This is a genomic window from Rothia sp. 11273D007AR, assembly GCF_053547255.1.
In genome coordinates this window covers 1-57,136 of record NZ_JBPPWJ010000010.1, presented here as the reverse complement: position 1 = coordinate 57,136, position 57,136 = coordinate 1, and the positions used below count along the sequence as shown (strand labels likewise).

At 62.1% G+C, this 57,136-nt stretch carries 50 protein-coding genes, 1 tRNA gene, 1 rRNA gene and 1 pseudogene (1 of these 53 cut by a window edge); 29 read left to right on the top strand and 24 right to left on the bottom strand.

Annotation, left to right across the window (positions count from 1 at the left end):
- From ACED88_RS07065 to ACED88_RS07050, 4 genes are all read left to right on the top strand, one after another.
- Positions 1-596: the 3' portion of a queuosine precursor transporter gene (locus ACED88_RS07065; protein WP_449109164.1), read on the top strand. 115 nt of this gene lie to the left of the window's left edge; 596 of the gene's 711 nt are visible here — the last part of the coding sequence; the start codon falls outside the window, past its left edge; the stop codon is at positions 594-596.
- Positions 597-865: 269 nt separating this feature from the next.
- A complete protein-coding gene (locus ACED88_RS07060) occupies positions 866-2,323 on the top strand; it encodes an amino acid permease (protein ID WP_449109163.1) in 1,458 nt (485 codons plus the stop codon).
- 128 nt (positions 2,324-2,451) lie between these two features.
- Positions 2,452-3,897, top strand: coding sequence for an amino acid permease (locus tag ACED88_RS07055; RefSeq protein ID WP_449109162.1), 1,446 nt, complete (start codon positions 2,452-2,454; stop codon positions 3,895-3,897).
- 2 nt (positions 3,898-3,899) lie between these two features.
- Positions 3,900-4,376 (top strand): acyl-CoA thioesterase, encoded by a 477-nt coding sequence (locus ACED88_RS07050; protein WP_449109161.1) that lies wholly within the window; start codon positions 3,900-3,902, stop codon positions 4,374-4,376.
- An 88-nt stretch (positions 4,377-4,464) separates the two neighbouring features.
- Here the strand turns inward: ACED88_RS07050 and ACED88_RS07045 are convergent, their stop codons facing one another.
- From ACED88_RS07045 to ACED88_RS07025, 5 genes and pseudogenes are all read right to left on the bottom strand, one after another.
- Positions 4,465-4,953, bottom strand: a complete 489-nt coding sequence (locus ACED88_RS07045; RefSeq protein WP_449109160.1) for an SRPBCC family protein — start codon at positions 4,951-4,953, stop codon at positions 4,465-4,467.
- A 100-nt stretch (positions 4,954-5,053) separates the two neighbouring features.
- Entirely contained in the window at positions 5,054-5,554 is a 501-nt protein-coding gene (locus tag ACED88_RS07040) for an SRPBCC family protein (RefSeq protein ID WP_449109159.1), read from the bottom strand.
- Positions 5,555-5,806: 252 nt separating this feature from the next.
- Positions 5,807-7,102: pseudogene (gene tgt, locus ACED88_RS07035) on the bottom strand (tRNA guanosine(34) transglycosylase Tgt); the annotation flags it as partial.
- A gap of 32 nt (positions 7,103-7,134) precedes the next feature.
- Entirely contained in the window at positions 7,135-8,649 is a 1,515-nt protein-coding gene (locus tag ACED88_RS07030; protein WP_449109158.1) for a SulP family inorganic anion transporter, read from the bottom strand.
- Positions 8,650-8,835: 186 nt separating this feature from the next.
- Complete coding sequence (locus ACED88_RS07025) at positions 8,836-9,255, bottom strand: organic hydroperoxide resistance protein (RefSeq protein WP_237186960.1); 420 nt, start codon at positions 9,253-9,255, stop codon at positions 8,836-8,838.
- 100 nt (positions 9,256-9,355) lie between these two features.
- On the opposite strand from ACED88_RS07025, the gene ACED88_RS07020 reads away from it, so the two are divergent.
- Positions 9,356-9,820: a MarR family winged helix-turn-helix transcriptional regulator gene (locus ACED88_RS07020; RefSeq protein WP_449109157.1), complete on the top strand. Its 465-nt coding sequence runs from the start codon at positions 9,356-9,358 to the stop codon at positions 9,818-9,820.
- A 9-nt stretch (positions 9,821-9,829) separates the two neighbouring features.
- Positions 9,830-10,486, top strand: a complete 657-nt coding sequence (locus tag ACED88_RS07015) for a hypothetical protein (protein ID WP_449109156.1) — start codon at positions 9,830-9,832, stop codon at positions 10,484-10,486.
- Here ACED88_RS07015 and ACED88_RS07010 read toward each other — a convergent pair.
- Positions 10,460-11,722, bottom strand: a complete 1,263-nt coding sequence (locus tag ACED88_RS07010) for a glycoside hydrolase family 76 protein (protein ID WP_449109155.1) — start codon at positions 11,720-11,722, stop codon at positions 10,460-10,462. The two genes, ACED88_RS07015 and ACED88_RS07010, sit on opposite strands and share 27 nt — an antisense overlap.
- Before the next feature lie 182 nt (positions 11,723-11,904).
- Here ACED88_RS07010 and ACED88_RS07005 point away from each other — a divergent pair, with 182 nt between their 5' ends.
- Entirely contained in the window at positions 11,905-13,224 is a 1,320-nt protein-coding gene (locus tag ACED88_RS07005; protein WP_449109154.1) for an MFS transporter, read from the top strand.
- 88 nt (positions 13,225-13,312) lie between these two features.
- Here ACED88_RS07005 and ACED88_RS07000 read toward each other — a convergent pair whose 3' ends face one another.
- The gene (locus tag ACED88_RS07000; protein WP_449109153.1) at positions 13,313-13,855 is read right to left on the bottom strand and encodes a helix-turn-helix domain-containing protein; all 543 of its coding nucleotides are present in this window, start codon (positions 13,853-13,855) and stop codon (positions 13,313-13,315) included.
- A gap of 148 nt (positions 13,856-14,003) precedes the next feature.
- On the opposite strand from ACED88_RS07000, the gene ACED88_RS06995 reads away from it, so the two are divergent.
- On the top strand, positions 14,004-15,275 hold the full coding sequence (locus ACED88_RS06995) for an MFS transporter (protein ID WP_449109152.1): 1,272 nt from the start codon (positions 14,004-14,006) through the stop codon (positions 15,273-15,275).
- Here the strand turns inward: ACED88_RS06995 and ACED88_RS06990 are convergent.
- Positions 15,222-16,361 carry a pseudouridine synthase gene (locus ACED88_RS06990; protein ID WP_449109151.1) on the bottom strand — a complete coding sequence of 380 codons (1,140 nt, stop codon included), beginning with the start codon at positions 16,359-16,361 and terminating at the stop codon, positions 15,222-15,224. The two genes, ACED88_RS06995 and ACED88_RS06990, sit on opposite strands and share 54 nt — an antisense overlap.
- Between ACED88_RS06990 and ACED88_RS06985 the strand changes: the two genes are divergently transcribed.
- Entirely contained in the window at positions 16,360-16,617 is a 258-nt protein-coding gene (locus ACED88_RS06985) for a hypothetical protein (protein ID WP_449109150.1), read from the top strand. The two genes, ACED88_RS06990 and ACED88_RS06985, sit on opposite strands and share 2 nt — an antisense overlap.
- A 117-nt stretch (positions 16,618-16,734) precedes the next feature.
- On the opposite strand, the gene ACED88_RS06980 is transcribed toward ACED88_RS06985, so the two are convergent.
- Both ACED88_RS06980 and ACED88_RS06975 read right to left on the bottom strand, forming a co-directional pair.
- Entirely contained in the window at positions 16,735-18,063 is a 1,329-nt protein-coding gene (locus tag ACED88_RS06980) for a peptidase T (RefSeq protein WP_449109149.1), read from the bottom strand.
- Positions 18,064-18,095: 32 nt separating this feature from the next.
- Positions 18,096-18,980 (bottom strand): DNA-formamidopyrimidine glycosylase family protein, encoded by an 885-nt coding sequence (locus ACED88_RS06975; protein ID WP_449109148.1) that lies wholly within the window; start codon positions 18,978-18,980, stop codon positions 18,096-18,098.
- Between the two features lie 283 nt (positions 18,981-19,263).
- Here ACED88_RS06975 and ACED88_RS06970 point away from each other — a divergent pair, with 283 nt between their 5' ends.
- On the top strand, positions 19,264-19,407 hold the full coding sequence (locus tag ACED88_RS06970) for a hypothetical protein (protein ID WP_167752381.1): 144 nt from the start codon (positions 19,264-19,266) through the stop codon (positions 19,405-19,407).
- Positions 19,408-19,471: 64 nt separating this feature from the next.
- Here ACED88_RS06970 and ACED88_RS06965 read toward each other — a convergent pair whose 3' ends face one another.
- The 4 genes from ACED88_RS06965 to ACED88_RS06950 all read right to left on the bottom strand — a co-directional run bounded on the left by ACED88_RS06965 (position 19,472) and on the right by ACED88_RS06950 (position 26,760).
- Positions 19,472-25,258, bottom strand: coding sequence for a DEAD/DEAH box helicase (locus tag ACED88_RS06965; RefSeq protein ID WP_449109147.1), 5,787 nt, complete (start codon positions 25,256-25,258; stop codon positions 19,472-19,474).
- 103 nt (positions 25,259-25,361) lie between these two features.
- On the bottom strand, positions 25,362-26,141 hold the full coding sequence (locus ACED88_RS06960; RefSeq protein WP_449109146.1) for a DUF4232 domain-containing protein: 780 nt from the start codon (positions 26,139-26,141) through the stop codon (positions 25,362-25,364).
- A gap of 5 nt (positions 26,142-26,146) precedes the next feature.
- Entirely contained in the window at positions 26,147-26,467 is a 321-nt protein-coding gene (locus ACED88_RS06955; RefSeq protein WP_185173557.1) for a 2Fe-2S iron-sulfur cluster-binding protein, read from the bottom strand.
- Between the two features lie 217 nt (positions 26,468-26,684).
- Positions 26,685-26,760: transfer RNA gene (locus ACED88_RS06950), tRNA-Arg, on the bottom strand.
- Positions 26,761-27,206: 446 nt separating this feature from the next.
- Here ACED88_RS06950 and ACED88_RS06945 point away from each other — a divergent pair.
- Positions 27,207-29,030: a phosphoenolpyruvate carboxykinase (GTP) gene (locus ACED88_RS06945; RefSeq protein ID WP_449109145.1), complete on the top strand. Its 1,824-nt coding sequence runs from the start codon at positions 27,207-27,209 to the stop codon at positions 29,028-29,030.
- 377 nt (positions 29,031-29,407) lie between these two features.
- Positions 29,408-30,829 (top strand): sugar ABC transporter ATP-binding protein, encoded by a 1,422-nt coding sequence (locus ACED88_RS06940; RefSeq protein ID WP_449109144.1) that lies wholly within the window; start codon positions 29,408-29,410, stop codon positions 30,827-30,829.
- A gap of 97 nt (positions 30,830-30,926) precedes the next feature.
- On the opposite strand, the gene ACED88_RS06935 is transcribed toward ACED88_RS06940, so the two are convergent.
- Complete coding sequence (locus tag ACED88_RS06935; protein WP_135013333.1) at positions 30,927-31,295, bottom strand: hypothetical protein; 369 nt, start codon at positions 31,293-31,295, stop codon at positions 30,927-30,929.
- A gap of 356 nt (positions 31,296-31,651) precedes the next feature.
- Here ACED88_RS06935 and ACED88_RS06930 point away from each other — a divergent pair, with 356 nt between their 5' ends.
- Both ACED88_RS06930 and ACED88_RS06925 read left to right on the top strand, forming a co-directional pair.
- Positions 31,652-32,134, top strand: coding sequence for an RrF2 family transcriptional regulator (locus ACED88_RS06930; RefSeq protein WP_449107729.1), 483 nt, complete (start codon positions 31,652-31,654; stop codon positions 32,132-32,134).
- Positions 32,135-32,253: 119 nt separating this feature from the next.
- Positions 32,254-33,441, top strand: a complete 1,188-nt coding sequence (locus tag ACED88_RS06925) for a globin domain-containing protein (RefSeq protein ID WP_449109143.1) — start codon at positions 32,254-32,256, stop codon at positions 33,439-33,441.
- A gap of 164 nt (positions 33,442-33,605) precedes the next feature.
- Here the strand turns inward: ACED88_RS06925 and ACED88_RS06920 are convergent, their stop codons facing one another.
- Positions 33,606-35,009, bottom strand: coding sequence for a phosphomannomutase/phosphoglucomutase (locus tag ACED88_RS06920; RefSeq protein WP_449109142.1), 1,404 nt, complete (start codon positions 35,007-35,009; stop codon positions 33,606-33,608).
- A gap of 139 nt (positions 35,010-35,148) precedes the next feature.
- Here ACED88_RS06920 and manA point away from each other — a divergent pair, with 139 nt between their 5' ends.
- Entirely contained in the window at positions 35,149-36,348 is a 1,200-nt protein-coding gene (manA, locus tag ACED88_RS06915; RefSeq protein WP_449109141.1) for a mannose-6-phosphate isomerase, class I, read from the top strand.
- On the opposite strand, the gene ACED88_RS06910 is transcribed toward manA, so the two are convergent.
- Positions 36,345-36,491, bottom strand: a complete 147-nt coding sequence (locus ACED88_RS06910; RefSeq protein WP_431463683.1) for a hypothetical protein — start codon at positions 36,489-36,491, stop codon at positions 36,345-36,347. The two genes, manA and ACED88_RS06910, sit on opposite strands and share 4 nt — an antisense overlap.
- Here ACED88_RS06910 and ACED88_RS06905 point away from each other — a divergent pair.
- On the top strand, positions 36,490-36,759 hold the full coding sequence (locus ACED88_RS06905) for an ACT domain-containing protein (RefSeq protein WP_237206077.1): 270 nt from the start codon (positions 36,490-36,492) through the stop codon (positions 36,757-36,759). The genes ACED88_RS06910 and ACED88_RS06905 overlap by 2 nt on opposite strands.
- 12 nt (positions 36,760-36,771) lie before the next feature.
- Positions 36,772-38,136 carry a DUF711 family protein gene (locus ACED88_RS06900; protein WP_449109140.1) on the top strand — a complete coding sequence of 455 codons (1,365 nt, stop codon included), beginning with the start codon at positions 36,772-36,774 and terminating at the stop codon, positions 38,134-38,136.
- A gap of 60 nt (positions 38,137-38,196) precedes the next feature.
- Here the strand turns inward: ACED88_RS06900 and yczE are convergent, their stop codons facing one another.
- From yczE to tmk, 3 genes are read right to left on the bottom strand one after another with little or no spacing between them, the layout of a single operon-like run.
- Positions 38,197-38,877, bottom strand: a complete 681-nt coding sequence (gene yczE, locus ACED88_RS06895) for a membrane protein YczE (RefSeq protein ID WP_449109139.1) — start codon at positions 38,875-38,877, stop codon at positions 38,197-38,199.
- Positions 38,878-38,910: 33 nt separating this feature from the next.
- Positions 38,911-40,068: a DNA polymerase III subunit delta' gene (locus tag ACED88_RS06890; RefSeq protein ID WP_449109138.1), complete on the bottom strand. Its 1,158-nt coding sequence runs from the start codon at positions 40,066-40,068 to the stop codon at positions 38,911-38,913.
- Positions 40,065-40,769 carry a dTMP kinase gene (tmk, locus tag ACED88_RS06885; RefSeq protein ID WP_449109137.1) on the bottom strand — a complete coding sequence of 235 codons (705 nt, stop codon included), beginning with the start codon at positions 40,767-40,769 and terminating at the stop codon, positions 40,065-40,067. The genes ACED88_RS06890 and tmk overlap by 4 nt, the downstream gene beginning before the upstream one ends.
- A 129-nt stretch (positions 40,770-40,898) precedes the next feature.
- Here tmk and ACED88_RS06880 point away from each other — a divergent pair, with 129 nt between their 5' ends.
- From ACED88_RS06880 to ACED88_RS06870, 3 genes are all read left to right on the top strand, one after another.
- On the top strand, positions 40,899-42,080 hold the full coding sequence (locus ACED88_RS06880) for a trans-sulfuration enzyme family protein (protein ID WP_449109136.1): 1,182 nt from the start codon (positions 40,899-40,901) through the stop codon (positions 42,078-42,080).
- 12 nt (positions 42,081-42,092) lie between these two features.
- Positions 42,093-42,407, top strand: coding sequence for a DUF2516 family protein (locus tag ACED88_RS06875; protein WP_237207076.1), 315 nt, complete (start codon positions 42,093-42,095; stop codon positions 42,405-42,407).
- A 130-nt stretch (positions 42,408-42,537) separates the two neighbouring features.
- The gene (locus ACED88_RS06870) at positions 42,538-43,278 is read left to right on the top strand and encodes a phosphoglyceromutase (RefSeq protein WP_135013359.1); all 741 of its coding nucleotides are present in this window, start codon (positions 42,538-42,540) and stop codon (positions 43,276-43,278) included.
- Between the two features lie 97 nt (positions 43,279-43,375).
- Here the strand turns inward: ACED88_RS06870 and phoU are convergent, their stop codons facing one another.
- Positions 43,376-44,032: a phosphate signaling complex protein PhoU gene (gene phoU / locus ACED88_RS06865; protein ID WP_449109135.1), complete on the bottom strand. Its 657-nt coding sequence runs from the start codon at positions 44,030-44,032 to the stop codon at positions 43,376-43,378.
- A 184-nt stretch (positions 44,033-44,216) separates the two neighbouring features.
- Here phoU and ACED88_RS06860 point away from each other — a divergent pair, with 184 nt between their 5' ends.
- Positions 44,217-45,464, top strand: coding sequence for a sensor histidine kinase (locus ACED88_RS06860; RefSeq protein WP_449109134.1), 1,248 nt, complete (start codon positions 44,217-44,219; stop codon positions 45,462-45,464).
- Positions 45,465-46,145: a winged helix-turn-helix domain-containing protein gene (locus ACED88_RS06855; RefSeq protein ID WP_449109133.1), complete on the top strand. Its 681-nt coding sequence runs from the start codon at positions 45,465-45,467 to the stop codon at positions 46,143-46,145.
- Positions 46,146-46,231: 86 nt separating this feature from the next.
- On the opposite strand, the gene ACED88_RS06850 is transcribed toward ACED88_RS06855, so the two are convergent.
- Positions 46,232-46,777, bottom strand: coding sequence for a hypothetical protein (locus ACED88_RS06850; RefSeq protein ID WP_449109132.1), 546 nt, complete (start codon positions 46,775-46,777; stop codon positions 46,232-46,234).
- A gap of 258 nt (positions 46,778-47,035) precedes the next feature.
- On the opposite strand from ACED88_RS06850, the gene ACED88_RS06845 reads away from it, so the two are divergent.
- Genes ACED88_RS06845 through ispF form a run of 3 tightly spaced genes read left to right on the top strand, consistent with a single transcriptional unit; the run spans position 47,036 to position 48,794 of the window.
- Entirely contained in the window at positions 47,036-47,521 is a 486-nt protein-coding gene (locus tag ACED88_RS06845; protein ID WP_185173529.1) for a CarD family transcriptional regulator, read from the top strand.
- Positions 47,522-47,544: 23 nt separating this feature from the next.
- Positions 47,545-48,321, top strand: coding sequence for a 2-C-methyl-D-erythritol 4-phosphate cytidylyltransferase (ispD, locus tag ACED88_RS06840; protein ID WP_449109131.1), 777 nt, complete (start codon positions 47,545-47,547; stop codon positions 48,319-48,321).
- A complete protein-coding gene (gene ispF / locus ACED88_RS06835; protein ID WP_449109130.1) occupies positions 48,318-48,794 on the top strand; it encodes a 2-C-methyl-D-erythritol 2,4-cyclodiphosphate synthase in 477 nt (158 codons plus the stop codon). Before ispD ends, ispF begins: the two co-directional genes overlap by 4 nt.
- 12 nt (positions 48,795-48,806) lie before the next feature.
- Here the strand turns inward: ispF and ACED88_RS06830 are convergent, their stop codons facing one another.
- On the bottom strand, positions 48,807-50,147 hold the full coding sequence (locus ACED88_RS06830) for an alpha/beta hydrolase (RefSeq protein ID WP_449109129.1): 1,341 nt from the start codon (positions 50,145-50,147) through the stop codon (positions 48,807-48,809).
- A complete protein-coding gene (locus ACED88_RS06825) occupies positions 50,147-52,690 on the bottom strand; it encodes a bifunctional lysylphosphatidylglycerol flippase/synthetase MprF (RefSeq protein ID WP_449109128.1) in 2,544 nt (847 codons plus the stop codon). Before ACED88_RS06825 ends, ACED88_RS06830 begins: the two co-directional genes overlap by 1 nt.
- Positions 52,691-52,813: 123 nt before the next feature.
- On the opposite strand from ACED88_RS06825, the gene ACED88_RS06820 reads away from it, so the two are divergent.
- From ACED88_RS06820 to ACED88_RS06805, 4 genes are all read left to right on the top strand, one after another.
- Entirely contained in the window at positions 52,814-53,704 is an 891-nt protein-coding gene (locus tag ACED88_RS06820; RefSeq protein WP_449109127.1) for an alpha/beta fold hydrolase, read from the top strand.
- Between the two features lie 2 nt (positions 53,705-53,706).
- On the top strand, positions 53,707-55,131 hold the full coding sequence (cysS, locus tag ACED88_RS06815) for a cysteine--tRNA ligase (protein WP_449109126.1): 1,425 nt from the start codon (positions 53,707-53,709) through the stop codon (positions 55,129-55,131).
- A 97-nt stretch (positions 55,132-55,228) separates the two neighbouring features.
- Entirely contained in the window at positions 55,229-56,209 is a 981-nt protein-coding gene (gene rlmB, locus ACED88_RS06810) for a 23S rRNA (guanosine(2251)-2'-O)-methyltransferase RlmB (RefSeq protein ID WP_449109125.1), read from the top strand.
- Between the two features lie 848 nt (positions 56,210-57,057).
- Positions 57,058-57,136, top strand: a 16S ribosomal RNA gene (locus tag ACED88_RS06805); the annotation flags it as partial.

Genomic DNA, 57,136 nt, shown 5'->3' with positions numbered 1-57,136 from the left:
TCTTCATCCTCTCCAACATTGGGGCAACTAAAGGTGTGACCTTCGGGTCAATCATCACCGACGGCGGTTTCTTCCTCTTCCCCCTGGCCTACGTGCTGGGCGACGTGATCAGCGAAATTTACGGCTTTAAACTAGCCCGCCGTGCCATTATCACCAGCTTCGTTGCCGCAGCTGCTGCCGCCGCTAGCTTCTGGGTGCTCATCGCCCTGCCCGCCGCCGACTTCTACGAGGGGCAGGCCGCCCTTGAAACCGTACTGGGCCCCGTGCCCCAGATTCTTGCGGGCTCCCTGCTGGGCTTCCTGGCGGGCCAGCTACTGAACTCCTGGGTGCTGGTGAAGCTCAAGGCAGCAACCGGCGGCCGCCACCTCTGGGGCCGACTCATGGGCTCAACCCTGGTCGGCGAACTGGCTGACACCGTCATCTTCTGCTCCATCGCCGCTCCCATTATTGGAATTACAAGTTTCGGCGACTTCCTCAACTACGTCATCGTGGGCTACGTGTACAAGTGCGCCGTAGAGCTACTCCTGCTGCCCGTCACCTACCCCGTCATCGGCTGGTTCAAGCGCAAGGAACCCACCTACAGCCCCGCCCGGTAGGGTAAGTGCCCACCAGACTCGCGCGGCGTCCACTCGCGGCCTAAGCGCTGCGAGAGTCTTGTGGGCACTCAGGTGGGGGGCGGACGCTCGCCGCCACGGACGTCCGCCCGCCGCGCACTGCCCGCCAAGTGCCCTGCACCTGCCGCCAAGAGGGTGATGTGTCTCTCACTGCATAATGGTGAGCGCTGAAGACCGGTTTTCCCTCAGAAAACCTGTGTAAACTTTCGGTTCATTGCATACACCACACTCTCTTGAAAGGGAGGGCACCCGTGGCATCAACCACCACCGGCCAGCAGGAGGGCGGCAACCTCAGCCGCGCCCTCTCCCACGGCCAGCTCACCATGATTGCCCTCGGCCTCGCCGTGGGCACCGGCCTCTTTTTGGGCTCCGGTGCAGCTATCTCTATCGCGGGCCCGGCCGTCATCGTCTCCTACGCCATCGGCTCACTGATTGCCGCTATTATCGGCGCCTGCGCCGGTGAAATGGCCGTGCGCTACCCCGTACGCGGCGGCTTTGGCACCATCGCCGGTAAGTTCCTCAGCCCCTACGCGGGCTACCTGACCCGCTGGGCCTACTGGATGACCACCGTAACCCTGGCCGGTGCCGAGGTCGTAGCCGTTGGCGCCTACATGGCCTACTGGTACCCCAATGTCCCTCTCTGGATTTGGGTGCTCATCGCGGGCGGTGCGATTTTCGTGCTCAACCTGACCAGCGTCAAGTCCTTCGGTGTGGTGGAATTCTTCCTGTCCTCGATCAAGGTGAGCGCGGTCGTCCTCTTCATCATCTTCGGTCTGGCCCTGGTCTTCTTCGGTCTGCCCGGCCAGGATGCCACCGGCGTCTCCAACCTCACCGCCCACGGCGGCTTCATGCCCAACGGCCTTTCCTCCATCTGGATCGCCCTGGCCGTGGTCATGTTCTCCTTCGGCGGTATCGAGCTGATCTCCATTTCAGCTGCAGAAGCCAAGGACCCGGTCCGCTCCGTGCGCTCCTCGGCTAAGGCTATGATGTGGCGCCTGGCAACCTTCTACGTGCTCTCCCTCTTCATCGTGGTTGCCATCATCCCCTGGACGAGCGCCGCCGCCCTGGGCAAGGACATCGAAGGTTCCCCCTTCGTTATGGTCTTCACCGAACTGGGTATTCCCTACATCGGTGGTATCACCAACTTCATCCTGATGACCGCAGCCCTCTCCGGCGCTAACGCCGCCCTCTACGCCGCCACCCGCCTGCTGCACGCCCTGGGCCACGAGGGTATGGCACCCAAGGTGCTCTCCCGCACCAGTTCCTCGGGCATCCCCGCCCTGGCCCTGACCGTCTCGTCCTTGGGAGCTGTGGTCGCCATGATTATGGCAATCTCGGGCGTCGGCGGAATCTTCGGCTACATGATGGCCCTGGTGACCGTCTGCGTGCTGGTGGTCTGGTCCATGATCCTGCTGTCTTACATGGCCTACAAGAAGGTCGAAGGCGACGCCTCCCCCTTCCGCGTCTTCGGCGGCTCCGCCACCGCAGCGGTCGGCCTGACCGGCGTGATTGCAACCTTCATCGCCATGTTCTTCGCCGGCGGTTCGATGATTCCCTCCGTCTTGGTGGGTCTAGGCTTTTTCGGCCTGATCACCGTCATCTACTTCGCCGGTGTCAACAAGAACAGCAGTACCTCAGACGACGCCTTTGAAGAGGTCCGCACCCTCACCACCCAGGTGCCCGTCGTCGACGGCACCAAACAGCGCTAAAATCAGTAGCAGGTCTACACAAGGACGCCGGTAGCCCACTCCCCGCCACCAGGCAGGGGAGCTGCGCACCGGCGTCCGCGCATTAACACCGCTACCGCACACGACGTTTTCTCACAGTAAGGCTTACCGTGGCACACACACCTTCGCAGGGGCAGGCCCAGGCGACCACCCTCAAACGCTCACTCACGCACGGGCAGATGACCATGATTGTGCTGGGCTCGGCCCTGGGTACCGGCCTCTTTTTGGGCTCCTCGGGCGCTATTGCCCTGGCGGGCCCGGCCGTCATTCTGGCCTACGCTATCGGCTCCCTGGTCGCCGCCATTATTGCCGCTTCTACCGGTGAAATGGCCGTTCGCTACCCGGTGCGCGGTGGCTTCGGCTCCATCGCTGGCCGCTATCTGGGCCCCTACGCCGGCTACCTGACCCGCTGGGCCTACTGGACCGTCACCGCCATTATCACCGGTATTGAGCTGGTAGCGGTTGCCACCTACCTGCAGTACTGGTGGCCCTCCCTGCCCCTGTGGGTGGGCATCGTGCTCTTTGGTGCTGTAATCGTGCTGCTGAACATCCGCTCGGTCAAGTACTTTGGCACCATGGAGTTCTTCCTGTCCTCCATCAAGGTCATCGCCCTGCTGCTCTTCGTACTGGTGGGCCTGGCCCTGGTTTTCGTGGGCTTCCCCGGTCACGAGGCCACCGGCATCACCAACCTGACCAACGACGGCGGCTTCATGCCTACCGGCTTCCACGGGGTCTGGCTCTCGCTCGCGGTGGTCATGTTCTCCTTCGGCGGTATCGAAATGCTCTCCATTTCCGCGGCCGAAGCGAAGGACCCGGTGCGCTCAGTGCGAGCCTCAACTAAGGCGAATATGTGGCGCCTGGCTACTATCTATGTGGTCGCCCTCTTTATCGTGGTATCGATTATTCCCTGGCAGTCAGCCGCTCAGCTCGACGGCTCCGTTGAAGCCTCACCCTTTGTGCTAGTCTTCTCGGAAGTCGGTGTTCCGGCCATCGCCTCTATCACCAACTTCATTATTCTGGTTGCCGCCCTGTCTGCCGCCAACGCCAACCTCTACGCGGGCACCCGCTTGCTGCACTCCCTGGCGAGCGAGAAGATGGCACCTGCGCCCCTGGCCCGCGTCAGCAGTGGCGGTATTCCCGTTCTGGCCATGTGGGCTTCAACCTCGGGCGTGGTGCTGGCGATTCTGCTGGCCCTCTTCCTGCCCGGCCAGGCCTTTGGTCTGATGATGACCCTGACCATGGTCTGCGCCCTCACTGTATGGGTTCTGATTCTGCTGGCCTACATCGCCTTTAAGGGAGTTGAGGGTAACTCTTCGGACTTCCGCATGTGGGGCGGGCGAATCACCGCTGGCCTGGGTATCTTCCTGCTGCTGGCCATCTGGGCGGCTCTCTTCGCTCGCACCGGCAACGCTGCTCCGGCCACCATGGGCATCGCCTACTTCCTGATTCTGACCATGATTTACTTCGGCGTGGTCAAGCGCGTGCACACCGGGCACGAGGACGCCTTCGCCGAGGCGGACGCCGCCGTGGCAGCCCACAGCGGCAATAGGGGCTAGGTATGGGTGCAGTCTATGAAGTTGAGGTTCCCCTGCGCTGGGGCGACATGGACGCCTACGGCCACGTCAACAACGTGACCATGATGCAGGTGCTCGAAGAAGCCCGCGTGGCCCTCTTCGGGCCGCCGCCCTCGTCCGGTGAACCTGCCCCGCTGGTAGGAGAGGCTGCCGGGGGAAAGCCGGGGCGGGCGTCCGCTCAACTGCCCCTCTTCGAGACTCTGCCTGCCGGCACCCAGGCCCTGGTCGCTGAAAACCACGTCAAGTACCGCAGTCCCCTGGCCTACCGCGGGCTGCCGGTGCGGGTGCAGATGCAGGTCAGCAAGGTTACGGCAGCCTCGCTGGTGGTTGCCTACGAGCTGTATGACCCGGTAACCGGCGTCCACTGCGTTTCAGCCAGCACCACCTTGGCCTTCTTTAACGTTGAGACCGGCTCCCTGGTGCGCCTGAGCTCCGAACAGCGGGAGCAGCAGGCAGCCTAGATTGTAGATGCCCTTTAAAAAGTGCACGTGCCCTCCACTTTTGGCAGGGCACGTGCACTTTTTATACGGCGCTTAGGCTTTTAGGCTTTTAGGCTGCGAGGATGCGGTTGAGCTTGTTGAAAGAGGACTTCCAGCCGGCCACCGACATTTCGTGCATGGCCGGGTCGAGAGGGCCCTGGGTGATGGTGACGCGGGTGGTGTTCTCGTCAATCTTCTCGAAGGCGGTGCGGTTGAGGAAGTAGGAGCCGGCTTCCATGCCGTGGGCTTCAGCCAGTTCCTCACCAATAGCCTCGTAGCCCTCAATCAGCTCACCGGGCACCAGCTTGTGGAAGGTGCCGTTGACGGGGGAGGTGAATTCGGGGTTCTCTTCGCTGACCATGACGAACTTCTGGGCGCCGCCCTCACGCACGTCAATCTCAACGGTGTCGAGGGGAACGGTGAAGCCCTCGGGGCCGAACCACTGGGGCATCAGTTCTGCTGAGGTGAAAGCCTCGTAGAGGGCCTCGGGGGTGGCCTCAAAGTCGTGGGTAAAGGTCAGGACCTTTTCAGGGGCAATGGTGCCAAAATCAAAGTTCATGGATTCTCCTTGTTGGGTAGCTACCGCTTAAAAAGTGCATATGCCCTGTGAAAAGTGACAGGCATATGCACTTTTGTGGGGGTGTAGAGGACGAGGGCGCTTAGCGTGCGAGTAGCTTGGCCAGCTTGCCGAAGGAGCCCTGCCAGGAAGCTAGAGTCTGCTCGTGCACACCGGCGGGCAGGGGGCCCTGGGTGAGCTTAAGGATGGTGCCCTCACCGACGCCGTCCTCGGTCACCGCGGTGCCCGCCTCGAACTCAAGACGCAGGCCAATCAGGGTGTCTGAGGGCTGGCCGGACGGGGTGGGCAGGGCCTCCCGGTACTCGATGGTGTGGGGCTCGGCCAGGGTTACAAAGCGCATGTACATGGGGGCCTGGAACTTAGCCTGGTCCTTGTGGCGCATCACGAACTGCTTGCGGCCGCCAATGACCGGCTCCAGGGTCAGGGTGTTGGGAATAATCTTCCAATCGGCAGGGCCAAACCACTTGATAAAAAGTGTGGGGTTGGTGAAAGCCTCAAAGACCTGCTGCGGGGTTGCCGCGAACTCGTGGCGGTAGGTGAGGGTTTCCTCGGGCTTGAGGTCGTCAATCTTAAAGTCGTTCATGCTCTACTTTTCGTCGCTGGTGGGCTTGGCAGTGTCGGTCTGGTTGCTCTCGGGCTGGTTGCTCTCAGGCTGCGCGGACGCGTCCGCCCCGGCGTCCTGCCCCTGGGCTGCCTTCTCGGCTGCCCGGCGGGCCTCGGCCTCAGCCTTTGCCTTCATATTGGCCTCCCAGCGGGCCTGGGCAGCAGCTGCCCGCTCGGCGTCCTTGGCGGCCTTACGGGCAGCAGCTTCTTCCTGGGCCCTTTGCTGGGCAACCTTCTTGGCGTAGTACTTACCCAAGAACTCATCGCGGTAGTCGAAATATTCCCCGGAGTCGATGGCCGCGCGGGCGTCGTCCACCATCTTCACAATAAAACGCTCATTGTGAATCGAGGCCAGGGTCGCTGAGAGGCGCTCGTCGGCCTTGAAAAGGTGGTGCAGGTAGGCGCGGGTGTAGTGGGTACAGGTGTAGCAGTCGCAGCCCTCGAAGATGGGGGAGAAGTCGGTGCGGTAGCGGGCGTTAGTCAGGTTGAAGCGGCCATCGGGGGTGTAAACAGCCGCGTTGCGGGCCACGCGGGTGGGGGAGACACAGTCGAAAGTATCGACGCCGTTTTCAATGCCGGTGAAGATGTCATCGGGCTCCGAAATGCCCAGCAGGTGGCGGGGCTTGTTCTCGGGCAGCTCCTCGTTGCACCAGCGCACGATGGTGCCCAGGTTTTCTTTTTCGAGTGCTCCGCCCAGGCCAAAGCCGTCAAAGGGCATGGAGCCGAGGTCGCGGCAGGCCTTGCGGCGCAGGTCCTCGTACTGAGCCCCCTGAATCACACCAAAAAGGGCTTGGTAGGGCTTGCCCACCCGCTCAGCGGTCAGGCGCTGGTGCTCAGCAATACAGCGCAGGGCCCACAGGCGGGTACGCTCCAGCGCCTCTTCCTGGTAGGCGCGGGAGTTATAGAGGGTGGTCAGCTCATCAAAGGCAAACATGATGTCAGCGCCAATCTGGTGCTGCACCTGCATAGATACCTCGGGGGTGAAACGGTGAATATCGCCGTTGATGTGGGACTTAAAGTTGACCCCGTCATCGTCCACGTGGGCCATGCGTTCCTTGCCCGCCGCCACGTCGTCGTCGCCGATGGGGCGGCCGTCCGCACCGGTAGCCCCGGCCACGGTGCCCATGTCGATGACCTTCTTGAAGCCGGAGCCCAGGCTCATCACCTGGAAGCCCCCGGAGTCGGTGAAGGTGGGGCCGTCCCAGTTCATGAACTTACCCAGCCCGCCTGCGGCGTCGAGGACGTCCGGCCCCGGCTGCAGGTAGAGGTGGTAGGCGTTGGCTAGCAGGGCCTGGGCGCCCAGGTCTTTCATGGCCTCGGGCAGTACGGCCTTGACGGTTGCCTTGGTGCCCACCGGGGTGAAGGCGGGGGTGGCAATGTCGCCGTGGGGGGTGTGAATGACGCCGGTGCGGCCCTGGAAGGCGCCGCCGTTGGCGTCCACCTGCTTGCCGGTGGGCTGGGCGGTATCGGTCAGACGGTTGCCCAGTTCAAAAGAAAAAGTGGGATCAGAAAATTTGGTATTGAGCACGGGAACAAGTCTACCGGGTGAGTGGGGAAGGGCTAGAGCCTGCCGGTGAGACGGCCGTGCAGTTCGCCGGAGATAGCGCCTAAGCCTACAATCTCCACCTGCTTGCCCAGCTTCTCGTATTTGGTGGTAATGGCATCGAGGGCTGATACGGTCGAAGCGTCCCACAGGTGGGCGCCGGATAGGTCGATGCGAACCGTCCCTGGGTCAGCTGTATAGTCAAAGAGGGTGTAGAGGTCGTTTGACGAGGCAAAGAAGAGCTGACCCGATACGGTGTACACGGCTACCTGCCCCTCAGCACCTTCAAGAGAACGTTCTACCGTCACGAATCGGGCAACGCGGCGGGCAAAGAAGGCACAGGCTGCCAGGATGCCTGCCCCGACGCCCAGGGCCAGGTTGTGGGTGAGCAGGGTTAGGGCCACGGTAATCACCATGACCAGGGTTTCAGCCTTGGGCAGGGCGCGTAGGGTTGCAGGTTGCACCGAATGCCAGTCAAAGGTCGTCAGGGCAACATAGACCATAATCGCAACCAGGGCGGCCATTGGAATCATAGCCACGATATCCCCAAGAACCAGCGAGAGCACCAGAATAAAGAAGCCCGAGAAGAAGGTTGATATGCGGGTGCGGGCCCGGGCCCCGTTGACGTTAATCATGGTCTGCCCGATCATGGCGCAACCACCCATACCACTGAAGAAACCGGTGGCGAGGTTAGCTACGCCCAGGCCCCAGGACTCACGGGTTTTGTTGGAGTGGGTATCGGTGATGTCGTCCACGAGTTTGGCCGTCATGAGCGATTCCACTAGCCCTACGAAGGCGATACCCAGGGCGTAGGGGGTGATAATCGCGAGGGTCTCGCCGGTCAGGGGAACCTCGGGGAAGATCAGGGAAGGCAAGGACGAGGGCAGCTGGCCGTAATCGCCAACGGTGGGCACCTGGGCCCCGGCTGCTAGGGCAAAGCCGGTGAGCAGGACGATAACAATCAGCGGGGCGGGGATATTCTGGGAGAGCCGGGGCAGCCCGAAGATTAGGAGCAGGCCCACCGCCACCATGGGGTAGACCAGCCAGGGCACCCCGATGAGCTGGGGGAGCTGGGATGAGAAAATCAGGATGGCGAGGGCATTGACGAAGCCCACCATGACCTGGCGCGGGATAAACCGCATGAGCTTAGCAACGCCGACGGCAGCAAAGAGGATTTGTAAAAGACCCGCCAGAAGAACCGTGGCGATTAGGTAGTCCAGGCCGTGACTGGCGACCAGGGGCGCTATGACGATTGCTGTTGAACCTGCCGCGCCAGAGATCATGGCGGGCCGTCCGCCGGTGAAGGCTATGACCATGGCCAGCACCACCGAAGTAAAGAGACCCACCTGGGGGTCGACACCTGCCACCACGGCAAAGGCGAGGGCCTCTGGGATCAGGGCAAGGGAGGTTACGAGACCGGCGAGTACCTCGATGAAGAGCAGCTTGGGGGAGCGCAAGGTGTGCAGCACTGACTGGCGCTCCTGGGGGCTGAGCGGTGCGGTCTGGTGGGCTGTGGGTGAGGACGCGGTCATTCGGCTTCTTCTCTTGCGGTGGCTAGGTGCCTGACACACTTTACCCGCCCCGCTGCGTCCTGTCTTTAGGGAAGCTAGTTAGCCGTATCGCTCCGTGCTGAGGGTAAGCGAAAGCTTCATAGGTATGCAGGAAGCACATACCTATGAAGCTTTCGGCGACATTTGGTGCGAGTGTGGGGTGCGAGCTTAGTCGTCAGAGACGGTGACGGTCACGGGGATGTTGCCGCGGGTGGCGTTGGAGTAGGGGCAGACCTGGTGAGCTGCGTCGGCCAGTGCCTGGGCCTCGTCCTGGGGAAGTTCAGGAATGACGACCTCAAGCTCAACAGCCAGGCCAAAGCCCTCACCCTGCTTGCCGATAGACACCTTAGCCCCTACGGAGGAGCCCTCGATGTTCTTCTTCTGCATGCGGGCAACCATCTGCAGGGCGGAGTGGAAGCAGGCTGCGTAGCCGGAGGCAAAGAGCTGCTCGGGGTTCAGGCCCTTGCCGGAGCCGCCCATCTCAACGGGAATGGCGAGATCGGCGTCAAAAGCGCCGTCAACGGTGCGGACGTGGCCGTTGCGGCCTTCGCCGGTTGCTAGGGCTTCGGTGGTGTAGAGGGGTTCCATGGGGTTTCCTTTCATGAGGTTTTAATTAGATTGTACACAATCTAATTGTGTGCAAGTAAATTGTTGGCTGATAATTTGCCCACAACCTATACTGGGTGGAATGAACCAAGACAGCAGCCTCGCCCTCGATAACCAGCTCTGCTTCTCCCTCTACCGCTCCAGCCGGGCCGTCACCCGCGCCTACCAGCAGCACCTGGGGGAGTTGGGGCTCACCTACCCCCAGTACCTGGTCATGCTGGTCATGTGGGAGAACCCCGACGGCCTCGGTATGAAAGAGCTGGCTGCCCGCCTCGACCTCGATAGTGGCACCCTGACTCCGCTCATCAAACGCCTGATTGACCACGGCCTGCTGACTAAGACCCGTGACGCCCGCGATGAGCGCCGCACCCTGCTCAGCCTCACCCCTGCCGGGCAAGAGATGAGAGGACGTGCGGCGTCCGTCCCCGGGGCCATCTACGCCGCCTGCGCGGTCGAGGGCCTGGACGTCCTGGCCCTCAAAGCCGAACTCGACGCCCTGGCCGAGCACCTGGCCGAAACACCTCCACGGGCAGACGGAACCAAGTAGATTAGGGGTATGGTTCTTGCGCGTTTCAAAGCCCGACCCTTGCTCACCTGCGTCGCTCTGGTCCTCTGCATAGCGGTTGCATCGCTGCTGAGCAATATCACCACAGAAGCCCAGCTCTCGGGTCAAGCTGAGGCCATCACCTATGTGCGTAAAGTGGTGAGTAAGCTCCTCAACTCGGGCACCCTATGGGCAGCCCTGGGGTTCTACGCGGGCTGGCTGTGGTCTGGTAGTAAGGCGCGCCCCGCCCCGCTCTGGGTGCCTGTAGCAGCCGCGGTGGCAGCGTCCTTAGGTGCCCTAGCCGGGCACTACGCCCTGGGGAACCTGCTGGGCATCATGGAAGCCAGCATCTGGATTGAGAACTACCACTGGTTTATTGCTGCCGTCATCATATCGGGGCCCCTGGGCTGGTTGGGCGCTAGGTCCGCGCAGGACGACCGCACAGGGAAGCTCCTGCGCTATCTGGTTCCCGCGGGGGCTGTAGCAGAGCCCCTCGTCACCGGCATGTTCTGGTATCCATCAGGGTTCAGTTTCCCGGTGTCTGAGGTCGCTTCGAGCTATACCGTGGGCTTACTGCTGATGCTTCTGGGTGTGCTGGGACTTTGGGCCGTCTACCGCGCGAATAAGGCGGCCGCGCCCGCCCTAGAAAACCCGCGCCGCCGCTTCTAACACCATCCAGGCTTGAAGCTGGGTCGAAAGATCAACCGGCTGGGCAGGCTTGAGCACCTCAGAAATATGCCGGGTAACATCGGGCGAAAAGAGCGTGACAGCCTCACCGCGGATCTCGGTCGGGTCAATGCCGAGCTCGTTCATGGGCAGGTCAGGGTCGAACTCGCGGCGTCCGTCCCATAAGAGCTCGGCGGTTGCAAGGATGAAATCCCGCGCCTGCTCCCGTACGCCCTGCGGCAGGGCATCGTGAGTGGCAACTTCTGCCAGGTAGCGCGCCAGAATACCGGTGAAGAGCCCGCCGTCCCCACCGCCCTGGGTGGCTAGAACCCGCAGGGTTTCTGCCTCTGACACCTCAAAATCCCGGCCAAACTCCCGGTCAATACCGGCCAAAACCTCGGCAATATGCTCAGCCGGATCAACAGTCAGCAGCTCAGACTTACCGGCATCAAGCACCGCCAGGTAGGCCGCGAGAACCGGCCCCTGGTTATAGGTATAAAGACCGCTCTCCACCGAAGAAATCTCGGCGCGAGCCCCACGCCCGGCCACCTTGACCCCGTCCAGATAGAGGCCGCGCTCGGCATCAAAGAGGTTGGCGTGCAGCCAGTTCAGCAGGGCTGCTGCCTCGTCATACCGGTGGGCCCGTGCGAAAGCCAGGGCAATGGGGGCAGTCGCCGGGGTGTTCTTAAAATCGTGGTCCTTCGACCAGAAGGCACCCCCACCCACCTCAGGGGTGCAGGCAGCTGCCAGCTCCCGGTACAGCCGGGTGGCGGCGTCCTGGGCCGCAGAATCCCCGTTACCCTCCACGGCGAGCGCCAGCCGGTTGAGGCGCTCGCAGGCCAGGGTCAGCCAGGCCATGTCGTCGTAGAAGGAGTTGGGGTAGGAGCCGAGGTTGCGCATCTGGATGCCGCGCAGTACCGCGCGGGCCTGGCGCAGGGACGCTTGTGCCTGGCTCTGCCCGTCGGGTGCGGTGAGCTGGCGGAAGCCTGCATCGACGAGGTTGTCGAGTAGGTGGGCCTGCCACCAGTAGTGCCATTCGCCGCGCCGCTGGCTGCGGCGGCGGGTGTCGGGGTGGAGGGTGCGCCCTAGCAGGGTACCGGGGAGGCCTGCGACCCGGTGCCCGAAGAGCCGCGTGACGGAGTGGGCTGCTGTGCCTGCCCGCTGCCCCAGGGTGTGGCGGTGCTCGGCGGTGAGCGCTGCGAGCTGGTCGGGTGAGTGCTGCAGGTGCTTGGGGTGCATGGCGTTTCTTTCTTTGGCGCGTCGGTGGGCGGTGGCCTGGGCCGGTTTTTAGTCTACCGGCTGGGCGGGTTAGTGCGTCTGCGCCGAATGTACCTCTTATTCCCGAGCGGGTGGGCTTACTCCCGACATTCGGGAAAAGGCGTCACATTCGGTGGCAGGGCGCTTCTGCTAAAGTATGGTGAATGCACACCTCTTCTTCTGCTGGGCGGGTTTCTGCCGTCTGGGTTTATTTATCGTCTGCTGCCCTGTCGATGCTGGGCAATTCTATTGCCGGTATCGTCTGGCCTTGGCTGGTGCTGGAGCGCACCGGCAACCCGGCTGCTGCGGGTATCGTGGCGGCTGCGATTGCAGTGCCTTCACTGGTTTTTGCTTATTTTGGGGGCAATCTGGTCGATAGTCTGGGCCGGAAACCGGTGTCGGTGATTTCGGATATTATTTCGGGCCTGTCGGTGGTGGCCGTGATTGCGGTTGATATGGTCTTTGGGCTGACGCTGAGCTGGTTCATCATCATCGGTATTTTGGGTGCGGTGGGTGATATCCCGGGTATGAGTGCCCGCGCTGCCCTGATGGGTGATGTGGCTGCGACCTCGCGTAAGAAGGTTGCCCAGATTTCTGGCTGGAACCAGGCTTTGAGCGGGGTCAGCTTCCTGGTGGGCCCGGCTGTAGCCGGTGTGCTGATGACGGCCCTGCCCATTGAGCAGGTCCTGTGGATTACGGCCGGTTGCTCCCTGCTTGCTGCTGCCCTGACCGCCTGCTTGCGCCTGCAGAAGGCGGGGGCAGGCGTCCTTACTGAGGGGCAGGACGCCCCCGCCCAACCGGGTGCGGACGGGCAGGTGCCAGCGTCCTCCCCTGAAGCCCCTACCGAAGACCCCCTCAAGGGGCTTGCGGGCTGGAAGAAAGCCCTGGGCTACCCGGTGATTCGTCTGCTGGCTCTGGATTCTTTGCTATCGATGGCCCTGGTGATGCCCTATCTGATGGTGCTTCTGCCCGCCCACTTCCAGGGGATTGACCAGCCGGGGCTGTACGGGGCATCCATGTCTGCCTTTGCCGTGGGCATGATGGTGACCAGTATGGTGGCGGGTAAGATTGTGCCTTTCCCCCGCCGGGCCTGGGTGGTGGGTATGGTCTTCTATACCCTGGCCTTCTTTGGCATGGCCTTGCTCGAAACTTCCTGGCTGGCCATCGTGGGCTTGGGGATTTCCGGCTTGGGCGGGGGTATTATGAACCCCCTGCAGACCCTGCTGGTGATCGAGGGTGTACCCGAGCAGATTCGCGGCCGGTCATTCTCAATCTTTATGGCTATTAGCCAGGTGGCCGGGCCGATTGGCCTGGTGGCGACCTCGGCGGTTTTGGCCTTTGTGACGATATACCAGGTGGCCTGGGTGCTCGCTGGCCTTTGGCTACTGGCGGCTATCTACCTGGTGGTGCGCGGTCTGCAGCTGCTACCGGCCAGGAGTGCTGAGTCAGTAGAAAAGGGTGCCCCTGTACCTGTAGCCGAGTAGCTTCAAAGTCCCGGGCCGAATGTGCCTTGTATTCCCGAGCGGGTGGGCTTACTTCCGACATTCGGGAAAAGGCGTCACATTCGGCAGCTCATTGTTCCCAGGCTGGTGGGGGAGCGCTGGTTGAGGCCAGGGAGAGTAAGAAGTCGTAGCTCTGAGTGTTGGCGGTTTGTTTCCCTTGGGTCTCGTAGCTGTCGATGAGGTGAGAGATTTTTTGTCTGAGTTCTTCGGCCTGCTCAGGGGTGAGGTGTAGCTGGGAGACGAGTAGGGCTGAACCTTTGGCAGGTACCAGTAGAGGTTGGTCTGTGCTGGCGGAATTGAGTGCCAGCTGCCAGGTGCTTTTGGCGTGGTCAAGCTGGGCATTGATGAGTCCCAGGGAGAGGGCTGCGTCCTCAGTAGTTGCTGTTTGGGCGTCGAGAGTGAAGCCTTCGCGGGTGGTGAGCTGCCACACCCTGTCGCGCTTGTCGCGGGCTTGCTCGGGGGCTTCGGTGATAATGCCACCTTTGGCAAGGGCTCTCAGGTGGTAGCTGAGGGCGTTAGGGGGCAGGCCTAATTCCCGGGCTAGGTCTGTGGCGCGGGCGTAGGTAAGCCTAGCTAGGGTGGTGACGATGCGGACGCGGACGGGGTGGGCCAAGGTCCGCATTTGAGTTCGGACGGTGGTGGGTTTGGGGGGTTGCTCCGGTGTTGTCATGGAGTCAGTCTAGGAAATATTGGGTGTTTCCTCAAAAATTATTGCGCAATATATATTGCGCAATAATTCTTGCTTAAGTTAGGGTGTGGCTATGACATCGCATACTTCATCCCTCTGGCGCAACCGCGAGTACCGCCTCTGGTTCAGCGGTGACCTCTTCCTTGACCTGGGCACCAGCATAGGCACCTTCGCTTTCCCTCTGATTACCCTGGCGGTTACCGGCTCACCAACGACAGCCGGAACAGTCGCTCTTTTCCAGGGGCTGGGGCAGATTATGGGAACCCTGCCCGGCGGTGTCCTTGCAGACCGACACGACCGGCGTAGGCTTAGACTTCTTTCCTGTTTCCTAGGTATCTTGGCTCAGATTATTTTCCTTGCCCTCCTGTTGACCGGCACCGCCACCGTTGGCACCCTCAGCGCCTTGGCTCTGGGAGATCGGCTCCGCTCATCTCTGTTGGCAGAAGCCTCTAACGCCATGATTAAAGAGGTGGTGCCCGAAGCAGACCTTCCTCGGGCAATCGCTATTAATCAGGGGAGGGATGCCGCTGTCGGTCTAGGCGGTGGTCCCGCCGGCGGCGCTCTCTTGGCCATCGGTCTCGTCTACCCGCCCTTGGCTCAGCTTCTAGGTCAGATCATCTCTCTAGCTACCACCTGGGCTATGACAGGTAGCTACGCACCGCAGGGTGCTAAGCCTTCTCGATTCTCCGCCCGTAGCGCCCTTAATGATTTCCTAGAAGGGGGTGCCTGGCTACTTCAACGTCGCTTACTTGTCGTTTTGGCCTGCGCTATTTGCCTGCTGAACTTCAGCATTAGCGGGACCCTCATGACCCTCACCCTCAGCTACACCCAAACCGGAACAAGCCCCGTCGCTCTAGGTACTTTGATGGCTACGGTCTCAGCCTCCATGATGGTCGGAGCCCTTTGTGCAGGCTATCTTGTTCAGAAACTCCCCACCGGGCGCGTCCTGATCACCGGTTTCCTAATGTTTACCATCTGTCTGGGACTGCTTCCCTGGCTCCCCGGAATCGGCTGGGTAGCTTTCACGTTAGCTCTCGCCGTCCTCGTCATACCAACCCTCAATGCCGGCCTTTTGGGCTTTTTAACCCTCATTACTCCCAACGACATCTTGGGGCGGGTTCAGTCCCTCATTGGTTTCGTGGCTGTCGGCCTTGCTTCTCTAGCCCCGGCGCTTGCCGGATGGGGCCTGGGCCTAGCTGGCCCTTCCGCTACTGCGATTTTCTTTACGATCACCTGCTTCTGCGCCACCCTCGTGGTAATGAGCAGTCGTGACCTCATAGCACTACCTGCCTCAGAGCAATGGTCTGACTTCGCCCGTAGCAGGAACCTGCTCGACGAGGCCTAGCCTCCGCCCGCTCTGCACCGTCACGGTTTGCCCGGTGAAGGGGTGGGGGAAGGTCAGTGACCTGGCCAGCAGCTGGAGGGGTAGGGCGGGCTCGTCCTCGGCGATGGGCAGGACGACCGGGTAGATCACGTCCCCCACAATCGGCGCCCCTGCCGCCGCTAGGTGCACCCGCAGCTGGTGGGTCTTGCCGGTATGCGGCTCCAAAAGATAGTGGGCCAGGGGTGTTCCCGCAGGCGGCAGGGGCAGGGCCGGGTTGGCTTCAGATACAGCGGGCAGGACGCCGCCTGCCACCTCAAATACCTTCAGGCAGGTAATACGCGACTGGGCATTCAGCCCCTCAAAGGACGCCCCGGAGCGGCGGCGCTCGCGCCGCTCAGCTTTGGTCTCCACCGGCAGGGGGCCGGTGTCACCGGGCAGGAGCTCAACACCGGTATGGGCTACCTGCATAGCCCCGTGCTGGTTATCAATGCGCGAGCGCACCGTCAGGCTCTCACCCACCCCCAGCCCGGCGATAGGGGCCGCGACGGCCTCATAGGTCTTGGTGGGTTCGCGCCGCTGGAACATGGTTTGAAAGGGAGCGCGGGCCTCGGGTGTCTTGGCAAAGAGAACGACCCCGGCGGTTGCCCTGTCCAGGCGGTGAATGGGAATCAGATCGGGGTTGTTCTCCCGCACCCGCAGCTGGGTCAGGGCAGTATGCGCGACAAAGGAGCCGTTGGGGGTGGTGGGCAGGAAATGGGGCTTATCAATGGCCAAAACCCAATCGTCCTCGTAGAGCACCGGCATGTCAAAGGGCACGGGCTTTTCAACCCCCAGTTCCCGGTAGTACCAGATCTTTTGCCCCGTCAAAGGCGCATCGGGGGCAACCGCCTGACCATCAGCATCCTTCACCTCATCGCGCTCAAAGCGGGAGGTGAAGAGGGAACGCTCGTGGGGGTAGAAGCGGGCCACCAGGTAATCCAGCACCGTGCTTGCGCCCAGGGTATCGTCCTCGGGATTGCCCGCGTCGGGTAGCACAAAAGAGACGGCGTCAATCCCGTTGCGCTGGGGCAGGGGCTTGGGGGCAAGGTGACGGTTGATTCGGCGCATGGGCTCTATTATCGCAGGTAGACCCCAAGGCCTGCTTGATAGAGTTGAACTGCCTCTCTCGTGGACTCCACGCGGTACATCCATCCTTAAGAAAAATCTCCGCGAGTGTGAGACCAGAGAGGAGGTAATGGCTGTGGCTAAAAGCAAGGCTAAGAAAAACAGCCCCGACAAGATTGCAGTCAGAATCATCGCTACTGCAATACTCATCGGAGCTGTAGCAAAGCTTTTGGAAGCTATCGAACCGTTCATTCGATAGGTCCTACAGCAAGGGGCGACTCTGGTAGTAAGCGGCTACCGGGGTTGCCCCGCCTTGTTTGCTGTCATCCTTAAGATAAAACCAGTTTATCTGCTTTGTATTGTGCGTCAAGGGTGGCTAAAGGGAACCCACCATCAGCTCCCGCACCACCCGGTAGCTGGCCTCAAAGGCGGGCAGGGGCAGGAACTCGCAGTTGGAGTGGAAGTTGTGCGCTCCCGTGAAGAAGTTGGGGGTGTAGATTCCCCGGGTGGAGAGGTAGGAGCCGTCGGTACCCCCGCGCATGGCCAGGTTGATGGGCTCGATACCCAGCCGGGCAAAGGCTGCACGCAGGCGCTCGGACGCCACAGCGTTGGCACTGGTTTTGGCGTCCTCAAGGTTGCTGTAGATATCTGAGATATCCAGCGTGACGGACGCCCGCGGGTTGGCTTCTGCCGTCCGCTCAGCTAGGTCGCGCAGGAAGTCCTTTTTGGCTTCGTAGCCGGCCCGGTCATGGTCGCGGATGCTGATATCGACGCTAGCGGTGGCCTGGTTGCCCGCTATCCCGTTGACCCAGAGGTAACCCTCACGCCCCTCAGTATGCTCGGGGGTCTGGGCGCGGTCGAGGGCCGCCACAAAGTCGTGGGCCACCAGAATCGGGTTGACCAGGTTGCCCTTGGAGTTCATGGGGTGGGCGGTCACGCCCTCAACGTGCAGACGGGCATGCCCGGCATTGAAGGTAGCCTCGACCAGCTCACCCAGTTCGCAGCAGTCCAGGGTGTAGGCATAATCCACGGGGAAGCGCGCCAGGTCCATGGTGCGCACACCCAGCAGGCCGATTTCTTCATCCGGCACAAAGGAGAGGTAGATATCGGGATGGGCGGACGCACCCGACCCGCTTCCCTGCCCCTGGGCACCTGCCTGCCCGGCGGCGTCCGCGTCCGCAGCTAAGAGACGCACGGCAGCTTCCATGACCGAGGCGACCCCGGCCTTGTCGTCCGCTCCCAGCACACTGGTGCCGTCGGTGACGATGATGCGCTGGCCCGTGTAGCGGGTGATCTCGGGGTGCTCGGCCTCGCGCAGCCAGATATCGAGGTCAGGGTTGAGGCAGATGTCCCCGCCGGTGTAGTCAATGATGCGGGCGTGTACATCGGGGGAGAGGTTCACATCGACCGTATCGAGGTGGGTGCAGAAACCGATAGCGGGGGCTTCGGTGCCCGCGGGCAGGGTGGAGGGAATGTGGGCGGTCAGCACGCAGGTGTCGCTCAGGTGCACGTTGTGGGCACCGGCTGCCGTGAGTTCGTCCTTGAGCAGGCGGGCCAGCTCCCACTGCCCCTGGCTGGTGGGCACGACCGACGCTGAGGCGTCCGACTGGCTAGAAATCACCGAGTAGCGCAGAAAGCGGGCAGCTAGCGCTTCTTGTAGGGCGGTATCGGGGGCGTAGGTGGGGGTGAATGTGGTGGTGCTCATGGTGAGTAGTTTACTCCCGCCTGCCCAGGAACCTAGCCCAGTAGCTCCTGGCAGCCGGGGCAGCGGAAGCTAATGCGATCGGTATCTTCCTCGCGGGCGTACAGGTGATTCGCTGCGTAGCGGTCGGCACCGGTTCCGGTTTCTGAAAGGTCTTCCTTGACGATGGTTTCCCCGCAGCGGTAGCAGGGGCGCTGGGCACGCCCGTAGCACCAGAACGGCTCGGCGCTGGTGCGGGTGACCCGGTGCGGACGCCCGCGGTTAGCATCCAAGAGCAGGCGGGCTATCGAGACCACGGCAGCGAGGTCAGGTACGGCCCCCACCGGGGTGCGCGGGTCAAGACCGGCAAGAAAGCAGGTTTCAGCCCGGTAGATGGTGCCGATACCGGCTAGGTTCTTCTGGTCGAGCAGGGCTACCCCTAGGGGGCGCTCCGGTCGGGCAGCTAGATTAGCTACCGCTTGCTCAACCGACCAGTCGGGGCCAAGCAAGTCGGGGCCCAGGTAGGATAGGCGGTCAGCTTCCTGGCTGGTGGGGAAAACTTCTAGTAGACCCAGGGTAAAGCCCACGGCCTCTACCGGGTGGCTACCGGCAAGTACCTGCCCGTCGCTATCAAGCCTTGCATTAGCCTGAATCAGAGCCCGCACCTGATCCGCGGGGCGCCGCCACTTTTCCCGCGAACCGTTCGCGTCCAGCCCGTAGAGGTGCCAGATGCCGTCCATCTTGAGGTGAGAGTGCACGGTCATCTCACCGATACGCAGCAGAATATGCTTCCCCCGAGCGAGGGCCCCGTGAATGGGCTGGCCCGCCAGATTGATGTCGGCAACCTGGGGGTAACGGAAGTCTGTAGTGTGGGCTGTTCTGCCGGCAAGCGCGCGGTGGAGCGAGCGGGCTTGCCGCCATACGGTATCGCCTTCAGGCACTGCTAAGCACCCCTCCGTGTTATCAAAATGTGACCTGTCTAATATGACCTATCTATGACGCCCTGCGCGCCCCTCTGCTCACAGTGTAGACCAGAATTACCACAAAACTTGCGTGCCACCTGCTGAAAGGGTGTATAGTCGTTTCACGTCATGCTTCACCGTTGAAGTTTATGGCCCAGCACTAACTTAATACAAAGGGCAGGCTCATGCGATGTTGCTAGAGTAGGCCCTGACTCCTTAGGCGGTCTCCCAGCCGCCTGTCCCCTAGATGGAGGTCAGAACAATGAATCTGCTCTTTACCGCACTCATGGTTGTTATGGTCATGATGCTTGTGATGTCTCTCGGTGCTTTCTACGTGCACCTTACCCGCAGCGTCCGCGCCTTCCGCGCTGGCTACGAGGGCGTGGAGTACAACCTCACTGCCTAATCGACGAGAGACCGCTAGCTACCCAGAACCTCCCTTGCCCCACGCAAGGGAGGTTCTGCTGTTTTTAGGAATAGTCCTTCCGCATGCGCAGGCCGCGCGGGGTGGCGTAGAAACCTGCGGCCAGCAGGGCCCGGCGCAGGGTGAGGACGGGGTGCTCGCCGCCTTCTACCGCTGCGTCCGGCTGGTCGGGGGTAGGTGGTAGCGGCTCAGGGGAGCTGAGCACGTCCACCCCGCCTGCGGTTTCGATGACGATTTTGCCGGCTACTCCGGCGCGTACCAGCTGGCCGATCAGGGGTGCGGACGCCTCCACCCGGTCGGTTCGGTCGGTAAAGGGCAGCAGGGTCTTGCCACCGCGTTCCAGATAGAGGGTCAGCTCCCCGTCAACCAGGATGACGACGGCCCCGGCCTTACGCCCTGGCTTGTGCTTGATGGGGGTGCGGTTACTGTCCCAGGCCACGGGGGTGGGCCAGGGCAGGGCAGCCCCGTAGGGGTTGGCCGGGTCGGTGGCAGCGAGCAGGGTGACCGAGTGACGGGCACGGCGCACCGGGGTGTAGGCGGACGCACCGGGTGCGGCGTCCTGCCCCTCGTTCTCTGCGGCGGTGGCGTCGTCCGCTGCCCGGAGCCTATCAACGGTGGAGGAGGTCGAGAACTGGGCGGCGCCCAGGCCCTCTATGAAGTAGCCGCGGCGGGCCAGGCCCTTTTCTTCGGCGGTAGACAGTACCCGGTAGACCCCGGCGAACCCGCCGGGGGTGTCCTCGACGGCCACGGCCCCGCGGGTGAGGACCCCGTAACGGTCCATGAGCAGTTCGGCGCGGGCAGCAGCTGCCACGGTGGTATCGAGTGGCTCGGCCTCGATGCGGGCCCAGCGTCCGCCATCGATAGGGGCGACCTGGGCAGATACTGCCGGGGCCCGGCCTACGCCCACTCCCAGACGGGAAGCAGAGAGGCGGGAGGCCCCGCGGCGCATTCCCACGGAGCGGGCCCGGGGGACGGGGGCAGCCACCTTGTGGGCCGAAGCCCCGCCCGAGATCAGGGCCCGTACCGGGGCGAAGGTATCGCCGGTGACCAGCCCGGCCCAGACTAGGTTCCAGAGGGCGGTTGAAATCTCCTGGGCACTTGGGGACGTATTTCCTAGTGAGGTAGCCAGGGCGGCGAGCTGGGTCTGAATCTGGCTGAAGAAGAGCCCGCCGGTTAGCAGCTCGTAGATGGTGTTTTCGAGGGCGCCCAGGGCTGCGAGCGCCTCGGCTCGTTCTACCGCATCGGGCAGGGTCAGGGCCGCGCTCTCACCCAGGTGTAGAGCGACCCAGCCGTCGTCCCCGGCGAGCTGGCCGGCGCCCGTCCAGATGACGTCCCCGGCGCTCATGGCTGAGTCGAGCAGGGCGGGGGTGTAGTCGCTGATGCGGGCCTTGAGAATCAGAGGTTCGAGGGCAGAGGCGGGCACCCGCACCCCGGCGAGCTGGTCGATCACGGTGAGTAGGCCGTCGTAGCCGCTGAGCATGGCGTTTTCGTCGCGGCGGACGCTGATGGACTGGGCCGGTGCCCCGAAGGTGCCGGGGGCGGCGGTGGTTTCGGTGACCTGCCAGGAGCCCACGTGCTGCCAGGGCGGCAGGAAACGGGCGTATGTGCCGGGGGTAACGGGTTCGACGTCGGCGCGCAGGGCTGCCAGGGAGCGGGAGCGCAGGGTGCGCAGGACGGCGGCGTCCACCCACTCAGTTCCGGCTAGGTAGGCGGGGTCGGTGGAGCCTGTACGGGCTGCGGCCAGCTCGGCGCGGAGCTCTTCGGGTAGGAACTCACCGGAGATCACCCGCCGGTCTGCTGCCAGGGTGCGCAGGGCGGTATCGACCACCGAGACACCCAACCCGAGGGCCTCAGCAGCCTGGGCAGCGGTAAAGGGGGCGTGGGTGCGGGCGTAGCGGGCCACTAGGTCAACCAGGGGAGCCTCGACCGGCTCCAGGAAGGCCAGGGGGACCCCAATCGGCAGAGGTACGCCCAGGGCGTCGCGCAGGCGGGCGGCGTCCTCAATGGCGGCATAGAGTTCCCGCCCGTGCAGGCGGAAGCGCAGGGCACGACCGGCTTTCACCAGGGCCTCAAGGTGGTCGGTGGCTTCGGCTTCGGTCAGGACGCGCTCGCCCGGCTGACCTGCCTCGGCCTCGGCAGCCGGGGCGTTGGCGTCCTGCCCGGCGTCCTCACCGGAGCCTGTCCCCGCGTTTGCCCCCGCGTCCCCACCGGTGCCCTGGTCCAGGAGCACCCGCAGGCGCTGGGCAGCCTCGGCAGCGGTGAGCGGGCCGAGCAGGCGCAGCAGGTCGGCGGCTCCCTCCACCCCGCGCAGGCGGTAGCCCGTCGCGGTGCGCTGGAGTCGAGCCTCGGTGGAACGGATGACCTCAACATCGAGCAGTTCGCGCAGCTCGTCCTTGCCGAGTAGCTCAGCTAGCAGGGCAGGGTCCAGGGCCAGGGCAGCGGCGCGGCGCTCGGCTAAGGGGGAGTCCCCGTCGTAGAGGAACTGGGCCACATAGCCAAAGAGCAGGGTGCGGGCGAAGGGGGAGGGGGTTTCGGTTTCCACCTCGCTGATGCGTACCTTTTTGGCCTCGAGGTCCTTGTGCAGGGCGGTGAGAGCCGGTAGGTCGTAGACGTCCTGCAGGCACTCGCGGGCGGTCTCTAGCAGCAGGGGGAAGGTGGGGTACTTGCGGGCCACATCCAGGAGCTGGGCGGAGCGCTGGCGCTGCTGCCACAGGGGAGTGCGGCGGCCCGGGTCCTTGCGGGGCAGTAGCAGGGCGCGGGCGGCGTTCTCGCGGAAGCGGGAGGCAAAGAGGGCAGAGTTACCCACCCGCTCGGTCACGATGTCTTCGAGTTCGGCCGGGTCAAAGATGAAGAGGTCAGCCCCGGGCGGTTCGGCCTCCATGGCGGGGATGCGCAGCACGATGCCGTCGTCAGCGGCCATAGCTGAGGCATTGACCCCGTAGCGTTCCTCAGCCCGGGCGCCGACGGCCAGAGCCCAGGGGGAGTGCACGGGCATACCCAGGGGGGAATGCAGAATCAGACGCCAATCCCCCAGCTCATCGCGGAATCGCTCGACCAGCAGGTGCTTCTCGCTGGGCACCTGGCCGGTCGCCTCTGCCTGCTCCGCCACGTAGGCCAGCAGGTTATCGGCGGCCCACTGATCCAGGCCAAGGCCGCGCAGGCGGGCATGGGCGGCACCGGCGTCCTTACTGTTCTCAAGGGCCAGCTCCCGGGTAAAAGCCCCCAGAGCCCGCCCCAAATCGACGGGACGGCCCGGCGAATCCCCGTGCCAGAAGGGCAGGCGCCCGGGGATGCCGGGGGCAGGGGTCACCGTCACCCGGTCGTGGGAGATATCCTCAATCCGCCAGGACGAGGCACCCAGGGCAATGACGTCCCCGGCCCGGGACTCATAGACCATCTCCTCATCCAGCTCACCCACCCGCTTAGGGGCCTTGGAATCCTCAGCCCCTGCAATGAAGACCGGGAAGAGGCCACGGTCAGGAATCGTACCGCCGGAGGTTACCGCCAGACGCTGGGCCCCGGGGCGGCCCTCAATCGTCCCGGCGTCCCGGTCCCAGACAATACGGGGGCGCAACTCGGCAAACTCGTCCGAGGGGTACTTACCGGCCAGCAGATCCAGGGTCGCCTCAAAGGCCGCCCGGGGCAGGGTAGCAAAAGGGGCTGTTGCCCGCAGGGCCTCGAACCAGGCCTCCACACTGATGGGCCCCAGGGCGCATGCCGCCACGGTCTGCTGGGCCAAAATATCCAGGGGATTAGCGGGAATAGCCAGGGGCTCAATCTGCCCGGCCAGCATACGCTGCACGGTCACTGTGGCGTTTAGCAGATCGCCCCGGTGCTTGGGGTAGAGGTAGCCGCGTGACACCTCTCCCACCTGATGGCCAGCTCGCCCCACCCGCTGCAGGCCAGAAGCCACCGAGTGCGGGGCCTCCACCTGAATCACCAGATCCACATGACCCATATCAATACCCAGTTCCAGGGAGCTGGTTGCCACCACACACCGCAGCTGCCCCGACTTCAGGGCCTCCTCAATCAGGGTGCGCTGATCCTTGGACACCGACCCGTGGTGGGCCCGCGCCAGCACCGGTGGCGCCCCGGCAGCCGTCGCCGAGCCCCCCATCACCTGGGCAGGGGGCTGGGTGGAAAGGGGTGAGGACGCACCCGCCCCCGGCAGCCGTTCATCGTCAGCTTCCAGCCGGGCGGGGGCGTCCTTGGCTAGAGCCTCAGCCAGCACATCGGCCAGGGCCTTCGGCTCCCCGCCGGCGGAAGCGTAGGTGCGGGCACCGGTGGAGGCGCTCGCGGTCACCTCACCCAGCTCCCCGCGAGCCTCTAGACGGCCCAGATAAATCTCGTTGAGGCGGGCCGTTAACTTCTCAGCCAGCCCGCGCGAGTTAGCAAAGACAATGGTGGAGCGGTTAGCCTCCACCAGGTCCACAATACGCTCTTCCACGTGCGGCCAAATGGAGGCCTGGTAGCCGTTAAGGTTCGGGGTTTCGCCCCCGGCGCCGGAGCCCGGGGTGGACGCCGCCACCTGCACCTCCTCGATGGTGAGGGCAGGCTGGGTTCGGGTCTGTGCCTGGGGAGCGGACTCTGTTTCCTCACCGGGGAAAACGCCCACAGCGTCCCACAGGGCCTGCTCGGCACTTGCCTGCGCAGTGCTTGCCTGCGCAGTGCTTGCTTGCGCAGCGCCTGACTGCTCACCGCCCACCCGACTACCGGGTGTGCGCGCAGGCAGGGGCTGGTCAAAGTAGTCAGAGGAAGGCTCGTCTGGCTGGGAGCCCAGGGCAGGGCCCGCCACCGGGCGGATACCCAGGGCCTCGGCCACGGTTACCCCCTGAGGCAGGGACTCCGCCAGCCGCACAGAGACTTCCGGCCGGGTGCCAGCGTCCGCCAGGGTATCGGCCTGCACGGCCCTGTCGTCGAAAGCGCGGTCCTCGAACTCGGTGGCGTCCAGGGAGCGAATCTGGGAGCGGGTACGCTCGGTGAGCTTATCCAGGTAGGCGCCCGACCCGGCGGGTGCTGGGGCTGGCCGGGGGCTACTGCCCTGCTTGAAGGAGTTATCCCCCTCGCCGTAGGCGTTGGGGCCGCCCAGGGCCGTCATATCGGGCACCGGTACCGAAAGGGTCAGCTCCCACTCCTTGGCCGAGGGCGGCCGCACAATCTGCACCGGCACACTGCCACCCAAAAAGCGGGCGACGGTCTCAACCGGCTCCACGGTCGCCGACAGCCCCACGCGCTGGGCCGGGGTCTCAAGAAGCTGGTCCAGACGCTCAAGAGTTACTGCCAGGTGAGCGCCACGCTTGGTACCGGCAACCGCGTGCACTTCATCGATAATGACCGTGTGCACCTTGGTCAGGGTTGAGCGGGCCTTAGAGGTCAGCATCAAAAAGAGGGATTCAGGGGTGGTAATCAGAATATCCGGTGGATTAGAAATCAGCTGGCGGCGCTCCTTAGCCGGGGTATCACCGCTGCGCACACCCACCCGCACCTGCGGCGGCTCTACCCCCAGCTGCCGGGCGGTCTGGGCAATACCGATCAGGGGCGCGCGCAGGTTGCGCTCAACGTCCACACCCAGGGCCTTGAGGGGGGAAATATAGAGGACGCGGGTGCCCCCGCCCTCGTGATTCTCAAAGTGAAGGCGGTCAAGCGCCCACAGAAAGGCCGAGAGGGTTTTACCCGACCCGGTCGGTGCCACAATCAGGGCATGGTGACCAGCCGAAATCGCCTCCCAAGCACCCGCCTGGGCAGCCGTGGGCGCAGAAAAAGCCCCCTCAAACCAGCGGCGGGTGGGGGCCGAGAAAAAGCTCAGGGCACGGGAGGTAACGGGTTCTGCCATAGCCCCCATTATCCCCTTAAAAAATGAGCCGGGCGTATCGGCCAGCCTAGCGAGACTAATCGATACGCCCGGGGTTCAGCGTGAGGACGCTGGGCGCACTGTTTTAGGGGGTGGCCCCCACAGCGCCCACCGACAGCTGGGCGACGGCAGGGTTAGAGCAGGCCTCTGCTGCAAAGTTCAGCACCAGGGCCTGGGAGGAACCGGGAGCTTGAATCGAGTAACCGGCCGCGGAAACGCTCTGGCAGGTGTCCCCGTAGAGCTGGGCGCGGGTTTCGCGCAGGGTAGCTGTCAGGGAGCTACCCGGGGCAATCACGCCACCCGAGGACGACCACTCGGTAGCGTTCGCAGCTGCTGCACCTACCTGCTGACCAGCAGCATTGACATAGTGCACAGCGGGGTAGCCGCTCATGGTGCAGTTGGTGCTGCCGGTGTTGTTGAATGTCAGAGTGATATAACGAGAGCCAGCTGCACCACCACCTTCAGCAACAGCTGCTTCGATGTAAAGCTGGTCGTAGTCGCAGACCGCTACACCGGCAGCCGAGCTAGCGAGCTGTCTACCTGTGACCGCCGGAGCAGGCGCGCTGGCGGTTGGCTCTACGGTAACGACAGTGCCGGTAGGCACCGGTTCAGGGGTTGCAGAGACGCTTGGGGTCGGTTCAACCTCTTGCACGGTTGGCTGAGGTGTTGTGACCGATGGAGAAGGAGAAGCGCTGGTGGGTGCTGGGCTGCCGGTGGGGGACGCCGGGGCCGATGCCGCCGCTACAGATGAGCTGCTGGGGGTGCTCTCAGCAGTGGTAGTGCCGGTGGTGGCACTACCACACGCCGTGAGAACGGTTAGCAGACCTAGAGCTGCGAGGGGGAGAAGGGGGGTGCGTATCTTCATGCAGCCTACATTCCGGGCTGCAGGGTGACGTGTGCCCCGTCCATTCCCTCGGTGTATTCGGTCTGGCAGCTCAGGCGGGAGCATTCGTTGGCGATATCGTCAATCATGTCGAGCAGGTCTTCTTCTGCTTCTTCGCGGGGCAGGGTTGCCTCGATGTGCTCGGGGTCGATGAAGGCATGGCAGGTGGCGCAAGAGGCGTTGCCACCGCAGGTAGCCAGTACCGGGAAGCCCGCGGCAAGGACGGCCTCAAGCATAGTCTGGTGGGGTTCCCAGGTGACGTCCTTGGTGGTGCCGTTCTCGTCGGTGACCGTGATGTTTACGCTCATGTGTTCTCCTGTGCTGGGGGGGGGGGGCAGCTCTGAGGCTGCTGGTCTTGGTTCTGTCCCTATTTTATGGGTGGCGGGCCATCTAACCCCGCTTTTTGTGGTTAAAACTACGATGAGCGGACGCCTGCCGCTAGCTCCGTGACAGGATGTTAGGCTGAGCGATGGGCGGGTGCAGATAACAAAAAACCGGCCTCCCAAAGGAGACCGGTTTGATATGTGGTGCGCCCGAAGGGATTCGAACCCCCAACCTTCTGATCCGTAGTCAGATGCTCTATCCGTTGAGCTACAGGCGCATCATGCGTTGACCGGCTGTGTCAGCCCGTCGCGGCAACAGGTAATACATTACGCAGGTTTGCTCCGGTGTGCAAATCGAAAATGGGTGACCCTGCTCTCAAAAAAGCTAAAGATGGGGGTGAAAACCGCGTAAACACGCGGAAAAATAGGGGGTGAAGAAAGTTGAAAAAACTTACTAGGGCGCCCTGGGTGTTGGTCAGGCCACATTCTTATGGGTCTGTAACGAAATATTTACATACCAATGAGGACAAACCGGGTTGAGCTATGTACCCTGGAAACACACGATGAAGTGAAAGTGCACCGCACGACGCGTTTATTCATTGATATGGGTGGCGCGTTTTTCTGTTTCTATCGGCCTGTAGGCAGGTAGTTAGGGGAGCGGCGCATACTTACCTGAGGCACAGTGGAGTGTTTCAGGTCAACGATTTATAAGGGGAAGCGTCAGATGACTGACATTTCAATCGACAACGTAACCGCACAGGCACCCACCACTCACGCAGAACTGCTGCAGTGGGTTGCTGATATTGCCCAGATGACTCAGCCTGAGCGTATCTACTGGGCCGATGGTTCGCAGGAAGAATACGACCGTCTGGCCGGCGAACTGGTTGAGGCCGGTACCTTCCGTAAGCTCAGTGACCATGAGTTTCCAAACTCTTACGTTGCCTTCTCTGACCCCGACGATGTAGCTCGTGTGGAAGAGCGTACCTTTATTTGTTCAGCGACCGAAGAGGGCGCTGGCCCTACCAACAACTGGCGTGACCCTGCCGAAATGAAGGGCACTCTGACCGAGCTCTTCACAGGTTCGATGCGGGGCCGCACCATGTACGTCATTCCTTTCGTCATGGGCTCACTGGACGCCACCAACCCCAAGTTCGGTGTTGAAATCACCGACTCTGCTTACGTCGTCACGTCTATGCGCATCATGGCAACCATCGGTTCTGATGTGCTGAAGAAGATGACCGAAACCGAGGCCTTCTTCGTCAAGGCCCTGCATTCTGTCGGTGCGCCTCTCGCCGATGGGCAGGCGGACGTCCCCTGGCCCTGCAACCCCGAAAAGTACATTGTGCAGTTTCCCGAGGATCGTGAAATCTGGTCCTTCGGTTCCGGCTACGGTGGTAACGCTCTGCTGGGTAAGAAGTGCTACGCCCTGCGTATTGCTTCAGCCATCGGTCATGACGAAGGCTGGATGGCCGAGCACATGCTGGTGCTTAAGATGACCAACCCCGAAGGTGAGAGCAAGTACATCTCGGCAGCCTTCCCTTCAGCGTGTGGCAAGACCAACTTTGCCATGATGGACCCCACCATTGACGGCTGGAAGGCCGAAATGGTTGGCGACGACATTGCCTGGATCGAATTCCGTGACGGCAAGCCCTTCGTCGTCAACCCCGAGGCAGGCCTCTTCGGCGTAGCCCCGGGTACCGGCTGGTCCACCAACCCCAACGCCATGCGCGCCATTGCCAAGGGCAACACCATCTTCACCAACGTGGCCCTCACCGACGATAACTCTGTCTGGTGGGAGGGTAAGACCGACGAGGTGCCCGAGCACCTGATTGACTGGCAGGGTAATGACTGGACGCCTGAATCTGGCCGTCCTGCTGCCCACCCCAACTCGCGTTTCTGCACCCCTATTTCCCAGGCAGACATGCTGGCTGAAGAGTACTACGCACCGGACGGTGTGCCCCTCTCCGCCATCATCTTCGGTGGCCGCCGCAAGACCACCGTGCCCCTGGTGGCTGAGGCTTCCAGCTGGGAGCAGGGTGTCTTCCGTGGCGTAACCCTCTCATCCGAGACCACCGCTGCCGCCAAGGGTGCTGTGGGTGTGGTCCGCCGCGACCCCATGGCTATGCTGCCCTTCATCGGCTACAACGCCGGTGACTACATCCAGCACTGGATTGACCTGGGCAAGAAGCACGGCGAAGAGAACATGCCCAAGATTTACTACGTCAACTGGTTCCGCCGCACCCCCGACGGTGGCTTCGCCTGGCCCGGCTTTGGCGAGAACTCCCGCGTGGTCAAGTGGATCTTCGACCGACTGGATGGCAAGGCTGGCGGCCAAGAAACCTTCCTCGGCGTGGTGCCCGGCAAGAGCGACCTCGACCTCACCGGCCTCGATATCAGCGATACCGAACTCACCGCTGCCCTGGCTGTCGACAAGGACGAGTGGGCCCAGGAACTGCCCGGAATCGACGAATGGCTGGCCTTCCTCGGCGACAAGGTACCCGCTGAAATTCACGCCCAGCGCGATGCCCTAGCCGCTGAACTGAACTAGGGCGCGTGCCCCCGCAGGCTGCGGCGGGCGTCCTTGCAACCGAAAGTAAAATGGCGACACGGTTAAGGAGGTGACCTGTATAAAAACTTTTTATACAGGTCACCTCCTTAACCTCATGGGCGTAGTAGGACGACCCCAAAGAGTGGACGTAAAGCCGACTTAATATTCTGTAGAATGCTTAAGAATGGCTGAATACTGTGTACTCTTGCTGTGCTTCCCCCACAAGCTCATCGGCTAGCCACCGACCTACCACAGAGCTTCGTGCACGGCGTCATGGGTATATCACTCGCATGTTGGAAGGAAAGAACAGAGTGGGAAATCTGCTGAGTGTCAAGAACCTCACCAAGAACCACGAGCACCTTCGCGCACTTAAAGGCGTGAATTTAGAGGTAGCTGCCGGTGAGATCGTAGGTCTTCTCGGCGAAAACGGTGCAGGAAAGTCAACCTTCCTGTCAATTCTGGGTGGCTGGGATCGCCCCGGTGGTGGCACGATCACTCTAGACGGTGAAAAGTACGCCCCCCACACCCCCGAAGAAGCTCTTGAAGCCGGTGTTGGTTCAATCCGCCAGAAATTCAAGGTGGATCCCGAACTTACCGTCGCTCAGGCGATTTTCCGCTCCACCGAGCACGCTGGTGAAGAGGAAGAAGCTCAGGTTGCCCGTGCCCAGGAACTCATTTCAGAAATTGGCCTGGCAGTAGACCCCCGCGCTAAGATGGGCGATTTGGTCCGTGCTGAGCAGGCCTTGGTCGAAGTTGTGCGTATGGAAGCCGAGAACACCCGTCTGGTGCTCATGGACGAAGTCGCTGCAACCTTCAACGACTACGAAATTTACCAGCTCCACGAGGTGACCCGTAAGCTGGCCGCCGAAGGTCGCGCGGTTATTTACATAACCCACCACATCGACGAGATCCGGTCCCTGGCAAACCGCGCTGTCATCCTTTCTGAGGGTACCATCAATACCGAGATTAACCCCGGTACGATGACTGCCGAAGAAATTGCCTTTAAGATGTTCAACCGTGAAATCGAGATGGGTGGACGCCCTGACGAGTTCGCGGGCGAGGACGCCAAGCTGGTGATCGAGAACCTGACGAGCGCCAAGGGCTCTCTCAACAACGTCAGCTTCTCCGTAGACCGCGGTGAGATTTTTGGTCTGACCGGCCTGCGACGCTCAGGTATCAACGAGGTCGCAGCGGCTCTGGTGGGCGTGGACGAGACCGCCAAGTTTGGCACCCTCAAGATTAACGGCGAGGACGCCACTATCGGCTCCCCCGAGGAATCGGTTGCCCACGGTATTGGCTATCTGTCAGATAATGACGATGAGCTGGGCCTGGCCAACGAACGCTCCATCGCTAAGACCCTGATGGAAAACGCCGGCCTCAAGGAAAGCCCCGAAGGCTTCTTGCACGAGGTATCTGCCCTACGTGAGGTAGCTGAGCAGATTCAGAAGCTGCGCATCAAGACCACCAATATTCAGGGTGAAGTCGGTAAGCTCTCGGGTGGTGACCAGCAGAAGGTCGCCCTGGCCCGCTGGATGACCACCGACTGCGAGATTCTGATTCTCAACCACCCCACCCGCGGCATCGACGTGAGCGCTAAGAGCGAGATTTACAAGATGCTGACCGAACTCACCGAAAAGGGTACCTCTATTATCCTGATTGGGTCAGACATGTCTGAGCTCATCGGCCTCTGCAACCGCATCGCTGTGATGCGCTCCGGCGAACTTGTCTCAATCCAGCAGAACAAGGCCGCGACCGAAGACACCCTCATGGGCGAGGCCCTGGGCGAAGACCTGGTCTAGCCGCCCACCGGCGTCCTAACGCTACAAAGAACCCCGGCAAGGTAATCTGCCGGGGTTCTTGAGCTATCAGGCTTGAGAGACTGCCTCTACCTGCGACTTACAGGGAGATGCGGCCTGAGATGGCGTTCAGCTTGTGACGAGCCAGAGCCAGGTTAGCGGTGTTACGGTCGAGCACCAGGTAGACGAAGAGGCCTGAGGTCTCTGAAGCGTTCAGCACGTTAATCAGGTGGTACTGGGAAGACAGGGTAATCATGATGTCTTCGATGTTGCCGTTCAGACCCAGGTCGTTCATGGTCTTGAGCTTGGCACGTACTACGTTGGAGTTACCAGCGGCAGCAACAGTCAGGTCGAAACCGGGTGAACCGCCGGAGGCAAGAGCCATACCGGAGGAGATATCAACGAGAGCTGCACCGGTTGCGCCTTCAATGGACAGGAGTTCCTGGATGGAGGTATCAAGCTGTGACAAGATAATTCCTTATGTCTAGTTCTGCACAGGCCCGCTACGGGGGAGCGGCAGGTGAAGAGACGGTGGGTGCGGTCAGCCTAGCCCTTGTCTTCAGCTGGTGTGTGATGACTGGGTGCGTGCCCGCGAGTGTTTACAGTATCAATACTACTCTCACAGGGGCTCGAACTGCTACAAGTGACTGGACAGGTGTGCCGTGTGAAGCTCCTTGCACCTAAGTGCACTTGCAACCGGTATCTGCTGACGCTGGAGTAATGGTGTGACAGCAGTGATGAGACCGAAGGTTGAATCGTGAACCTTTTTAGCGGTACCGTGAAAGAAAGCTTTATCTGCCCGCCGATGAATTAAGGAGTTGGCCCGTGCGTCTTACCGCATTTTCTGACGTGTCACTGCGCGTCCTAATGCTGCTTTCGGGCCTAGAGGGGGAGCAGATCTCTACCCAGAAAATTGCAGAGGGGGTCGGCACTCCCTACAACCATGTAGCTAAGTCGGTGGCCTTTTTGGCCAACCTGGGGCTGGTGGAATCCACCCGCGGGCGTACCGGTGGTGTTCGCCTGTCAGAAGCTGGCGCCCGAGCCACCGTGGGGCAGGTGCTCCGTGCCTCGGAAGGGGATATCCCCATGGTGGAGTGTGAAGGCGGGGCTAATGACTGCCCCATGCGTCATGCCTGTTCCCTGAAAAAAATTCTGGCTAACGCCCGCGAAGAATTTTTCAAAGTGCTTGATCCCGTTGTTATTTCTGAACTGCCCAACGAGAAGCAGATGGGGCCGGTTTTCCTGGAACTGGGTCTTGGCCCCCTGGCCCAGACGAAAAAGTTGCCCCAGGCGTCCTTTGCCTCATAAGCCGTTTCATCGCCGCTTCCGTACTTCGAGCACGGAGGCGGTTCTTTTTCTCCCAAAACTAGTATTCTGTATGCTAGATTGATGTTGGTTTAACAACACTCTGTCACCAAGGAGGAGCCATGCTCTCTGCTAAGTCCCGCCCCGTCATCGAGGCAACCCTCCCCGTCATCGCCGAGCGGATTAACGACATCACCCCCGACTTCTACCAGCGCATGTTCGCCGCCCGCCCCGACCTGCTCGACGGCATGTTCTCCCGCTCATCCCAGCTCGAAGGCACCCAGCCCAAGGCCCTGGCCGGCTCCATCGCGGTCTTTGCCTCCTACATCCTGGCCAACCCCGATAAGTACCCCGACGAGGTACTCTCCCGCGTCGCCCACAAGCACGCCTCGCTGGGCCTGCGCGAAGAAGAATACCCCACCGTCTACAAGTACCTCTTCGAGGCTATCGCCGCTAACCTGGGCGATATTCTGACCCCCGAAATCGCAGAAGCCTGGACCGAGGTCTACTGGCTCATGGCCGACGCCCTCATTAAACTCGAAAAGGGCCTCTACGCCTCCCAGGCCAACGACGTCATGTTCGCCCCCTTCCGCCTGGTAGAGCGCAAGGAAACCGGCGAGAACGTGCTCGACCTTACCTTCGAGCCCGCCAACGCCGTTGCTATGACCGACGCCGTTGCCGGCCAGTACGTTTCGATCGTTACCAAGGCTAAGGACGGCCTGCGCCAGGCCCGCCAGTTCACCCTGCTGCCCGCCGAGAAGAACCAGCGTCGCGTCGCCATCAAGCTCGATACCGCCGGCGAAATGACCCCCATTCTGCACGAGCTGCAGGTCGGCGCTATCGTTGAGGTCTCCAACCCCTACGGTGACGTCACCCTGGGTGGGTTCGGCGACGACGAGTCCCAGCCCCTTTACCTCTTCTCAGCCGGTATCGGCGTCACCCCCATGATTGCCTTCCTGTCCGAACTGGCAGCAACCGGCTCCAAGCGCGAGGTCGTCGTGGTGCACGCCGACCGCTCCTTCACCACCTGGCCCCTGCGCGATGAGATGACCACCTACGTTGAGATGCTCGAAAACGGCCGCCTGGTCTCCTTCATCGAGGCCGCTGGCGAGGGCACCTTCGAGGGCCGCGTCAACGTGGCTGAGCTCAACGTGCCCGCTAACGCTTCTGCCTACCTGTGTGGCCCTCTGGGCTTCATGCAGGGCGTCCGCTCCCAGCTGATCGAAGCTGGCGTGCCCGGCACCAACATCCAGTATGAGATCTTTGGCCCTGACCAGTGGATGCTGCACGACCAGGCCCGCGCCGCCTAAGCTGGCCCAAGGGTAGATAAAAGGACGCCCGCCCCACCTTCCTTGCCGTATGGCAGGAAAGCGGGGCGGGCGTCCTGGTATCTACCTTATGTGTACCGCGCCCTGCTCACTTTAAGCCTGAAAAGTGGGCAGGAGCTGGTACAAAGTGGAGGTGCTTGGGGTGCTTAGCCCTCGCGTACGATCTTCAAGATGGTATCGCGCACGCGCTCCATGGTGGCCTGGTCGGGGGCCTCAAGGTTCAGACGCAGGAAGGGCTCGGTGTTGGAGGGGCGCAGGTTGGCCCACCAGCCCTCGGTCTTGTGCTCGAAGGTGGTGCCGTCCATGTCGGAGACCTCAACGGTGTCGCCGAAGAAGTCGGCAACGCGGGCGATAGCACCGGCCTTGTCTTCCAGCTCAGAGTTAATTTCGCCGGAAGGAACGTAGGGGGAGTAGACAGCACCCAGCTCAGAGAGGGGCTGCTCGCTTTCGCCCAGAGCAGCCAGCACGTGCATGGCGGCCAGCATACCGGTGTCGGCGTTGAAGAAGTCCTTGAAGTAGTAGTGAGCGGAGTGCTCGCCACCAAAGACGCCGGACTCTTCGGCCATCACAGCCTTGATGAAGGAGTGACCCACGCGGGTCTTAATAGCGCGGCCACCCAGCTTCTCAACCAGCTCGGGTACAGCCTTGGAGGTAATCAGGTTGTAGATGATGACGGGCTCGTCGTTGCCCTCAGCCTTGGCACGGGCAATCTCACGCTCAGCCACCAGGGCGGTAATAGCGGACGGAGTAACGGGCTCGCCCTTCTCGTCGATGACGAAGCAGCGGTCGGCGTCGCCGTCGAAAGCCAGGCCGATATCTGCACCGTGCTCAACAACAGCCTTCTGCAGGTCAACCAGGTTGGCAGGCTCCAGGGGGTTGGCGGGGTGGTTGGGGAAGGTGCCATCCAGCTCGAAGTAGAGGGGCACAATTTCCAGGGGCAGGCCGGGCAAAATGGAGTCGCCCAGTACAGCGGGGGTGGTCATGCCGCCCATGCCGTTACCGGCGTCCACAACAACCTTGAGGGGGCGGATGCCCGAGAGGTCAACCAGGTTACGCAGGTACTCTGAGTAGGCCTTGAGAACGTCCTTCTCAGATACAGAACCGGGAACCTCAACGGCGGGAATTTCACCCTCGTTCAGGTACTTCTGGGCTAGGTCACGAATATCAAAGAGACCGGACTCTGATGAGAGGGGAACAGCACCTGCCTTAGACATCTTCATGCCGTTGTACTCGGCAGGGTTGTGGGAGGCGGTGAAGGTGACACCGGCAGCGTTCTCAACGCCGCAGGCGAAGTAGAGCTCGTCGGTAGAAATCAGGCCGATGTTGATGACGTTAGCGCCGCGGGCGGTAGCGCCCTCAGCGAAAGCAACCATGAACTCGGGGCCGGAGGGGCGCATGTCGGCGCCCACCAGGACGTCCTGACCTGCCAGACCGAGAACGTCTACGAAAGCTGCGCCGGTTGCGCGAACGGTCTCGGCGGTGATGGTTTCGCCCACGATGCCGCGAACATCGTAAGCCTTAAAAGATGCGGTTAAATCAATAGTATTCACGAAAGGTAAGTCTAATTGCCCCGTGACCTGTTTAGACAGTATCTAGACAGATTTCCTGTGTGATTTATGGCGATAAACACCAGCTTTCTGGGTCATAAACTGACCCAAGGTGGGGCAGGAGCATGGTTTGATGGTGCCTATGGGTGAACTTTTTTCTTTAGATAATCCGATTCAGAACTACGCCTGGGGCTCCTACGAGACACTGGCCCTTATGCGCGGCGTCCCCGCCCCCACCGAGCAGCCGGAGGCTGAGCTGTGGGTGGGTGCGCACTCATCCGCCCCCTCCGTAGCTCACGTGGACGGCGGCGCCTTCCCGCTCGATGCCCTGGTGGGTGAGCAGCCTTCCCGCTTCCTCAACCCGCAGCGCACCAGCGACACCTTCCCCTTCCTTTTTAAGATTCTGGCGATTGAATCTCCCCTGTCGATTCAGGTGCACCCTACCGACGAGCAGGCCCAGGCAGGGTTCGCGGACGAGAACGCCCGCGGCATCGCCCTTGATGACCCGGCCCGTAACTACAAGGATCGCTTCTCTAAGCCCGAAACCGTTATCGCCCTGTCGCCCATGCGCATCCTGACCGGTGTGCGCGAGTTCGCGGAGCTGCGCGCTATCGCTGAGCACTTCTCCCTGCCCTGGCTCACCGGTGCTCTGGGCGCGGCTAAGACCGCCAAGGAGCTACTCACCGTCATTATCCGCATGCCGCAGGACGCCGCCGCGGCAGCTGTCGAGCAGACCGTCGCGTCCGCACGCGCTTGGATTGCCAAGAACGGTGAAGTTCCCGGCGCTGAATCAACCGCTGCCGGTGTTGCCGAGCTAGTAATCCTGATTGACAGCAAGTACCCCGGCGACCGCGGCCTGCTGGTCGCTCTGGTCATGAACCTGGTCTACCTTGCCCCCGGCGACTCTGCCTACACTCCCGACGGCCAGGTGCACGCCTACGTCTCGGGTACCGCTATTGAGCTGATGAACCCCTCAGATAACGTCATGCGTGCCGGTCTTACCCCCAAGCACATTGACGAGGAAGAACTCATCAAGATCCTCGGTGAGGGCCAGGGCGCACCTACCATCCAGCGTCCTACCCCCACCAGTGAGAAGGCCGCCGAGTACTCCATGTGGGATGAACGCCTGTCTGTCACCCACCTGGTCGTTGAAGAGGGCGAAACCATCACCCTGCCCCTGGCCGGTGTAGCCACCGCCCTGTGTGCAGGTGGCACCGTTGTGGTCAGCGACGAGGTCAAGACCTTCACCCTGACCGGCACCCAGTCGGTCATGTACGTGGGTGAACCCACCGAGGTGACCGTCACCGGCGCAGGCGAACTCTACATCGCAGCCCAGCGCTAAGGCGGAAGGACGCCGCCGCGCGGCGCCTTTCCGTCATCTAGAGCAGGTGCGGGGGAGAGCTGGGTAAAGTAGGTAGGGACGACGTCCGGCGCTCCACCTCCCCAGCCGGGGGAAGAGCCGATAACTCCCACAAGGAAGCCCATGAAAATCATTCTGACTGTCACCGGCCTTGACCACGAAGGCATCATTGCCGGTGTCACCACCAAGCTCGCTGAGCGCAAGGTTAATATCGAGAATCTGTCGCAGACCCTCATGCAGGGCTACTTCACCATGATTCTGCAGGGGAGCTTCGATGATTCTGCCCAGTCGATTACTGACCTGCAAGAGGCTATGAAGCCGGTTGAAGAAGAGCAGCGCGTGCAGATTCGTATTCAGTCTGACGCCATCTTCCAGGCCATGCACACCCTCTAGGAGTTACCGACTATGTTTAGTGACCGTTCCGGTAACGTTCTTGAGACCCTGCAGATGATCGAGGAAGATAAGCTCGATATCCGCACGGTGACCATGGGGATCTCTCTGCTGGATTGCGCCGATTCTGACGGTGAGGTAGCCCGCCAGAAGATTTACGACAAAATCACCTCCCGCGCAGCCCGTCTGGTTGAGGTAGCTGAGGGTATTGAGGCCGAGCTCGGCATTCCCATTATCAATAAGCGTATTTCGGTGACCCCGATTGCCCTGGTGGCGGGTGCCTCGAACGATGAGGACTACGTGGAGTTCGCCAAAACCCTGGACGCCGCTGCTAAGGCTGTGGGGGTTAACTTCATCGGTGGCTTCACCGCCCTGGTTGATAAGGGCGCTACCCCGGCTGATGAGAAGCTCATGCGCTCTATTCCGCGTGCCCTGAACGAAACCGATGTGGTCTGTGCGTCGGTGAATATCGGCTCGTCCCGGGCCGGTATCAACATGACCGCTGTGCGCACCATGGGCGAGGTCATTCGCGAGACCGCTGAGGGCTCCGCTGAAGCCCACGGCTTTGGCTGCTCCAAGCTGGTGGTTTTTGCCAACGCTGTATCTGACAACCCCTTCATGGCAGGTGCCTTCCACGGGGTGCAGGAGGCCGACACCGTTATCTCGGTGGGTGTCTCTGGCCCCGGCGTGGTCAAGCGTGCCCTCGAGAAGGTGCGCGGGGCGTCCTTCGACGACTGTGCTGAAGCTATTAAGAAGGCGGCCTTTAAGATTACCCGCATGGGTCAGCTGGTGGGCACCCTGGCCGCTGAGCGCCTGGGCGTGGAGTTCGGTATCGTCGACCTCTCTCTGGCCCCCACCGCCGAGGTCGGCGACTCGGTAGCCCACGTGCTCGAAGAGATGGGTCTTGAGTCGGTGGGTACCCACGGCACCGTTGCTGCCCTGGCCCTGCTCAATGACGCGGTGAAGAAGGGCGGGCTCATGGCCTGTTCGCACGTGGGTGGCCTCTCGGGCTCCTTCATCCCGATTTCTGAGGATATCGGCATGATTGAAGCTGCTGCTGCCGGCAAGATTACCCTCGATAAGCTCGAAGCTATGACCGCGATTTGTTCCGTGGGCCTAGACATGGTGGCGATTCCCGGCGATACCTCGGCTGCAACCATTTCTGCCATGATTGCCGATGAGGCCGCGATTGGCGTCATGAACCACAAGACTACCGCTGTGCGCGTCATTCCGGCGATCGGCCTGGAGGTCGGTGAGATGGTGGAGTTTGGTGGTCTGCTGGGCCGCGCCCCCGTTATGCCTGCCCACCCCGAGTCGGCTGAGGTCTTTGTGGCCCGTGGCGGACGCATCCCCTCCCCGGTGCACGGCTTCCGCAACTAACCTCCGCAGTAGGTACCATCTAAATCGGAAAAACCCACCTGGTTGGTGGGTTTTTCTGACTTAAGTGGTACCTACCCCTGATGAGGGGCGCGGACGCGGGGTGAGCGGCACCGTCACGTAGGGCAGGAACCAGCCGATGAGGGGTCCCACAGAAAAAGCGATGAGCAGGGTGCCCACACCGAAGTGGCCGCCCATGGCGATGCCAGCTGCCACCACGGTCACCTCTAGTACGGTGCGTACTAGCCAGACGGGACGGCCGGTGACGCGCACCAGCCCGGTCATGAGCCCGTCGCGCGGTCCGGAACCGAACTGGGCGCCCAAGTAGAGGGCGTCAAAAAAGGAAAAGGCCAGAATGCCTACCGCCAGATAGACCCACTGGGTCAGCACCCCGGCGGGGTCGGGAATGATATCCATCGCTACATCGGCCGATAGGCCCACCAAAATAGCGTTGGCAAGGGTGCCCAGCCCCGGCATTTCTTTGAGGGGCAGCCAGAAGAGTAGCACCACAAAAGAAGTAATAATGGTCAGCGCCCCGTAGCTCATGCCGGTGATTTCCATCAGGCCCAGGGTGAGTACGTCCCAGCCCAGGGCGCCCAGGCCAGCCTTAATGAGTAGGGCACAGGAGGCCCCGAAACCTACCAGACCGACCACGAGTAGGGGCAGGCGCAGGGCAAGTTTTCCTGCGCGCAACTGCTGCAGAGGCCCAAGGTGGGCGAGCGGACGGGGAGCGGACTGGGCCATGTGGGTGCTTTCTGGCAGGAGAAGGGCAGGGAGCTAGGCGATGAAGCTGGTCATCATGGCTTCGAAGGCCAGTCGGGCGCCGGCGTTGGTGCGGATGCGGCGGCGGGTGGTAGCGACCGTATCGAGGTGGGCTAGGGTGCGCTCGGGGCTGGTGCGCTCGGCGTAGGCGTAGATGTCATCGGCTAGGTGGGCGTTGATGATGTCTGCCCCGGTGGAGAGCTGCACGGTGAGCACATCGCGGAAGACGGTTTGAATGTCGGCCAAGAACCGGTCGAGGGTGTCGGTCTGAATGCGCTTGGCGCGGCGTTTTTGGTCTTCTTCGAGCTGGCGCACCTGGGCCCGGTGGGTGGGGGAGAGCTTCTCGCCGTCCTCATAACCCAGGGCAGTGAGCAGGGCGGAACGCTCGGCTTCGTTGCGGGCTTCGGCATCCGCTTCGGCTTCTGCCTCGGCGATGGTGATGAGGTCGTCGGCGGCCTCCATGGCAGCGGCAATGGAACGCAGGGTGATGGGCATCTGCACCACGGTGCTGCGTCGTTTACGGGCTTCGGGGTCGGTGGCTAGCTTGTGGGCTACGTCCAGATTGCCCTGGGCCAGGCGGGCTACGAAGTCTGCCTGGTGGGGCTCAAGCGGGGTGCCGCTTGCCTGCGCGTCGGCAAGAAGCCGGGCGGCGACGTCCGCCACTGAGGGCAGGCGTAGCTTGACCGGGCGGCAGCGGGAGCGAATGGTTACCAGGACGTCCGCGGGCGAGGGGGCGGTGAGCAGCCAGATGGTGTAGGGCGGGGGCTCTTCAATAGCTTTGAGTAGCACGTTGGAGGTGCGTTCGGGCATGCGGTCGGCGTCCTCAATGAGCATGACGCGCCAGCGCCCTACCGCGGGGCGATCCTGGGCTTTGACCACGAAGTCACGGGCTTCTTCGATGGTGATGGTTGTCTTTTCGGTGGTGAAGTGCAGGAAGTCGGCGTGGGAGCCGCTGAGCACCGTCTGGCAGGAGCGGCAGTGCCCGCAGCCCCGGGCGGCCGGGTCTGGCTGGTCGCAGAGCAGGGCGGCGGCGAAGGCCAGGGCAGCGGTGGAGCGTCCCGCACCGGGAGGGCCGGTGAAGAGCCAGGCGTGGGTTGGTTTCTCTTCGGCGGCGGCGCGGGTGAGCTGGGCGCGTACGTCGAGCTGGCCGGTGAGGGTGTCAAAGACGCTCATGCGATACTCCCCAGGGCTGCTGCCAGCACGTCCTTGTGGACGTCCTCGATGGGGCGGGCGCCGTCAATGCGGGCGTACCGCTCGGGGGTGGCGTCGGCTAGCTGCTGGAAGGTGGCGTGTAGGGTGCGGTGGAAGGTGTCATCTGCTGATTCCATGCGGTCGGCGGCGCCCCGGGCACCTGCGCGGGAGCGTCCTTCGGCCAGGGGCACATCGAGCAGAATGGTGGTGTCGGGCAGCAGATTAGAGGTGGCCCAGCGGCTGAGGTCGACTACGGTGTCAATGCCCAGGCCGCGGCCTGCCCCCTGGTAGGCGGCTGAAGAATCAATGTAGCGGTCGCAGAGCACCACCTGCCCGGCTTCAAGGGCGGGGCGGATCTTCTGGTGGGCGTGGGCTGCGCGGGAGGCAGCAAAAATCAGGGCCTCGGTGTGGGGGTCAATCTCACCGTTGCCGTGCTCAAGAACCAGGGTGCGGAGTTTCTCACCGATATCGGTTCCGCCGGGTTCGCGGGTGACCAGCACCGAGTAGCCGCGTTCGGTTAGGGCGTCGGCCAGGAGTTTAATCTGGGTGGTTTTGCCCGAGCCGTCCCCGCCTTCGAAGGCGATAAAGGTGCCGGGGTAGGGGCGGGCCGCGCTGCTCGCGTCCGCCAGGTGGGGGCGGACGCCCGGGTCGGCTTCTGGGGTGTAAGAAAGTGCGTGGGTCACGGGTATAAGCCTACCAAGGCGCTGCGCCTGCCGTCCGGTCTACCCGAGACTACTCTCTAGCCCGTCCCATATGTCACCCTGGGGCGTACCCCTGGCACTGGGCCTAGTGCTGCGCGTATCGTTGAATCTATGACTGAACAGAACCTCTCACCCGAAACCCGCCTGGTGGCTGGTGGCCGCCCCGCCCACGACGATCTGGCTCCTGTGAACCCGCCGATTGCTATGTCGTCCACCTTCCGCCAGACAGGCCCCTCAGACCTCAACACCTACGCCCGTTTCTCCAACCAGAGCTGGGACGGCATCGAAGAGGTCGTCGCTGACCTTGAAGGGGCAGAGCTGCCCGGCCTGGTCTTTGCCTCCGGCATGGCAGCCGTTGCCGCGGTGCAGGACCTGGTACCCGTTGGCTCTATTATTCTGCTGCCCGAGCACACCTACATGGCCTCTGTGTCTATGGCCAAGCGCCTCGAAGCCCGCGGTATCACCACCGTGGTGCGTCTCGACATTGAAAACACCGAGTCCGTCATTGCCGAACTCGAAAAGGCCGCCGCTACCGCAGGCGTCACCCCCGAGACCGTCAACTACGCTGCCCCCAAGGTGCTGCTGTGGATGGAGTCCCCCACCAACCCCATGATGGAGGTCGCCGACCTGCCCGCCGTCCTCGGTGCCGCCAAGCGCCTGGGCATTGTCTCTGCCGTTGATAACACCTTCGCAACCCCGCTGGGGCAGAACCCGCTGGCCCTGGGTGCCGACGTGGTCGTCCACTCCGCCACCAAGTCCATCGCCGGTCACTCCGATGTGCTGCTGGGTATCACCGTCACCTCTAACCCGACCCTGCGCGAAGCCATGGCCGCCCACCGCACCACCAACGGCGCTATCGCCGGCCCCTTCGAGGCCTGGCTGGGTCTGCGCGGCGTCCGTACCCTGGGCGTGCGCCTTGAACGCGCCGCCGCTAACGCCCTCGAACTGGCCCAGCGCCTGCAGGCCCACCCCGCCGTCAAGGCCGTGCGCTACCCCGGCCTGCCCACCGACCCCGGCTTTGAGCGGGCGTCCGCGCAGATGCGCACCTTCGGCTCAATCCTCTCCATCACCCTCGACGCCACCGCCGAAGAAACCGACCGCGTGGTCAAGGCCCTGAACATCTGGACGCCCGCAACCAGCCTCGGTGGCGTAGAATCACTGATTGAACGCCGCCGCCGCCACGGCTCAGAGCCCCACTCAATCCCCGAGTCACTGCTGCGCCTGTCGGTAGGCATCGAGAACGTCGATGACCTCTACAACGACCTGGCAGCGGCCCTAGAAAACCTCAAGTAGCGAACGGACGCCATGACCCCTATTGACCTGATTGTGTTGGTTACCTACTACGTGGGCCTTGCCCTGGCCCTGGTAGTTGCCGCCCTGTCGATTTTCGCGCTGATTGAGGCCGCCCGCGCTTCAAGCTACGCCTACCAGAGCGCCTTCAAACGTACCAAGGGCTTCTGGGTTGGCGTGACCGCTGCCTCGGCTGCTTTCTCTGTACTGATGGTCTGGCAGTCCATGGCCGTCGGTGGCGGGTCTGTCTTCATGCAGCTCATTGCCGCAACCGCCGTGGGCGTATTCCTCGCGGACGTCCGCCCCGCCGTAGCGGTGCGCCGCCGCTAGCCGCAGCTTGCGTTAAGGTCTGAAAAACCCACACATATTCACGAAGAAACCCCCGGAAAAGACCGGGTTTTCCGTGAATATGTGTGGGTTTATCTTTGCTTTGGGGGTTGGGAGTGGGATAATAGGGAGCATGACTTACAAATTGGTACTGCTCCGTCACGGGCAATCAGAATGGAACGAAAAGAACCTCTTCACCGGCTGGGTAGACGTTGCCCTGACCGAGAAGGGCCGCGCCGAAGCCACCCGCGGTGGCGAACTGCTGAAGGAACGCGGCATCCTCCCCGATGTCGTCCACACCTCCCTGCAGCGCCGCGCCATCAACACCGCCAACCTGGCTCTCGATGCCGCCGACCGCCACTGGATTCCCGTCAAGCGCAACTGGCGCCTGAACGAGCGTCACTACGGTGCGCTCCAGGGCAAGGACAAGACTCAGACCCTCGAAACCTACGGTGAAGAGCAGTTTATGACCTGGCGTCGCTCCTACGACGTTCCGCCTCCGGCCCTCGACGACAACGACGAGTTCTCCCAGGCGAACGACCCCCGCTACGCAGACATCGAGAACGCCCCCCGCACCGAGTGCCTGAAGGACGTCCTCGAGCGCATGCTGCCCTACTGGGAGTCAGACATCAAGGAAGACCTGAAGGCTGGCAAGACCGTTCTGGTTGCTGCCCACGGTAACTCCCTGCGTGCCCTGGTCAAGAACCTCGAAGGTATCTCAGATGAGGATATCGCCGGTCTGAACATCCCCACCGGTATCCCCCTCTACTACGAGCTCGACGAGAACTTCAAGCCCGTTGGCCCCGGCGAGTACCTCGACCCCGAGGCTGCTAAGGACGCCATCAAGGCTGTTGCTAACCAGGGTAAGAAGTAAATCCCCGGTAGGTACCACTTAAATCAGAAAAACCCACCAACTAGGTGGGTTTTTCTGATTTAAGTGGTACCTTCTGACGGAGATGGTACCTGCCAGCCTAGATGCTGGGCACCGCGTTCCAGTCGCCGGTGACCAGGTAGGTGACCTTGCGGGCTACCGACACACCGTGGTCGCCAAAGCGCTCCAGGTAACGGGAGACCAGGGTGACGTCAACGGTGACCTGGGCGTTCTGGCCCCAGTCGGGGGCTGCCATGCGGTTGAAGACCTCAACGTGGAGTTCGTTGATGCGCATCTTGTTCTTGATGATGTCCTGGGTATGGGAGAGCTCGCGGGTCTCGAGCAGGCTGATGACGCTGGCGATAACCTTCTGGTCAAGCTCGATGATTTCGCGGAAGACCGGCACGATGGACTCGGGCAGGACGTGCTCGGGGTAGCGCATACGGGCAACCTGGGCGACGTGGCGGGCAAGGTCGCCCATGCGCTCCAGGGAGGAGCTCATGCGCAGGGCGCCAACAATCATGCGCAGGTCGGAGGCTACCGGGCCCTGCAGAGCCAGAATGTCGATAGCACGCTCATCGAGTTCGTTTTGCATGAAGTCGATGCGGGCATCGTTGGTAATGACCTCTTCGGCTTCTTGAATATCGGCCTGCAAGAAGGCGTCCGAAGCGCGGCCGAGAGCCTCCTGGACTAGGGTAGCGATATGAATCAGCTCTTCGCCGACGTGCTGTAGTTCGGCTTGGAAGACTTTGCGCACGTGCGCGTCCTTTCCATCTGGGGAAGTGTGGGGCACCGGGCAGACTTCTGCCTACGGCTACCCCTTTAGAGTGCCAAGGCCACATGAACACAAACACATGGTTGGGTAAACGTTAGTTGAACCCCCGGGTATTTAGGACGCTGAGGGGCGCGGGGCGGGGCTTGTAGGCTCTAAGCTGGTAGATGTGAACCCTACTGTGATTGCTTTGTCTGCCGCTGTGCTGGGGCTCCTCATCGGCGTGGTGAGCATGCTCGCCGTGCAACGGAGTGAGCGTCAGCGCGCTCGCTGGGCCGACGTTGAAGAGCCGACCATTAGCGACGGCGCCGCCGAGGTGCTGGCGGTCATTGGTCGCGCCTACATGGTGGTGGACGCTGTGGACGGCGTGGTGCAGGCTTCTCCGGGCGCCTACGCCTTAGGGCTGGTGCGCGGGCATACAGTGGTCTCTGACGAGCTGCTAGAGATGATCGGCGCGGTGCGGTCCAAGGGCATCATCGTCGAAAAAGAAATTATCCTCACCCGTGGCTTTTACGACCAGAGCCGCCTGGTGATTGACCTGCGCGTGGCCCCGGTAGGCGATGAATATATCTTGGTGCTGGCCGATGACCGCACCGAAATTACCCGCGCCCAGACCGTCCGCACCGACTTCGTAGCCAACATATCGCACGAACTAAAAACCCCGGTGGGGGCGGTTGGACTTATGGCTGAGGCCATCGAGTCATCGGCGGACGATCCCGAGTCGGTGCTCTACTTTTCGGGCAAGCTCAAGAAAGAGTCCCGGCGGTTAGCGGCACTGGTGCAGGACGTCATTGAACTCTCCCGCCTGCAATCAACCGATATGGTGCTGAACTCTACCCTGGTTGATATTGAGCAGGTGGTAGCTGAGTCGGTCGACCGTAACCGCCTCACAGCCGAGGGTAAAAATATTGAACTCCTGGTGGGCGGAAAGGCCCCCCGACCGGTCCACGGCGACCCCGAGCTGCTGGGCACCGCCCTGCGTAACCTCATCGAGAACGCTATTCGTTACTCGCCCGAGAACACCAAGGTGGGAATCGGCATGGCAGTGAAGGGCGACACTGTTAGAATTTCTGTGAAAGACCAGGGCCCGGGCATTCCCGATGACGAGCAAGACCGCATTTTTGAGCGCTTCTACCGGGTTGATCCGGCGCGTTCGCGTCAGACCGGGGGCACGGGCCTGGGCTTGAGCATTGTGAAGCACATTGTGGGTCAGCACGGTGGCGAGGTGACCCTCTGGTCCCAACCCGGTTCCGGCTCAACTTTCACCATTGCCCTGCCCATTGTTGATGAAGAAACCGAACAAGACCTGCTGGGGGAGCACCCGCCGACGGGCTCGCTTACCCAGATAACAGACCACAACATCCACACAGTGCCGCGCTCTGCGGGGTCGGCACAGACCGCGAAGGAAACAAAGTAAGTGACCCGTATTTTAGTGGTTGAGGACGAAGAGTCGCTGAGCGAGCCCCTGGCCTTTTTGCTGGGTCGTGAGGGCTTTGAGGTGCAGGTGGTCGATAACGGCCTGGACGCCGTGGTTGAGTTCGAGCGGAATGGTGCAGACCTGGTGCTCCTCGACATCATGCTCCCCGGCCAGTCCGGCACCGAGGTCTGTAAGCAGATTCGCGCCACCAGCGCGGTTCCCATCATCATGCTGACCGCTAAAGACTCAGAAATCGATAAGGTGCTCGGCCTTGAACTGGGTGCTGACGACTACGTCACCAAGCCCTATTCCTCCCGCGAGCTCATCGCCCGCATCCGCGCCGTCCTGCGCCGCCAGGGCGAACCCGAAGAGCACGACGCCGGGGCGATTGAGGGCGGCCCGGTGCGCATGGACGTTGAGCGCCACGTGGTGACCGTATCCGGCGAAACCGTAGCTATGCCCCTCAAGGAGTTTGAGCTGCTTGAGATGCTGCTGCGGAATGCAGGACGCGTGATGACGCGCTCGCAGCTGATCGACCGGGTCTGGGGTGCTGACTACGTGGGCGATACCAAGACCCTTGATGTGCACATTAAGCGCCTGCGCTCCAAGGTTGAGCCCGACCCCTCGTCCCCGCGCTACGTGGTCACCGTGCGCGGCCTGGGCTACAAGTTTGAACCCTAAACCGGCACACCAGGCCAGGTGAAGCAGTGGGGCGGGCCCTTCAGTTACCTGAAGGGCCCGCCCCACATCTTTAAAGCGAAAGGATTTTAGCCGTTGCTGCTAGCGGTTTCGGTAGCGCTGGGAGTAGCCGCTGCGGTGGGCAGGTAGGGGGCGTACTCTTCCAGGGCGCCGTCAAGAACCGGAACGTTGAAGGTGGTGGTGCTGGAGGTGACGTTGGAGGAGACCTCGACGTCCTTCAGCAGCAGACCGGGGTTAGCGCCGGCCTCAGCCAGAAGAAGTTCGTTCTCGTCGTTTTCCAGGCGGACTTCCTGGCCAGCGGGAACCTCAACGGTGAGAGTTTCGGTGGGGAAGGCCAGGGTGACGGTGGCGTCCTCCTCGGTCTGGTTCAGAATGGTGCCCAGCACGCGGCCCTGTGAGGCCTCATCGGCTGCGATGACCATGATGTTGCGGAGCTGGATATCCTGCTGGTTGTTCTCGCCTAGCAGGTTAGCCATCTGGCCGTCGGAGGCGGAGTAGACGATGGTGGTGGCGGGCTGGTTGGTGTAGGTGCAACCGGTGGTGGCCAGCAGGGCTCCAGCGATGGCAACGAGGGCGCTGGCGCGCTTGACGGTCACAGAAGCGGTGTTCTTCACAGCTCTAGCTCCTTGTTGGGGTATGTAGTCTGCCGGTGGGGCAGAGAAAGTGTGTGTGCTCCGCGCCGAGGTACGGAATTTTTGGTCTGTTCAGGTCACATTCTATCTGGTTTAACGACAATACGTCTGTATCAACGGGGCAAAAGGGCGTAAATGAAGCACACTGGTTCGCTGAGAGCACCGGGCCTATTTTGAGACTTTAAGGGTGCTGTCTTTCGTTGCATGGTAGAATAGGTAGGCTGAAAGGGGTTTATCCATATGGTTTTTGAGGTTGGCGAAACAGTCGTTTACCCTCACCACGGTGCCGCAACGATTGAAGAAATCAAGATGCGCAAGATCCGTGGCGAAGAGAAGATGTACCTGAAACTCAAGGTCGCTAACGGTGACCTGGTCATTGAGGTTCCCGCTGAGAACGTCGATATGGTGGGCGTGCGCGATGTCGTTGACGAGCGCGGTCTGCAGGAAGTCATTGACGTACTTCAGGCTACTGATACCGAAGAAGCAGCAAACTGGTCCCGCCGCTACAAGGCTAACGTTGAGAAGCTGGCATCTGGCGATGTGCTGAAGGTTGCCGAGGTCGTCCGCGACCTGTGGCGCCGCGAGAACGACCGTGGCCTGTCTGCCGGTGAGAAGCGCATGCTGGCTAAGGCCCGTCAGATTCTGTCGTCTGAGGTTGCCCTGGCTAAGGACATCGACGAAGAAGCTGCCGAGGTTGAACTCGATAAGATTCTCGAGGGCGTCTAAACTTTCGGGTATGCTCACTAGCTGTGAGCACTCTAGATTTTTCTGATACAGCGGGCACCGCAACCACATCTGGTGGTTCGGTGCTCGCTGTTGTTATTGTGGCGGCCGGCTCGGGGTCGCGTCTGGGCGCGGGTATACCGAAGGCAGCGGTGCAGGTTGCCGGGCGCACCCTGCTGGAATGGGCCTTGGCCGGTGCCCGGGAGTCGGGCGTGGCGGCACGGCTGGTGGTGACGGTGCCCCCGCAGGACGTTGAGCTTCGGCAGGTCTGTGCCCGGTACGGTGCCCTGGCGGTGCCCGGCGGCGCAACGCGCGCCGAATCGGTGACGGCTGCCCTGGCTGCGATTGCGGACGCAGCCCCCCTGCCGGGTGCCCCCGAGCAGCTGCCTACTGGCGTCCTGGTGCACGATGCCGCCCGCTGCTTCACCCCCGCTAGCGTCTATCACCGGGTGGCTACCGCCCTTGATGCGGGGGAGAGAGCTGTGATTCCGACCCTGCCCGTGGTCGATACCATTAAGACGGTGGATGCTGCCGGGTACGTGAGCGGCACCCCGGCCCGGGCGCAGCTGCGGGCTGTGCAGACCCCCCAGGGCTTTAACCTGGCTACCCTTGTGCAGGCCCACCGCGATGTTGCCTCCCTGGCCCCCGAGGTTGCCGAAAGCATCACCGATGATGCCATGCTGGCTGAAACCCTGGGGCTGCCGGTTGCGACCGTCGAGGGGGCTGCCGAAGCCTTCAAGATTACGACCCCTCTTGACCTGACCCTAGCTACAGCCCTCTACGACGAAAAGAGAGAATCATGATTCCCCGTATTGGCACCGGTACTGATGTGCACGCTTTTGGTGAAGAAGGCACCGAACTGTGGGTGGCAGGTTTGTACTGGCCGGGCCAGCACGGGCTCTCAGGCCACTCGGACGGCGACGTGGTAGCTCACGCGGCTGCTGACGCCCTTTTCTCGGCCAGCGGTACGGGTGATTTGGGTTCGAACTTTGGGGTGGACCGGCCCGATATGGCAGGTGCTTCCGGCGTGCGGATTCTCTCTGAGGCCGCTGCGATTGTGCGCGCTGCCGGGTTCGAGATTGGCAACATCGCGGTGCAGCTGATTGGCAATAAACCCAAGTTTTCCCCGCGCCGGGACGAGGCTAACCGCGTTCTATCCGAGGCCGCCGGGGCCCCGGTGACGGTCACCGCTACGACTACCGACGGACTGGGCCTGACCGGTCGGGGCGAGGGCGTGGCGGCTACCGCTGTGGCTCTGGTTTACCCGCTTAGCTAGATGGCATAGAGGTTACTGCAGACCGGTGCGCTGCCCCAGCCAGGGCAGGGCGTCGGCGAAAGCCGCTTCCCAGACCTTCCACTCGTGTTTGCCCCGATAGGTTTTCCACTGCACGTCGAGCCCGGCCTGTTGAGCCGCGGTGTAGAGACCTTCTAGCCCCGAACGGTAGGAGGGGTCGTCGTTCGTCCCCATGGAGAAAATCCCGGTGGGGCCGGGTTTCGTGTAGGTGCCTTGGTCCAGCATACTGGCCGGGTCGTTAGCCAGGTAGGATGCTGAGTCGCCGCCAAAGCCCTGGCTGATGGTGAGTTCTTCACTGCCGAGGGAGGGGTTAGCTTCACCCGACATATCCAGGAAGGTGGGGTAGATGTCGGGGGTCCGCAGGGCGGCTTGGAAGGCGCAGGTTCCGCCGTTTGAGAGCCCGGCGATAGTCCAGTGAGAATGGTCGGTGTCGACCTGCAGGTTGCTGGTAATCCAGGTGGGTACGGTCTCTTGCAGGTAGGTGGCTACCTGCCCGTGGGCGGTATCGCTGCAGAGCGGGTTATTCCAGTCGTCACCGAGCTGGTCGACCACCACCACAACGGGGGCTAGCCCGGCGTGGTTCGCGGCGTAGGAGTTGAGTATGCTCTGCACCCCACCGAGGTTGAACCAGTCAGCAGGGGCACCGGGCTGCCCGGCCATGAGGACGACGACGGGCAGCAGCGGACGCGGGTTACTGAAGTAGGCCGGGGGCAGGTAGATGTATGCGTCTCGCGGTGTAAAGGCAGGATCATTGGCCGGTATATTTTCGCGGATGACGGTTCCTGCGCTCGCCATATCGGCCGGGGCTTTCCACTCGCTTGCCAGGGTTTGCCCGCCGGTATCGTAGGCGGTGACGGGTGTAGAGGCATCTGCCTGGGCCAGGCTGCTGGTGGGTACGGTAATTCCCAGGGCGGACGCCAGGGTGGGGTAGCCCCCGTAGTAGGCGTTGAGCCCCAGCCCGGTGAGGGTAAGCCCCAGAACTATCGTGAGGGTAGCTGCCAATACCGAATGAGCCCGGCGCAGGCGTCCGCGCCCTGCCCAACCTGCCGCGGTGAGAACCACCGCGTAGATAACCACCCACAGGGCGTAGCCCGACCAGAGCCAGGTGGGCGCATCGATGCCCTCAGCGACGGGGTGCCACACGTTGTTGGTGAGGTAGGCAGTAAGGGCAACGAGAGCCGCAACTACCACCACAATCAGCAGCTGGGTACGCCAGCGCACAGCGCCCCTAGCCCGCACCAGCAGTACTAGCGCCAGCACCACCGCAAGCCCGATCGCTAGCGGCCCCCAGAAGTCGGCGCGCAGGTCAACGGAGCGGGCAAAGTCAGCGAACATTACTTCTCCTGGGAGCCCATGGCCTGCACGATACCCAGCACGTCTTTAGCCTTCATCTCGGGTAGGTAGGCGTGGGAGACCGCGATGCCGATTGCCGGTAGATCACCGGAGTCGGGGGTGACCAGATACATGGGCTCAAACCGCGGGCGGAACTTGGCCTTGAAGGTCAACAGAGAGCGGAAGCCATAGAGGGGTTCCATACGCTCACCCAGGTAGTCCAAGAGCCGGTCGAGGCCGCTGCGTTCTGCCGGGGCAACAGAGTGGGCCAGGGGAGCGCCGGAGAGGGAGAGAATCTCGAGCCCCTCGTCCTTGGCGTCCTGGGCAGCCGAGGCAATCAGGAACTCCATGGAGGCGGCGAAGACGCCCTCGGCGTCGCGGCGGCGCATGAAGTCCAGGGTGAGACCGATGACGCGGCTCTGCCGGTGCACGGGCATCCAGGAGGTTACCCCATGAATGAAGCCGCTCTCATCAAGGGCGAGCAGGATGCGGGTATCGGGGTCCTTGAGCTCTTCGAGACCGCCGAGCGTAAAGCCCATCTCGGGTAGGGACTTCTCAGAGATCCAGCCTTCAGAAATCTCAACAATCTGGGCCCATTCGGCTAGGAGCAGGTCGTTATAGGTGGTCCACTTAGTGGTGATGCCCTGCTTGCCTGCCTGATTGAGGGCGGTGCGGATGGACTGGAATTTTTTACCCGAGAACTTGAGGTCAGCCAGGTCGATGATGGCTTCCTCGGCGACCTGCCAGGAACTCCACCCCAGGGCCTGGGCAGCCTGCTGGGTGGGAGCGTGCACCGAGTAAAGGGCCGGAGCCAGGCCCCGGTCGGTGCAAAAACGGGCGAACTCCTGCACGGCCTGATCAACTCGCTCGGGAGCCGCTGCCGGGTCACCGACGGTCAGGGCTACACCCCCGTGGTCGAGGTAGGCAAAGCCCTCTTGCCCGCTGCTAGAAATCCAGTAGTTGCGGTTATCCCAGGTGCCAATCCAGCCCAGGGTGCCCGCCCCTTGGGCACGAACCAGCTCAAGGTAACGGTTGCGGTTCTGGGCGGTGTCCCCGGCAGGAACGGTCAGTACCCGGTAGGTGCAGATAATGAGGGTGAGCCAGGTCAGGGCGGGGGCCAGCCAGTGCAGCGAGGTAGTGAGCCAGGAGGTTCCGGCGTAGGAGGGCGGGAGCACATACCAGGCGGCTGAGGGCAGGAGCTTGACCAGGTAGTCCAGGGCAAAGGGCAGGGGAGTGGGGTGAGGGGCAAAGCCCTGCGGGAAGACCGTGGCTGCAACCGTGACCAGCACCAGCCCGGTAAGGGCTACCAGCCCTACGGTCCGCGCGGACGCCCGCAGCGCCCGGCCCGATGAGGCTAGCGGGAAGTAGCGCAGGGTGGCTAGAACCAGGGCAATAAGGGCGGCAGGTACCAGCACGGGCACGAGCAGGCGGGCACCGGCATCCTCAAGTTCTGCGATCGCGCCCAGGGGCGCAAGGTGCTGGCCTAGCACACCGGAGTAAATCACTAGGCGCAGTACCGAAAAGAGCAGGATGACCCCCTGCAGCACCAGGATGCCGTAGGCGGCTAGACGTCGCCCTCGCGCCAGTCCCTGGGCAAGAACAAGTTGAAGGACGAGGGGGAAGAGGGCCAGCGCGCTCGCTAAGAATCCCTTGGTCTGCTCTAGATAGACCTGGTGGGCGCACAGGGCGCTCGCTGCATTGCTGGCGCAGAGTGAGTTAAGGGCGGCATCGGTAAGGTTGCCTGCTCCCACTTCGTATCGGGCTGCCGCTAGGGGGCCTATGGGGTTGGGGGCATGGGCGGCGAAGAAGATACCCAGAGAAATTGCAGCGATGGTGAGAGCTACCAGGGTACGAGCTTCATGGCGGGTTCCCACCAGAGAATGCTCGCGGGTGGGTGCCGGTATCAGAAAGACTCCGCAGGCCCAGCCGGTGAGCGCTGCCAGCACCAGCCCGATATCGTGCAGGGAGCCACCAAAAAGGAACAGGCCCAGGAGCAGGGTGCAGGCGAGCAGGCGGACGCGACGCCGCCAGATGATGGAGTAGGTACGGCTTGCAGCCAGGAGGGAACCGGTCAGCATGAGAGGCAGGCCAAAGACCGAGTGGGTGGTCAGTGCCTGGGCCCAGCCGGGTATGAGCCCCTCTGCTACTGAGAAGACGATGGTGAGGGCTGCAGCGGGGGCCAGGTAGCTCGCTAGCGCTGTGAGGGTGAACCGCCAGGTGCCCAGGGCTCGTTCGATCAGGGGCCCGACCAATACAAGGATTATCAGGAAGAAGATGGTGCTGACCGGCTTGTAGTTGATGATGACGCCGGTCACCGGCTCCCATGTTGCGGTGAAGTTACCCGGCTGGAAGGTCAGGGCCGTTGCCCGCTCCCGCCCGAGCAGGAGCTGGGTGAGTAGGCCAATGAGGGCCAGCACCACCAGCAGGGCTGTTAAGGGCGCAGCGGTGATGTAGGTGGTGAGGTATTCACGGGCCCAGCGCAGGCGCCGGGCGGACGCACGCTGAGAGCCGGTGAGGGCCGGGGCCGGGGGAGGTGTCGAGGGCACAGCAGAATCCTGGTCAGTTATGCAAAAAGTGAGGTGTTATTCTCGTTCAGTATAGACCCGGCCTATCAGCGCTAAAATAAGCCTGTCCCTGTTAACACCACCCCAAGCTGTAAAGAAGTACCTGTGAACGCCGACCCCCTTGAACCCCGCCCTCACCTGCTAAGCCAGGACGGGGGACGCGTCATCGCCTGGCACGAATTTGGGCAGACAGAAGCACCCACAGCTACCGTCATCTACTGCCACGGCACTCCCGGTACCGGCTACGAGGCACTTTTCCTTGACGAGGCAGCCCGTGAGCTGGGTATCCGCATTATCGCCCCGGACCGCCCGGGGCTGGGAGCGTCGGACGCCGTCCCCTACCGGCTGGTTGGCACCTGGGCAGAAGAGGACGCCACTGCCATTATCAACCACCTGGAGCTTGACCGCTTTAGCGTCATCGGCTTCTCCGGCGGCGGGCCCCACGCCATGAGCCTGGCAGCCCTCCACCCCGACAAGGTAGAGCAGCTCATCCTGCTGGCCCCCTTCACCCATCACCCCCTCTGGGAGTCCCACTTAGGGCTTAACCTCACCCCGCTGCGCGTTCACTTCTCCCACCTCACCCTCTCCTGGTTCCCCAAACCGCTCATCGACCTCACCTCCCGCGCCCTGAGCCGCCCCCTGGCGTCCGCCTCGACCTTGGCCTCCGCCCTGGGCCGCGACGTGCAGGGCCACACCGCCGCCTACCGCATGGCCATCTCCCACGACTACGCCCTGCAGTTCTCCATCGAGGGCGGCGTGCAAGACGAATACGCGATTCAGGACGACTGGGGCTTCTCAGAAACCACCGTCAAAACCCCGGTGCACCTCTGGGTCGCCGGGCGCGACATGGCCGTCAAACCCGCCCGTGCCCGCAACCTGGGGCTCCGCCTGGGAGCCCAGATTCACGAACTACCGCGCGACGGCCATTTCTCCCTGCTCATTAACCACGCAGCTAGCGTCCTCGCACCGGTTCTACAGCGCACGGTAAACTGTTAGGCGTGACTCTACGTTTTTATGATTCAGCAACAGCAAGCGTCCGTGATTTCACCCCGGTTCACCCCGGCGAAGCCCGCATCTACTACTGCGGTGCCACCGTTCAGGGTGCCCCGCACATTGGGCACGTGCGCTCGGGCCTGGTCTTTGACCAGCTCTCCCGCTGGCTGACCTACCGCGGTTACAAGGTCACCACGGTTCGTAACGTCACCGATATCGACGACAAGATTCTGGTGAACTCGGCTGCCTCTTTTGAGCCCGGCTACACCGGCGAACACCCGGCTGAAGAGTGGTGGGCCCTGGCCTACCGCTTTGAGCGGGTCTTCGGCCAGGCCTACGCCTCCCTCAATATCGCACCCCCCACCTACGAACCGCGCGCCACCGGGCATATCCCCGAGATGTTTGCCCTCATTCAGCGTCTCATTGACCGCGGCCATGCCTACCCTGCAACCGACGGCTGCGGCGACGTCTACTTCGATGTGCGCTCCTGGGAGAACTACGGTGCCCTGACCCGCCAGAAGATTGACGATATGCAGGACGCCCCGGACGCCGATCCCCGCGGCAAGCGCGACCCCCGCGACTTTGCCCTGTGGAAGGCTTATAAGGAGGGTGAGCCCGTCACCGCCTCCTGGGATTCCCCCTGGGGTAAGGGACGCCCCGGCTGGCACCTGGAATGCTCCGCCATGGCAGGCAAGTACCTGGGCGAGACTTTTGATATTCACGGTGGCGGCCTCGATCTGCGCTTCCCCCACCACGAAAATGAGATGGCTCAGTCCCAGGCAGCCGGCTACGGCTTTGCCAACTTCTGGATGCACAATGGCCTGGTCAACTACGAGGGCGAGAAGATGTCCAAGTCCATTGGCAACATCATCACCCCCGCCCAGATGCTCGAAGCTGCCCGCCCCCTGGTCGTCCGCTACTACCTGGGCCAGGCCCACTACCGCTCCGTCCTCGACTACCACCCCACCTCCCTCGAAGAGGCTCGTGTAGCCGTTGAACGCGTTGAAGCCTTCTTGGCCGCAACCCGCGACTACCATCGCGAAGACGCCGCGGTACCCGAGGCCTTTGCCGAGGCCATGGACGATGACCTCAACATCCCCAAGGCTCTGGCTGCCCTGCACGCGGGCGTCCGCGCCGGTAACGCAGCCCTGGCTGCCGGTGAATCCGCCCAGGACGCCGCCGAGCAGGTCTACGCTATGGCCAAGGTGCTGGGGCTGGTAGAGCTCATGTCCTTCAGCCAGGCAGGGGCTGCCGCCAACGAACCCGGCGAACACGCAGCGCTCGACTCTCTGATTCAGACCATGCTGACCCAGCGTGCCGAAGCCCGCGAGGCTAAAGACTGGGCCCGCGCAGACCAAATCCGCGACGCCCTGGCTGCCGCCGGCATCACCGTCAAGGACGGCGCATCCGGCTCCACCTGGTCCCTCTAACTCACTGCGCTACCGTGCTCCATCTCTCGCCCCACAGGGCGCAAGGGGTCGGTAAGCTAGAAAACAATTCATAGACATCTATCAAAGGACGAGATTTATGGCGAAGGCAGGCTCACGCCCCGGCGCAACCAACAAAAAGAAGGGCCCCACCAAGGGCACCGGCGGCCACGGCCGTAAGGCCCTCGAAGGCCGCGGCAACACCCCCAAGGCAGAAGACCGCGTCTACCACAAGGCCTACAAGATGAAGAAGGCCGCCGAAAACCGCAAGGCAACGAACACCCTGCGCTCCCGCCAGCCCCGCCTGGGCGGCAAGCGTGCCTCCGACGAACTGGTCACCGGCCGTAACTCCGTACTTGAGGCCCTGCAGACCGAGATCCCTGCCAAGACCCTCTTCGTCATGTCCCGCATCGAGGTCGATGACCGCGTCCGCGACATCATGACCGAAGCCAACAAGCAGGGCCTGCCCATGCTCGAAATTGGCCGTAATGAGCTGGACCGTCTCACCGACCACGCTGTCCACCAGGGTGTTGCCCTGCAGATTCCGCCCTATAAGTACCCGGACGCCGGCAACCTGGTCCTCGACACCATGGATCGCTGGTACGACAAGAAGATGAGCACCCCGCCGCTCTTCGTTGCCCTGGACGGCATCACCGACCCCCGCAACCTGGGCGCCATCATCCGCTCCGTCTCAGCCTTCTCGGGTAACGGCGTCATCATCCCCGAGCGCCGCTCGGCAGCCATGACCGCCTCAGCCTGGAAAACCTCATCCGGTGCTGCTGCCCGTATCCCCGTAGCTAAGGCCACTAACCTGACCCGCGTGATCCAGCAGGCTAAGGACGCCGGCATCTTCGTCGTCGGTCTGGACGGCGGCGGCGACATAGACCTGCCCAACCTTGAACTAGCCTCTGAACCGCTCATGATTGTTGTTGGTTCAGAAGGCAAGGGGTTGTCACGACTGGTCACCGAGAACTGCGACCAAATCGTTTCGATTCCCATTAGCTCAGCGATGGAATCGCTCAACGCCTCCATGGCAGTAGGAATCTCCCTCTACGAGGTATCCCGCCGCCGAGCTGCCTAAGCTTCTTATAAGAACGAAGTGCTCTCCCGCGATAGCGGGGGAGCACTTCTTGTTTATCTAGTCTGAGGGGCAGGACGCAGGCTCACGAGGGCTTATGTGAGCCAGAATAAGGGTCTGGCTCACAAAAAATCCCTAAAATCAAGCCTTCTGAAGAGATTCAGAAAAACTTTAAAAAATCTTTTTCTCTGTTAATTATGGTTTTGACTAGGTCATTTGCTGTTCTTGGCGGTGGCTCTTGGGGTGAAAATGCCCCAAAAGTGTCTCTTTCGGGTTGCGTGGTCTGAAAAACCTGCGTAGAGTATTACGAGTCGCCACGGCACAGGGGAAACCCGCCAAGCGACAAAACACCTAGTCACATAGCGAATTCAGGCCCCGGCCGGAACCGAGAAATCCCAACTCGCACGAGTGAGATTTTGAAGTAACAATCCAGCCGAAAGCCACTGTGAGACACAACACGGAACACCGAGTTGACACATAGAAAAGAAACGCGTTAGACTAGACGAGTTGCCCAAACGGGTAACACAAAAACTGAGAATGACCGATACGAAACACCGGCCAACATCTGGCTAGGGTTGAGAATGCGGTTTGTTGCTTGAAAACTCAATAGCGTACCAATGTTATAAATAACATTCTTATCGTCCACACTACACACTAGTGTTCACAAGGAACACCAGGTAGTGCGGAAATTGAACTGATACCAAATATTTATATAACAATGTGAGAAACCAACGGTTTCTTACAGAATTTGATAATCAATTGGTTTCAGATTCGTCAGCTCGAACCACACCACCCCGTGGTGAATGGTTCGCTAACAATCAGAGACTAGGATCATCAACTACTTCATTTTTCTAACGGAGAGTTTGATTCTGGCTCAGGACGAACGCTGGCGGCGTGCTTAACACATGCAAGTCGAACGATGAAGCCCAG

Bases quoted from the DNA above. Each gene is read 5' to 3' on its own strand.
- ACED88_RS07005 (WP_449109154.1), top strand. From the start codon at position 11,905: ATGCACACCTCTTCTTCTGCTGGGCGGGTTTCTGCCGTCTGGGTTTAT.
- ACED88_RS06925 (WP_449109143.1), top strand. From the start codon at position 32,254: ATGCTCTCTGCTAAGTCCCGCCCCGTCATCGAGGCAACCCTCCCCGTC.
- ACED88_RS06985 (WP_449109150.1), top strand. From the start codon at position 16,360: ATGGGCTCTATTATCGCAGGTAGACCCCAAGGCCTGCTTGATAGAGTT.
- ACED88_RS07050 (WP_449109161.1), top strand. From the start codon at position 3,900: ATGGGTGCAGTCTATGAAGTTGAGGTTCCCCTGCGCTGGGGCGACATG.
- ispF (WP_449109130.1), top strand. From the start codon at position 48,318: ATGATTCCCCGTATTGGCACCGGTACTGATGTGCACGCTTTTGGTGAA.
- ACED88_RS06830 (WP_449109129.1), bottom strand. From the start codon at position 50,147: ATGTTCGCTGACTTTGCCCGCTCCGTTGACCTGCGCGCCGACTTCTGG.
- ACED88_RS06900 (WP_449109140.1), top strand. From the start codon at position 36,772: ATGTTTAGTGACCGTTCCGGTAACGTTCTTGAGACCCTGCAGATGATC.
- manA (WP_449109141.1), top strand. From the start codon at position 35,149: ATGGGTGAACTTTTTTCTTTAGATAATCCGATTCAGAACTACGCCTGG.
- ACED88_RS06890 (WP_449109138.1), bottom strand. From the start codon at position 40,068: ATGAGCGTCTTTGACACCCTCACCGGCCAGCTCGACGTACGCGCCCAG.
- ACED88_RS06990 (WP_449109151.1), bottom strand. From the start codon at position 16,361: ATGCGCCGAATCAACCGTCACCTTGCCCCCAAGCCCCTGCCCCAGCGC.
- ACED88_RS06945 (WP_449109145.1), top strand. From the start codon at position 27,207: ATGACTGACATTTCAATCGACAACGTAACCGCACAGGCACCCACCACT.
- ACED88_RS06910 (WP_431463683.1), bottom strand. From the start codon at position 36,491: ATGGGCTTCCTTGTGGGAGTTATCGGCTCTTCCCCCGGCTGGGGAGGT.
- ACED88_RS06995 (WP_449109152.1), top strand. From the start codon at position 14,004: ATGACATCGCATACTTCATCCCTCTGGCGCAACCGCGAGTACCGCCTC.
- ACED88_RS07010 (WP_449109155.1), bottom strand. From the start codon at position 11,722: ATGCACCCCAAGCACCTGCAGCACTCACCCGACCAGCTCGCAGCGCTC.
- ACED88_RS06970 (WP_167752381.1), top strand. From the start codon at position 19,264: ATGAATCTGCTCTTTACCGCACTCATGGTTGTTATGGTCATGATGCTT.
- ACED88_RS07040 (WP_449109159.1), bottom strand. From the start codon at position 5,554: ATGAACGACTTTAAGATTGACGACCTCAAGCCCGAGGAAACCCTCACC.
- ACED88_RS06845 (WP_185173529.1), top strand. From the start codon at position 47,036: ATGGTTTTTGAGGTTGGCGAAACAGTCGTTTACCCTCACCACGGTGCC.
- ACED88_RS06965 (WP_449109147.1), bottom strand. From the start codon at position 25,258: ATGGCAGAACCCGTTACCTCCCGTGCCCTGAGCTTTTTCTCGGCCCCC.
- ACED88_RS06875 (WP_237207076.1), top strand. From the start codon at position 42,093: ATGACCCCTATTGACCTGATTGTGTTGGTTACCTACTACGTGGGCCTT.
- ACED88_RS06980 (WP_449109149.1), bottom strand. From the start codon at position 18,063: ATGAGCACCACCACATTCACCCCCACCTACGCCCCCGATACCGCCCTA.
- ACED88_RS07045 (WP_449109160.1), bottom strand. From the start codon at position 4,953: ATGAACTTTGATTTTGGCACCATTGCCCCTGAAAAGGTCCTGACCTTT.
- ACED88_RS07020 (WP_449109157.1), top strand. From the start codon at position 9,356: ATGAACCAAGACAGCAGCCTCGCCCTCGATAACCAGCTCTGCTTCTCC.
- ACED88_RS06905 (WP_237206077.1), top strand. From the start codon at position 36,490: ATGAAAATCATTCTGACTGTCACCGGCCTTGACCACGAAGGCATCATT.
- ACED88_RS06960 (WP_449109146.1), bottom strand. From the start codon at position 26,141: ATGAAGATACGCACCCCCCTTCTCCCCCTCGCAGCTCTAGGTCTGCTA.
- ACED88_RS07015 (WP_449109156.1), top strand. From the start codon at position 9,830: ATGGTTCTTGCGCGTTTCAAAGCCCGACCCTTGCTCACCTGCGTCGCT.
- yczE (WP_449109139.1), bottom strand. From the start codon at position 38,877: ATGGCCCAGTCCGCTCCCCGTCCGCTCGCCCACCTTGGGCCTCTGCAG.
- ACED88_RS06880 (WP_449109136.1), top strand. From the start codon at position 40,899: ATGACTGAACAGAACCTCTCACCCGAAACCCGCCTGGTGGCTGGTGGC.
- ACED88_RS06870 (WP_135013359.1), top strand. From the start codon at position 42,538: ATGACTTACAAATTGGTACTGCTCCGTCACGGGCAATCAGAATGGAAC.
- ACED88_RS07025 (WP_237186960.1), bottom strand. From the start codon at position 9,255: ATGGAACCCCTCTACACCACCGAAGCCCTAGCAACCGGCGAAGGCCGC.
- ACED88_RS06955 (WP_185173557.1), bottom strand. From the start codon at position 26,467: ATGAGCGTAAACATCACGGTCACCGACGAGAACGGCACCACCAAGGAC.
- ACED88_RS07030 (WP_449109158.1), bottom strand. From the start codon at position 8,649: ATGACCGCGTCCTCACCCACAGCCCACCAGACCGCACCGCTCAGCCCC.
- rlmB (WP_449109125.1), top strand. From the start codon at position 55,229: ATGGCGAAGGCAGGCTCACGCCCCGGCGCAACCAACAAAAAGAAGGGC.